Annotated in this window: 45 protein-coding genes and 2 pseudogenes (1 of these 47 running past the window's edge); 30 read left to right on the top strand and 17 right to left on the bottom strand. The window is 70.5% G+C overall.

Annotated elements, in window-relative coordinates; translation table 11 throughout:
* Window positions 1–119, bottom strand: partial view of a glycerophosphodiester phosphodiesterase gene (locus IO24_RS0137385; RefSeq protein WP_031143897.1) — the 5' end (the start) only. 754 nt of this gene lie to the left of the window's left edge; 119 of the gene's 873 nt are visible here — the first part of the coding sequence; it begins with the start codon at window positions 117–119; the stop codon falls past the left edge of the window.
* Window positions 120–408: 289 nt separating this feature from the next.
* Here IO24_RS0137385 and IO24_RS0137380 point away from each other — a divergent pair, with 289 nt between their 5' ends.
* The 7 genes from IO24_RS0137380 (at window position 409) to IO24_RS0137350 (ending at window position 9110) form a co-directional block, all read left to right on the top strand.
* Complete coding sequence (locus tag IO24_RS0137380) at window positions 409–1275, top strand: MHYT domain-containing protein (protein WP_031143895.1); 867 nt, start codon at window positions 409–411, stop codon at window positions 1273–1275.
* Between the two features lie 40 nt (window positions 1276–1315).
* Complete coding sequence (gene uvrB / locus IO24_RS0137375; RefSeq protein WP_031143893.1) at window positions 1316–3454, top strand: excinuclease ABC subunit UvrB; 2139 nt, start codon at window positions 1316–1318, stop codon at window positions 3452–3454.
* A 139-nt stretch (window positions 3455–3593) separates the two neighbouring features.
* Window positions 3594–4172 (top strand): TerD family protein, encoded by a 579-nt coding sequence (locus IO24_RS0137370; protein WP_031143890.1) that lies wholly within the window; start codon window positions 3594–3596, stop codon window positions 4170–4172.
* 84 nt (window positions 4173–4256) lie between these two features.
* A complete protein-coding gene (locus IO24_RS0137365; protein ID WP_031143888.1) occupies window positions 4257–6281 on the top strand; it encodes a TerD family protein in 2025 nt (674 codons plus the stop codon).
* A 222-nt stretch (window positions 6282–6503) separates the two neighbouring features.
* On the top strand, window positions 6504–7505 hold the full coding sequence (locus tag IO24_RS0137360; RefSeq protein ID WP_031143886.1) for a TerC/Alx family metal homeostasis membrane protein: 1002 nt from the start codon (window positions 6504–6506) through the stop codon (window positions 7503–7505).
* Window positions 7506–7634: 129 nt separating this feature from the next.
* Entirely contained in the window at window positions 7635–7937 is a 303-nt protein-coding gene (locus tag IO24_RS0137355) for a hypothetical protein (RefSeq protein ID WP_031143884.1), read from the top strand.
* Window positions 7938–8009: 72 nt separating this feature from the next.
* Complete coding sequence (locus tag IO24_RS0137350) at window positions 8010–9110, top strand: calcium:cation antiporter (protein WP_031143881.1); 1101 nt, start codon at window positions 8010–8012, stop codon at window positions 9108–9110.
* A gap of 93 nt (window positions 9111–9203) precedes the next feature.
* Here IO24_RS0137350 and IO24_RS41345 read toward each other — a convergent pair.
* A pseudogene (locus IO24_RS41345) lies at window positions 9204–10465 on the bottom strand (MFS transporter).
* A 93-nt stretch (window positions 10466–10558) separates the two neighbouring features.
* A complete protein-coding gene (locus IO24_RS0137340) occupies window positions 10559–11605 on the bottom strand; it encodes a S66 family peptidase (protein ID WP_031143879.1) in 1047 nt (348 codons plus the stop codon).
* Between the two features lie 196 nt (window positions 11606–11801).
* On the opposite strand from IO24_RS0137340, the gene aroQ reads away from it, so the two are divergent.
* Window positions 11802–12275, top strand: coding sequence for a type II 3-dehydroquinate dehydratase (aroQ, locus tag IO24_RS0137335; protein WP_031143876.1), 474 nt, complete (start codon window positions 11802–11804; stop codon window positions 12273–12275).
* Between the two features lie 199 nt (window positions 12276–12474).
* Here aroQ and IO24_RS0137330 read toward each other — a convergent pair whose 3' ends face one another.
* A complete protein-coding gene (locus tag IO24_RS0137330) occupies window positions 12475–13131 on the bottom strand; it encodes an MBL fold metallo-hydrolase (protein WP_031143874.1) in 657 nt (218 codons plus the stop codon).
* A 55-nt stretch (window positions 13132–13186) separates the two neighbouring features.
* Window positions 13187–13876 carry a maleylpyruvate isomerase family mycothiol-dependent enzyme gene (locus tag IO24_RS0137325; protein ID WP_031143872.1) on the bottom strand — a complete coding sequence of 230 codons (690 nt, stop codon included), beginning with the start codon at window positions 13874–13876 and terminating at the stop codon, window positions 13187–13189.
* 222 nt (window positions 13877–14098) lie between these two features.
* Here IO24_RS0137325 and uvrA point away from each other — a divergent pair, with 222 nt between their 5' ends.
* Complete coding sequence (gene uvrA, locus IO24_RS0137320) at window positions 14099–17125, top strand: excinuclease ABC subunit UvrA (protein WP_031143870.1); 3027 nt, start codon at window positions 14099–14101, stop codon at window positions 17123–17125.
* A 362-nt stretch (window positions 17126–17487) separates the two neighbouring features.
* On the opposite strand, the gene IO24_RS0137315 is transcribed toward uvrA, so the two are convergent.
* The 4 genes from IO24_RS0137315 to IO24_RS45840 all read right to left on the bottom strand — a co-directional run bounded on the left by IO24_RS0137315 (window position 17488) and on the right by IO24_RS45840 (window position 20937).
* Complete coding sequence (locus IO24_RS0137315) at window positions 17488–18396, bottom strand: carbohydrate kinase family protein (RefSeq protein WP_031143867.1); 909 nt, start codon at window positions 18394–18396, stop codon at window positions 17488–17490.
* The gene (locus tag IO24_RS0137310; protein WP_031143864.1) at window positions 18393–19436 is read right to left on the bottom strand and encodes a LacI family DNA-binding transcriptional regulator; all 1044 of its coding nucleotides are present in this window, start codon (window positions 19434–19436) and stop codon (window positions 18393–18395) included. Before IO24_RS0137310 ends, IO24_RS0137315 begins: the two co-directional genes overlap by 4 nt.
* Before the next feature lie 131 nt (window positions 19437–19567).
* Entirely contained in the window at window positions 19568–20515 is a 948-nt protein-coding gene (locus IO24_RS0137305; protein WP_031143862.1) for a hypothetical protein, read from the bottom strand.
* Window positions 20516–20775: 260 nt separating this feature from the next.
* Window positions 20776–20937: a hypothetical protein gene (locus tag IO24_RS45840; RefSeq protein ID WP_167551654.1), complete on the bottom strand. Its 162-nt coding sequence runs from the start codon at window positions 20935–20937 to the stop codon at window positions 20776–20778.
* Between the two features lie 253 nt (window positions 20938–21190).
* On the opposite strand from IO24_RS45840, the gene uvrC reads away from it, so the two are divergent.
* The 13 genes and pseudogenes from uvrC to IO24_RS0137235 all read left to right on the top strand — a co-directional run bounded on the left by uvrC (window position 21191) and on the right by IO24_RS0137235 (window position 37556).
* Window positions 21191–23302, top strand: coding sequence for an excinuclease ABC subunit UvrC (gene uvrC, locus IO24_RS0137295; RefSeq protein ID WP_031143860.1), 2112 nt, complete (start codon window positions 21191–21193; stop codon window positions 23300–23302).
* On the top strand, window positions 23299–24258 hold the full coding sequence (rapZ, locus tag IO24_RS0137290) for an RNase adapter RapZ (protein ID WP_051906008.1): 960 nt from the start codon (window positions 23299–23301) through the stop codon (window positions 24256–24258). The genes uvrC and rapZ overlap by 4 nt, the downstream gene beginning before the upstream one ends.
* Window positions 24255–25349: a gluconeogenesis factor YvcK family protein gene (locus IO24_RS0137285; RefSeq protein ID WP_031143857.1), complete on the top strand. Its 1095-nt coding sequence runs from the start codon at window positions 24255–24257 to the stop codon at window positions 25347–25349. The genes rapZ and IO24_RS0137285 overlap by 4 nt, the downstream gene beginning before the upstream one ends.
* Window positions 25340–26329 (top strand): DNA-binding protein WhiA, encoded by a 990-nt coding sequence (whiA, locus tag IO24_RS0137280; RefSeq protein WP_031143855.1) that lies wholly within the window; start codon window positions 25340–25342, stop codon window positions 26327–26329. The genes IO24_RS0137285 and whiA overlap by 10 nt, the downstream gene beginning before the upstream one ends.
* Window positions 26330–26480: 151 nt before the next feature.
* Window positions 26481–29435: a M14 family metallopeptidase gene (locus IO24_RS0137275; protein WP_031143852.1), complete on the top strand. Its 2955-nt coding sequence runs from the start codon at window positions 26481–26483 to the stop codon at window positions 29433–29435.
* Between the two features lie 227 nt (window positions 29436–29662).
* Entirely contained in the window at window positions 29663–30670 is a 1008-nt protein-coding gene (gap, locus tag IO24_RS0137270) for a type I glyceraldehyde-3-phosphate dehydrogenase (RefSeq protein ID WP_031143850.1), read from the top strand.
* A gap of 142 nt (window positions 30671–30812) precedes the next feature.
* Window positions 30813–32024: a phosphoglycerate kinase gene (locus IO24_RS0137265; protein ID WP_031143848.1), complete on the top strand. Its 1212-nt coding sequence runs from the start codon at window positions 30813–30815 to the stop codon at window positions 32022–32024.
* 5 nt (window positions 32025–32029) lie between these two features.
* Window positions 32030–32806: a triose-phosphate isomerase gene (gene tpiA / locus IO24_RS0137260; RefSeq protein WP_030852764.1), complete on the top strand. Its 777-nt coding sequence runs from the start codon at window positions 32030–32032 to the stop codon at window positions 32804–32806.
* Window positions 32807–32901: 95 nt separating this feature from the next.
* A complete protein-coding gene (secG, locus tag IO24_RS0137255) occupies window positions 32902–33138 on the top strand; it encodes a preprotein translocase subunit SecG (protein WP_031143845.1) in 237 nt (78 codons plus the stop codon).
* A gap of 208 nt (window positions 33139–33346) precedes the next feature.
* A complete protein-coding gene (locus IO24_RS0137250) occupies window positions 33347–33682 on the top strand; it encodes an RNA polymerase-binding protein RbpA (protein WP_010352468.1) in 336 nt (111 codons plus the stop codon).
* A 123-nt stretch (window positions 33683–33805) separates the two neighbouring features.
* Entirely contained in the window at window positions 33806–35074 is a 1269-nt protein-coding gene (locus tag IO24_RS0137245) for an MFS transporter (protein WP_031143841.1), read from the top strand.
* 69 nt (window positions 35075–35143) lie between these two features.
* A pseudogene (locus IO24_RS41340) lies at window positions 35144–36539 on the top strand (glucose-6-phosphate isomerase).
* A 93-nt stretch (window positions 36540–36632) separates the two neighbouring features.
* Complete coding sequence (locus IO24_RS0137235; RefSeq protein WP_031143839.1) at window positions 36633–37556, top strand: hypothetical protein; 924 nt, start codon at window positions 36633–36635, stop codon at window positions 37554–37556.
* A gap of 12 nt (window positions 37557–37568) precedes the next feature.
* Here the strand turns inward: IO24_RS0137235 and IO24_RS0137230 are convergent, their stop codons facing one another.
* From IO24_RS0137230 to IO24_RS0137220, 3 genes are read right to left on the bottom strand one after another with little or no spacing between them, the layout of a single operon-like run.
* Window positions 37569–39845, bottom strand: a complete 2277-nt coding sequence (locus IO24_RS0137230; RefSeq protein ID WP_031143837.1) for an ABC transporter permease — start codon at window positions 39843–39845, stop codon at window positions 37569–37571.
* 51 nt (window positions 39846–39896) lie between these two features.
* The gene (locus IO24_RS0137225; protein ID WP_031143835.1) at window positions 39897–40655 is read right to left on the bottom strand and encodes an ABC transporter ATP-binding protein; all 759 of its coding nucleotides are present in this window, start codon (window positions 40653–40655) and stop codon (window positions 39897–39899) included.
* Window positions 40652–41167 (bottom strand): PadR family transcriptional regulator, encoded by a 516-nt coding sequence (locus IO24_RS0137220; protein ID WP_031143833.1) that lies wholly within the window; start codon window positions 41165–41167, stop codon window positions 40652–40654. Before IO24_RS0137220 ends, IO24_RS0137225 begins: the two co-directional genes overlap by 4 nt.
* Window positions 41168–41289: 122 nt before the next feature.
* Here IO24_RS0137220 and IO24_RS0137215 point away from each other — a divergent pair, with 122 nt between their 5' ends.
* The 5 genes from IO24_RS0137215 to IO24_RS0137195 all read left to right on the top strand — a co-directional run bounded on the left by IO24_RS0137215 (window position 41290) and on the right by IO24_RS0137195 (window position 47939).
* Window positions 41290–42561 (top strand): ABC transporter substrate-binding protein, encoded by a 1272-nt coding sequence (locus tag IO24_RS0137215; protein WP_031143831.1) that lies wholly within the window; start codon window positions 41290–41292, stop codon window positions 42559–42561.
* Window positions 42562–42752: 191 nt separating this feature from the next.
* Window positions 42753–44372 carry a glycoside hydrolase family 13 protein gene (locus IO24_RS0137210; protein ID WP_031143828.1) on the top strand — a complete coding sequence of 540 codons (1620 nt, stop codon included), beginning with the start codon at window positions 42753–42755 and terminating at the stop codon, window positions 44370–44372.
* A gap of 37 nt (window positions 44373–44409) precedes the next feature.
* Window positions 44410–45735, top strand: coding sequence for an ABC transporter substrate-binding protein (locus tag IO24_RS0137205; RefSeq protein WP_031143826.1), 1326 nt, complete (start codon window positions 44410–44412; stop codon window positions 45733–45735).
* Between the two features lie 6 nt (window positions 45736–45741).
* On the top strand, window positions 45742–47103 hold the full coding sequence (locus tag IO24_RS0137200; protein ID WP_031143824.1) for an ABC transporter permease: 1362 nt from the start codon (window positions 45742–45744) through the stop codon (window positions 47101–47103).
* Complete coding sequence (locus tag IO24_RS0137195) at window positions 47100–47939, top strand: carbohydrate ABC transporter permease (RefSeq protein WP_031143822.1); 840 nt, start codon at window positions 47100–47102, stop codon at window positions 47937–47939. The genes IO24_RS0137200 and IO24_RS0137195 overlap by 4 nt, the downstream gene beginning before the upstream one ends.
* Before the next feature lie 51 nt (window positions 47940–47990).
* On the opposite strand, the gene pgl is transcribed toward IO24_RS0137195, so the two are convergent.
* The 5 genes from pgl to tkt are packed head-to-tail and all read right to left on the bottom strand — an operon-like array spanning window position 47991 to window position 54530.
* Window positions 47991–48776, bottom strand: a complete 786-nt coding sequence (gene pgl, locus IO24_RS0137190) for a 6-phosphogluconolactonase (protein ID WP_031143820.1) — start codon at window positions 48774–48776, stop codon at window positions 47991–47993.
* On the bottom strand, window positions 48773–49864 hold the full coding sequence (opcA, locus tag IO24_RS0137185; protein ID WP_031143818.1) for a glucose-6-phosphate dehydrogenase assembly protein OpcA: 1092 nt from the start codon (window positions 49862–49864) through the stop codon (window positions 48773–48775). The genes pgl and opcA overlap by 4 nt, the downstream gene beginning before the upstream one ends.
* The gene (locus tag IO24_RS0137180) at window positions 49861–51285 is read right to left on the bottom strand and encodes a glucose-6-phosphate dehydrogenase (RefSeq protein WP_031143816.1); all 1425 of its coding nucleotides are present in this window, start codon (window positions 51283–51285) and stop codon (window positions 49861–49863) included. Before IO24_RS0137180 ends, opcA begins: the two co-directional genes overlap by 4 nt.
* Before the next feature lie 4 nt (window positions 51286–51289).
* Window positions 51290–52408 carry a transaldolase gene (tal, locus tag IO24_RS0137175; protein ID WP_031143815.1) on the bottom strand — a complete coding sequence of 373 codons (1119 nt, stop codon included), beginning with the start codon at window positions 52406–52408 and terminating at the stop codon, window positions 51290–51292.
* 34 nt (window positions 52409–52442) lie between these two features.
* Entirely contained in the window at window positions 52443–54530 is a 2088-nt protein-coding gene (gene tkt, locus IO24_RS0137170) for a transketolase (RefSeq protein WP_031143813.1), read from the bottom strand.
* 383 nt (window positions 54531–54913) lie between these two features.
* Between tkt and IO24_RS0137165 the strand changes: the two genes are divergently transcribed.
* The 3 genes from IO24_RS0137165 to IO24_RS0137155 all read left to right on the top strand — a co-directional run bounded on the left by IO24_RS0137165 (window position 54914) and on the right by IO24_RS0137155 (window position 57502).
* On the top strand, window positions 54914–55831 hold the full coding sequence (locus tag IO24_RS0137165) for a heme o synthase (protein WP_199808916.1): 918 nt from the start codon (window positions 54914–54916) through the stop codon (window positions 55829–55831).
* 58 nt (window positions 55832–55889) lie between these two features.
* On the top strand, window positions 55890–56222 hold the full coding sequence (locus IO24_RS0137160) for a hypothetical protein (protein ID WP_031143809.1): 333 nt from the start codon (window positions 55890–55892) through the stop codon (window positions 56220–56222).
* Between the two features lie 173 nt (window positions 56223–56395).
* On the top strand, window positions 56396–57502 hold the full coding sequence (locus tag IO24_RS0137155) for an amidohydrolase family protein (protein ID WP_031143807.1): 1107 nt from the start codon (window positions 56396–56398) through the stop codon (window positions 57500–57502).
* Window positions 57503–57671: the final 169 nt, after the last annotated feature.

Genomic DNA, 57671 nt, shown 5'->3' with positions numbered 1-57671 from the left:
TGCGCGATGACCAGCGGCGACGTGGCGCCTCCCGCGGCCTGCGCGGGGGAGAGGGGGAACAGCAGGGCGGCGGTCCCCAGGAGTGCGGTGGTCGAGGCGGCAACAGCGCGCGCGTGCATGCGTACTCCTCGCGACGAGCGATCGGCGACATCACGGACAGCACAACTGTGACAGCAGACGGTCAACGCGAGAGGGGTACAGGATGACCACAGGTTGAACGGAGGTGACCCAACTCCGCTCACTGGTACCGCACAACTGCGGCAAGGGCGTGTTTCTTTGCCGGAAAGTCGTTCGACCATTCCGGTGGGCGTCATACTCTCTGCGTCAACCCTGACCGCTCGTGCGGTCCTGGGAGGGGGCGCACATCAGGAATTCCGGGACGTACACGGGCGGGAAGGGCAGCCGCGCATGCAGGGCACGGTCGACGGATTCAGCTATGGCCTGGTCACACCCCTGGTGGCGTATTTCATGGCCTGCCTGGGCGGCGCCCTGGGTCTGCGCTGCACCACGAGATCCATGCTCGTCTCCCAGTCCTGGCGCCCCGGCTGGCTCGCCCTGGGCTCCGCCGCCATCGGCTCCGGCATATGGACCATGCACTTCGTCGCGATGATGGGGTTCACGGTCCGGGGGACGCCGATCCACTACGACAAGGCGATGACCTTCGCGAGCCTGGCCGTCGCGATCATCATGGTGGGCGTCGGGATCTTCATCGTCGGCTACAAGGGAGCCCGCGGTACGGCCCTGTTCACCGGGGGCACCATCACCGGCCTGGGCATAGCGTCGATGCACTACCTCGGTATGGCCAGCATGAGCCTGGACGGAAAGCTGGAGTACAACACCGTCACCGTCGGCATCTCCGTCGCCATCGCCATGGGTGCCGCCACCGCCGCCCTGTGGGCCGCCGGCCAGGTCAGGGGCTTCCTGTGGAGCGTGGGCGCCAGCCTCGTCATGGGACTCGCCGTCAGCGGCATGCACTACACCGGCATGGCCGCCCTCAGCGTCCACCTGCACGGCACGGCCGAACCCACCACCGGGGAGTCGCCCGCGTCCCTGCTCGCACCCATGCTGATCGGTCCGCTGGCCTTCCTGCTCCTCGCGGGCGTCGTGGTGATGTTCGACCCGCTGATGGTCATGGGGAAGCCCGCTGTCGTCCCCGTCGAGCACAAGCCCGGCATCCCCGCCCACACCCCGGTGCGGCACTCCGCCCACCGCCTGCGGTTCCGCCCCCGCCGCACCGTGGAGCACCGGGCCTCCCGCACCCCGCAGAACCGCTGATCAGAGCCCGTTGTCAGTGCGGGGTCGTACGGTGGATCCCATGCGGCCCGTTTCCAAGATCGAACGCACGGTGGCGCCCTTCGAGGTCGTCAGCCCCTACCAGCCGAGCGGCGACCAGCCGACGGCCATCGCCGATCTCGCCCGGCGCATCGAGGCGGGCGAGAAGGACGTCGTGCTGCTCGGCGCGACCGGCACCGGCAAGTCCGCCACCACCGCGTGGATGATCGAAAAGCTCCAGCGCCCCACACTCGTGATGGCCCCGAACAAGACGCTGGCCGCGCAGCTGGCGAACGAGTTCCGCGAGCTGCTCCCGAACAACGCCGTCGAGTACTTCGTCTCGTACTACGACTACTACCAGCCCGAGGCGTACGTCCCGCAGTCGGACACCTACATCGAGAAGGACTCCTCGATCAACGAGGAGGTCGAGCGCCTGCGCCACTCCGCGACCAACTCGCTGCTCACCCGCCGCGACGTCGTCGTGGTCGCCTCGGTCTCCTGCATCTACGGCCTCGGCACCCCGCAGGAGTACGTGGACCGCATGGTCCCCCTCCGCGTCGGTGAGGAGATCGACCGCGACGCGCTGCTGCGCCGCTTCGTGGACATCCAGTACACGCGCAACGACATGGCCTTCAGCCGCGGCACCTTCCGCGTCCGCGGCGACACCATCGAGATCTTCCCGGTCTACGAGGAGCTGGCCGTCCGCATCGAGATGTTCGGCGACGAGATCGAGGCGCTGTCCACCCTGCACCCGCTCACCGGCGAGATCATCAGCGACGACCAGCAGCTCTACGTCTTCCCGGCCTCCCACTACGTCGCGGGACCCGAGCGCCTGGAGCGGGCCGTCAACGACATCGAGAAGGAGCTGACCGAGCGCCTCGCGGAGCTGGAGAAGCAGGGCAAGCTGCTCGAGGCCCAGCGCCTGCGGATGCGCACCACCTACGACATCGAGATGCTCCGCCAGATCGGCTCCTGCTCCGGTGTCGAGAACTACTCGATGCATTTCGACGGCCGCCTGCCCGGCTCCCCGCCCAACACCCTGCTCGACTACTTCCCGGACGACTTCCTGCTCGTCATCGACGAGTCGCACGTCACCGTTCCGCAGATCGGCGCCATGTACGAGGGCGACGCCTCCCGCAAGCGCACCCTCGTCGACCACGGCTTCCGGCTGCCCTCCGCCCTGGACAACCGTCCCCTGAAGTGGGAGGAGTTCCAGGAGCGCATCGGTCAGACGGTCTACCTGTCGGCCACCCCGGGCACCTACGAGATGTCCCGCTCGGACGGCGCCGTCGAGCAGATCATCCGCCCCACCGGCCTCATCGACCCGGAGGTCGTCGTCAAGCCCACCGAGGGCCAGATCGACGACCTGGTGCACGAGATCCGGCAGCGCACCGAGAAGGACGAGCGCGTCCTGGTCACCACGCTCACCAAGAAGATGGCCGAGGACCTCACGGACTACTTCCTGGAGCTGGGCATCCAGGTGCGCTATCTGCACAGCGACGTCGACACCCTGCGCCGTGTCGAACTGCTGCGTGAACTGCGCGCGGGTGAGTACGACGTGCTGGTCGGCATCAACCTCCTGCGCGAGGGCCTCGACCTGCCCGAGGTGTCCCTGGTGGCGATCCTGGACGCCGACAAGGAGGGCTTCCTGCGCTCCGGCACGTCCCTGATCCAGACCATCGGGCGCGCCGCGCGCAACGTGTCGGGCCAGGTCCACATGTACGCCGACAAGATCACCCCGGCGATGGAGAAGGCCATCGACGAGACCAACCGGCGCCGCGAGAAGCAGGTCGCGTACAACACGGAACGGGGCATCGACCCCCAGCCGCTCCGCAAGAAGATCAACGACATCGTCTCCCAGATCGCCCGCGAGGACCTCGACACCGAGCAGCTGCTCGGCTCGGGCTACCGCAAGGCGAAGAAGGACGGCGGGGGCACCAAGGCACCCGTGCCCTCCCTCGGCAAGGCCGCCGGGACCGCCAAGTCCGCGAAGGGCAAGGCCAAGGAGACGGTGCCGACCGACCGCCCCGCGGCCGAACTGGCCGGGCAGATCGAGGAACTCACCGCGCGGATGCGGGCGGCCGCCGCGGAGCTCCAGTTCGAGATCGCGGCCCGGCTGCGCGACGAGGTGTCCGAGATGAAGAAGGAACTGCGCCAGATGAAGGAGGCGGGCCTGGCCTGACAGCGTCCCCCGTACGCGCAGTGTTGCAAGACCGACACAAAGTGCGGACCGGGGTACGTCGCTGTCAGTGCCCCTGCGTAGGGTTCTGGACAACCGCGACTACGCGGCAACAGGGGACGTTCGAGAGGGGAATCAGCGCGTGACCGTCAACATGACCAAGGGTCAGGCCATCAGTCTGCAGAAGAACGACGGCGGCAGCCTGACTGCGGTTCGCATGGGTCTCGGCTGGCAGGCGGCTCCCCGGCGTGGGCTGTTCGGCTCGCGCACGCGAGAGATCGACCTCGACGCCTCCGCCGTCCTGTTCGCGGACAAGCAGCCGGTCGACGTCGTCTTCTTCCGCCACCTGGTGAGCGACGACGGCTCGGTGCGCCACACCGGTGACAACCTCGTCGGCGGTGTCGGCCAGGGCGGCGACGACGAGGCGATCCTCGTCGACCTCGCACGGATCCCGGTCCACATCGACCAGATCGTCTTCACCGTGAACTCCTTCACGGGCCAGACCTTCCAGGAGGTGCAGAACGCGTTCTGCCGCCTGGTCGACGAGACCAATGGCCAGGAGCTCGCCCGCTACACGCTCGCCGGCGGCGGCCAGTACACGGCCCAGATCATGGCCAAGGTCCACCGTTCGGGCCAGGGCTGGGCGATGACGGCCCTGGGCAACCCGGCCAACGGCCGTACCTTCCAGGACCTGATGCCGTCGATCCTGCCGGTGCTCTGAGAGCACCCGGGCCCGCCGGCCCCGCACCGGCGGGCCCGGCGGGCAGTACACGACTTCACACAACGACACAGGGGGACGAAGGCGATGACGGCCGAGCTGGTGCGGGGGCAGAACCACCCGCTCTCCCAGGCCCGTCTCGAGATCCGGGTCTCGGCCGGTACGCCGATCGTGGCCGTGGCCGCGCTGGGTGACGAGAACGGCCGGATCCACGGCGCGGAGTGGGTGGCCCACCCGGGTGCACCCACCCAGCCGGGTCTCGAGGTATCCCGGCAGGCCGCCGCCGACCACCGCCTCGCGGTGGACCTCGACGCCGTGCCGCAGGCCGTCCACCGTGTGAGCGTGCTGCTCGCCCTGCCCGCCGGGGGGACGGGCCCGGTCCGTTTCGGCGTGGTGGCGGCCCCCTTCGTCGCCGTCACCGGCCTCGACGGCGGCGAGGTCGCCAGCTACACCATCACCGGCCTGGAGGCCGAGTCGGCCGTCGTCGCCCTGGAGCTCTACCGTCGGCAGGGCGCCTGGAAGGTGCGCGCCGTCGGCCAGGGTTACGCGGGAGGCCTCGCCGAACTCCTCACCGACCAGGGACTGCCACAGGCCCACCAGCTGGCCGGCTCCATCAACGACGCGGTGGCCCAGGGGCTGGCCCGCTCGGTGCAGGCGCCCCCGCCGCGCACGGCGGACGGCGACCGTTCCCGGCAGGCGGCGACTCCCGCCCTCGGCCCGGACCAGGGCGGCACCACGCCTCAGCCCGGTCCCGTGCCACCGATGTCCCCCTACAGTGCCGGTGGCCAGACGCCCGGCGGCCCCGGGCAGCCCGCTCCGCAGCAGCCGTCGTTTCCCGGCGCCACGCCGGAACCCAGCGCCGTCACCCAGCCGTCCGCGCCCACGGCCGGCGGCCCGATCGACTACAGCCACCCGCGCCGCCGGAACGCCGCTCCGCCCCCGCCTCCGCCGACCGCGCCCCCGGCCGCACCCGGGCAGTCCGCGCAGCCCGTCGCGGGCGACGCGACCGGCTGGTCCATGGAGGAGCGGCTCTACAACCAGGTCTGGGGCATGTTCGAGGACCTGGCCCGCACCACCGCCGCCTACCGCAGCGCCGTCGACTTCGCCGAGTCACGCATGGACAAGGAGCTGGAGCAGGTCCTCTCCGACCCGCGCAGCCGGATCGGCGGGCAGGGCGACGCCGCCCGAGAGGCGGCCCGGGCCCGGCACGCCGAACTCGTCGCCCAGGCCCGGGAGGCCCTCGACCGGGACCTCACCCAGCTCGAGGCCGAGGCCGACGTCGTCGAACCGGCACTGCCGCCCGCGTACGCCCACTGGGACAACCCGGTGTGGCACGCCTACCGGGTGCCGATGGAGATCCCCATGGCCCTGCGCCTGGGCGACCTCCACCTCCCCGAGGCCGACCGGATCCGCATTCCGATGCTGGTCCGGCTGCCGCTGGAGCGCGGCCTGTGGATCGACAGCGGACCGGCCGGATCGTCCGACGGTGCGTTCACCGACTCCCAGGCCATGAGCCGTCTCGCCATGGAGACGGCGGTCGCGCACGCGGCCCGGCTGCTCGCCGTCTACCCGGCGGGGGAGTTCACCGTCCATGTCATCGACCCGGCCGGCTCGGGAGCACAGTCGCTGGCGCCCCTCGTGCGGACCGGTGTGCTCGCGGGCCCGCCCGCGCTCGGCGCCGCCGGGGTGGCGGACGTACTGGGCCGGCTCACGCAACGGGTCGACCTGGTGCAGATGGCGGTCCGGGGCGGCGCCGCCGACTCCCTCCCGCCCGGCTTCGACACCTCCCAGCAGCTCCTGATCGTCAACGACTTCCCGCACGGTTTCGACGACCGGTCCGTGAACCAGCTGCGCTACCTCGCCGACGAGGGCCCCGCCTTCGGCGTCCACCTGATGATGGTGGCGGACCGGGAGGCGTCCTCCGGGTACGGGCCTTTGCTCGACCCGCTGTGGCGTTCGCTGCTGCGACTGACACCGGTGGCCGACGATCACCTCGCCGACCCGTGGGTCGGTCACGCCTGGACGTACGAGCCGGCGCTCGTGCCGCCCGGCAGCCAGGTCCTCCAGCAGGTGCTCACTCAGGTCGCCGCCGCCCGCACCAAGTTCACGTAAACCGCTCTGACCAGGGATTTTGGCCTCTCTTTGCCAAGCGCTTTACCTGTTCTTGGTGATTGGGGTACTGTTGACGGCACGGAGGGGAGTACTCCCTGTCTGCTGCGGCGTACCCGTCAATACGGATCAGGCCAGATCCCGGGGCGTCGGCCCATCATTGGGTGGAAGAGACCTCCGGCAGCGACGACGCTGACATTTGCCGTTACGACTGCCGGAGGCGCAGTGGATGTTTCCATGACCCTATGGGTCCTGACGATCGTGGGCCTCGCCGCCCTGATCGCGGTCGATTTCTTCATCGGGCGCAAGCCGCACGACGTTTCGATCAAGGAAGCCGGAATATGGACGGTCGTCTGGATCGTTCTGGCCGCCCTCTTCGGGCTCGGCCTGCTCCTGTTCGCCGGCGGCCAGCCCGCCGGTGAGTTCTTCGCCGGCTTCATCACCGAGAAGTCGCTGAGCGTCGACAACCTCTTCGTCTTCGTCCTGATCATGGCGAAGTTCGCGGTGCCGTCGCAGTACCAGCAGCGGGTGCTGCTGATCGGTGTCCTCATCGCCCTGGTCCTGCGAGCGATCTTCATCGCCGCCGGCGCGGCGATCCTCGCCAGCTTCGCGTGGGTGTTCTACATCTTCGGCGCCTTCCTCATCTACACCGCCTGGAAGCTCATCCAGGAGGCCCGGGCCGACGAGGAGGACGAGGAGTTCGAGGAGAACAAGCTCCTCAAGGCCGCCGAGCGCCGCTTCGGCGTGGCCGACCGGTACCACGGCACCAAGCTGTGGATCGAGGAGAACGGCAAGCGGGTCATGACCCCGATGCTGGTCGTGATGCTGGCCATCGGCACCACCGACGTGCTGTTCGCCCTCGACTCCATCCCCGCGATCTTCGGTCTGACCCAGGACCCGTACATCGTCTTCACGGCCAACGCGTTCGCCCTGATGGGTCTGCGCCAGCTGTACTTCCTCATCGGCGGCCTGCTGAGGAAGCTGGTCCACCTCAGCTACGGCCTGTCGATCATCCTCGGCTTCATCGGCGTGAAGCTGGTGCTGCACGCGCTGCACGAGTCCGGGGTGCATGTCCCCGAGATCAGCATTCCGGTCTCGCTGGGCGTGATCTGTTCCGTCCTGATCGTCACCACGATCACCAGCCTGCGAGCTTCCAAGAAGCAGGCGGCGGCCGAGGCGGCGCAGGAGAAGAGCGGAGACGCTCCGAAGGACAGCATCGACGTCTGACCGCGTCGGACGTAGGAACAACCATCACCGGGACCGGTGGCCGGCGAATTGCCGACCACCGGTCCCGGTGCTTGCTTGTTCCCAGACGCGTTCCCCGGCCCGGGGGCGCCGTGGCCGGCTGGAGGCTCCATGAAGTTCGTACAGATCATCGACTTCGAGACCGAGCGTCTGGAGGAGATGCAGCAGCTGATCGAGGAGGCGGGGCAGCGCAACGCCGACCGGACGGGCGGCCCCACCCACAGCATGCTGCTGAAGGACCGGGACAGGCCCGACCGCTATCTGGCGCTGATCGAGTTCGACTCGTTCGAGGAAGCCATGCGCAACAGCGACGCCCCCGAGACCAGCAGGATGGCGGAGCGGCTGGACGCGCTCAGCACGGGCGAGCGGGTGTTCACCAACTGTGACGTCCTGGAAGTGCGCGACCTCAAGTAGCCCGAAAGGGCGCCCCTGGGGGCCTGGCGCGACCGGAGTGCGGGGCCCCCGCACGTCTGCGACGATCTTTGCATGATCGCTCGGCGCAGGCGGCTCGCGGCACGGTGGACGACCCAGGTGCCCTTGCTCGCGGCGGTGCTGCTGGTCCTGACCTGGGGGCGGGATCTGCCGGTCGCGATCGTCGCCCTGGTGAGCCTGGTCCTCGCGGGAGCCGTCCTGGCCGCCGTGCACCACGCCGAAGTCGTGGCTCATCGGGTCGGTGAGCCGTTCGGCTCCCTCGTGCTCGCCGTCGCCGTCACGATCATCGAGGTCGCCCTCATCGTCACCCTGATGGCCGATGGCGGGGACAAGAGCTCGACCCTGGCCCGGGACACGGTCTTCGCGGCCGTGATGATCACCTGCAACGGCATCGTGGGCCTGTGCCTCCTGGTGGCCTCGCTGCGGCACGGCACGGCCGTCTTCAACCCGGAGGGCACCGGCGCCGCACTCGCCACCGTCGCGACCCTGGCCACGCTCAGCCTGGTCCTGCCGACGTTCACCACGAGCAAGCCGGGGCCCGAGTTCTCCACCGTCCAGCTGACCTTCGCGGCGCTGTCCTCGCTGATCCTGTACGGCCTGTTCGTCACCACGCAGACCGTGCGGCACCGGGACTACTTCCTGCCGATCACCCGGCACGGCGAGGTGATCACCACCGAGGAGCATGCCGAGGCGCCGACCGCCCGCACCGCCCGGATCAGCCTGGCCCTGCTCGGTCTGGCCCTGGTCGGCGTGGTCGGCCTGGCCAAGGGTGTCTCGCCCACCATCGAGTCCGGAGTGGAGGCCGCCGGGCTCCACCATGCCGTCGTCGGCGTGATCATCGCGCTGCTGGTACTGCTCCCGGAGACGATCGCCGCCCTGCGCTCCGCTCGCCGCGACCGTGTGCAGACCAGCCTGAACCTCGCCCTCGGCTCTGCCATGGCCAGCATCGGACTGACCATCCCCGCCGTCGCGCTCGCCTCCCTCTGGCTCTCCGGCCCGCTCGTCCTCGGCCTCGGCGCCACCCACATGGTGCTGCTCGCCCTGACCGTGGTGGTGGCCTCGCTGACCGTGGTGCCGGGCCGGGCCACGCCGCTCCAAGGCGGGGTCCACCTGGTGCTGTTCGCGGCGTACCTGGAGCTGGCGATCAACCCGTAGGCGCACGCAACGCTCACGCAGGCGTTTACGCGCAGCACCGGCACGGCACCAACACCTCTGGCCCCAGCCCTCACCCCGGAGCGGCCCCGACTCTCACCCGGGAGCGGCCTCCGCAGCCGCACCCATCCGCACCGGACGCGTTTCCGGCAGCAACGCGAAGCACCCCAGGCTGAACAGCGCGATCGCCGTCAGATACGCGGCCACACCCCACGGCACCCGGCCACCCTGCTCGGCCAGGGCCGTTGCCACGATCGGTGTGAGCGCGCCTCCGAGCACCCCTCCGAGGTTGTAGCCGACGGCGGCCCCGGTGCAGCGCACCCGCGGCTCGTACAGCTCCGGCAGATACGCGGCGATCACGGCGAACATCGTGATGAACGCGAGCATCGCCCCGAGGAAGCCGAGGAACATCGGCAGCGGCGCCCCGGTGGCGAGGAGCGCGACCATCGGGAACATCCACAGTGCGGCGGCCATACACCCGGCCAGGCACAGCGGCCGCCGGCCGTAGCGGTCTCCGAGCAGCGCCATCAGCGGGGTGAGAGCACCGCGCCCATGATGCAGGTCAGCATGACGCTGCGACTCACCCCGAGCCGCTCCGTCCCGTAGGCGAGGGACCAGGTCGTCACGGCGTAGAAGATCGCGTAGCCGATCGCGAGCCCCCCGCCGGTCAGCAGAAGGAGCCGCCAGTGATCGCGGACGACCTCGGCGAGCGGCACGCGCGCGTGGTCGTCGATTTCGAGGAAGCTGGGGCTCTCGGTGAGCGACGACCGCAGCCACAGCCCCACGACGGCCAGCACCCCCGCCGCCCAGAACGGCACCCGCCACCCCCACGCTGCGAACTGCGCCTCCGTCAGCGCCGAGGACAGCCCCAGCACCACACCGTTGGCGAGCAGGAACCCCACCGCGAGCCCGACCTGCGGGAAGCTCGACCACAGGGCGCGCCGCTCGGCCGACGCGTGCTCCACCGCGAGCAGCACCGCCCCGCCCCACTCCCCGCCGAGCCCCAGCCCCTGAAGGAAGCGCAGCGCCAGGAGCAGCAGGGGAGCGGCCACGCCGATCGTGTCGTACGTCGGCACGCAGCCGACCGCGACCGTGGAGGCCCCGGTCAGCAGCAGGGAGGCGACGAGGACCGGCCGCCGCCCCCGCCGGTCCCCGATGTGCCCGAACAACACCGACCCGAGCGGCCGGGCCACGAAGCCCACACCGAAAGTGGCGAAGGCGGCCAGCGTCCCGGCCACCGGGGAGAAGGTCGGGAAGAACAGCGGTCCCAGGATCAGGGCCGCCGCGGTGCCGTAGACGAAGAAGTCGTAGAACTCGATGGCCGTGCCGGCGAGTGAGGCGGCCGCGAGGCGCGGCATGGAGGGTGCCTTTACGGTGCGTACGTCGTGCATGCCGCGTCAACTACCCACCGTGACCGTCGGTTACGGGGGCGCGCGGAGGGTGCGGGGCCCTCAGTACGTGACCGTGATGCGCCGGGCGGGTCCGTCCACGCGTACGGTGCCGCCGTAGGGGATCACCAGTTGCGGATCGGTGTGCCCGAAGTCCACGTCGAAGACGATGGTGGTCTCCGGGGCGTAGGTCCGCATGGCGCGCAGGACGGCTTCCCGCTGGTCGGCCGCGTAACGAGCGGCTTGCTCCGGGGTGTTGGGCCGCTCGAAGAACCATGTCTTCGGCCGGCCCATCAGCAGGGCCGGGAAACGGCTCAGGAGCCCGCGCTCGCCCATGTTGCGCAGGGTGTGGAAGACCTCCGTGGCGCTCGGCATGTCCTCCGAGGTCTCCAGGAGCAGCACACCGCCGTCGTACTCGGACAGGTCGCGCGCGATCTCCCGGTCGGCCATCAGCAGCCAGGCGACGATCTCCAGGCAGCCGCCCCAACTGCGGCCCTCTGTGACCCGGTCGGGGTTCACCCAGGTCCAGCCGGTGCCGGGCCGGGTCTCCGGCTCGGCGTCGAAGGTCGCCGGGTCCGCCCAGTCCCGGTCGATGTCACGCCACCGCTCGGCGGGCCTCAACTCGTACGGTCCCGAGGTGAACAGGGCCGCGCGCAGGGACTCGGCGGTCTGCGGATGCATGGCCCCCGGGCGGCCCAGTTCGCACATCACACTCCCGCCGTGGAAGCCGACGATGCCGCAGGTGCGCAGGAACGCGAGCAGGTTCGTGTTGTCGCTCATCCCGAAGAAGGGCTTCGGGTTGGCCCGGATCAACTCCCGGTCCAGGTACGGCAGCACGGTGATCTGGTCGTCGCCGCCGATCGACGCGATGACGGCCTTGATCTCCGGGTCGGCGAAGGCGGCGTGGATGTCGTCGGCCCGCTCCTGGGGTGTGGAGCCCATCGTGCGGGTCGCCGGATACTCCACCGGCTCCAGCTCGTACTCCTTGCGCAGCCGCTCCAGGCCCAGTTCGTAGGGGAGCGGGAAGAGTCCCGGCAGACCCGAGGAGGGCGAGATCACGGCGATGCGGTCACCGGGGGACGGCTTGGGCGGATAGGCCGGGCTGGTCAGGCTCGTCATACCGGGAGGCTAGGACCCGATGTGCTGCCGGCGCACCGTGATTAACCCGCCCGCGCGCAGACCGGCGCGCGTATCAGGACGAGATCGGCGGGCGCATCGAGCAAAGACCAGCGCACGCACCGTGATAGACCGGCTCTGAGCGGTGGTCCGCCACGGGCCGCCCGACCCTGAACGGACCGGAGGAACCGTGCCCCGCACCCTGGCCCACGCCCCGATCATGATCCTCAACGGCCCCAACCTGAACCTGCTCGGCCAGCGGCAGCCGGAGATCTACGGCTCCGACACCCTCGCCGACGTCGAGGCCCTGTGCGCCAAGGCTGCGGCCGCGCACGGCGGCACGGTCGACTTCCGCCAGTCCAATCACGAGGGCGAACTGGTCGACTGGATCCACGAGGCGCGGCTGAACCACTGCGGCATCGTGATCAACCCCGGTGCCTATTCGCACACCTCCGTCGCCATCCTGGACGCCCTCAACACCTGTGACGGCCTGCCGGTGCTGGAGGTCCACATCTCCAACATCCACCAGCGCGAGTCGTTCCGGCATCACTCGTATGTCTCGCTGCGCGCCGACGGGGTCATCGCGGGCTGCGGCGTGCAGGGGTACGTGTTCGGCGTGGAGCGCGTCGCGGCGCTGGCGGGGGCGGGCAAGGCGGACACGTGAGCCGTTGCCGGTGAGCCTGGCCGGCACCATGGTCATGCCCTCAGTGCCGGGGCCGCCGGCCCAGTTGACTGCGCAACCAAAGAGGAAGGGAGCGCATGTGCGACCCCGGCGTGTGTGAACGATTCACACGGGGCGCGTGCGCGGCTCACCACTCCACGCGTGCGCGCCCCGCGCGGTCACGCGCCACTCGTGTGCGGCTTCACCACCCGCGCGCGTGCCACTCCGGCAGGTGCGGGCGCTCCGCGCCCAGGCTCGTGTCGTTGCCGTGCCCCGGGTAGACCCAGGTCTCGTCCGGGAGAGCGTCGAAGATCTTGGTCTCGACGTCGTGCAGGAGACGGGCGAACGCCTTCGGGTCCTTGTGGGTGTTGCCCACGCCGCCGGGGAACAGACAGTCCCCGGTGAACACATGGGGATGCCCGTGCGGGTCGTCGTAGACGAGGGCGATCGAACCGGGGGTGTGGCCGACCAGGTGGCGCGCGGTGAGTTCCACGCGCCCCACCCGGATGGTGTCGCCGTCGTCGACCGGCACGTCGGTCCGCACGGGGATGCCGGCGGCGTCCTCCCGGCCCGCGTAGGTGCGGGCGCCGGTGGCCGCCACGACCTCAGCGAGCGCCTGCCAGTGGTCGCCGTGCTGATGGGTCGTGACGACGGACGCGATGCCGTCGTCACCGATCATGCCGAGCAGCGTGTCCGCCTCGTTCGCGGCGTCGATCAGCAACTGCTCGTCCGTGGCCCTGCAGCGCAGCAGATAGGCGTTGTTGTTCATCGGACCCACCGCGATCTTGGTGATCATCAGGTCCGCGAGCTCGTGCACATCGGCCGGTCCGCCGACCGTCACCTCTCCGCTGTACGTCATGTCCGCCAGCCTATAGCGGGGGAGTGGCCAGGGTCCCGCAGCCGGGGATGCGGTCCTAGAGAGGGGGCAGCACGGGAAGCGGACCCCCGTCCGCCGCCAGTGCCGCCCCGGTGCGGCGGCCGGCGAGCCAGCCCAGCAGATCCGCCGGCGAGCCCGTGACGGTCACCTCCGGTCCACCCGCCGCATCCCGTCCCGTGCTCCACGCGCGCGTACCGTCCGTGAGGCGTGTGGACGGTACGTCGGGATGCCCGGCGAACCGGTCGGCGAGGAAGTCGATCTCCCGCTCGGTGAACTCCCCCGGCAGGTCCTCCAGCTCGTACCCGATCCCCAGGTCCACGTGATGCAGCTCCACCTCGACCCACCGCCGGAACGGAACCCGGGAAGCGGAGTCCGTGACCCCGTTGCGCAGCTCCACGGTGCGCGACCAGTCCGCCGGGGCGTCCCCGGCCTCCTGGAAGCGGGCCGCGCTCTCGCGCAGGTCGGCGAGCTGGAGATCGAGGGCGCGCGGCGCGTCCCGCTCGATGTCGCCGTCCCGGGCTTCCCCGGAGACGTACATGGGGCGCCCCTCGAGTACGTTCACGAGGGCGTCCGCGTTGCGGGCGAGGTGGGCCAGGACATGGCCGCGGCTCCAGCCGGGCAGCCGTGACGGGTGGGTCACAGAGGCGTTGTCCAGTTTGCCGACTGCGGTCAGCAGCCGTTCCGTCGCGTCACGTACAGACGCCAGGTCATGAGCGTGATCAATCATGGTGCTGACCCTAGCTCCGCCACTCCTTCGGGTGAAGGTGGTGAAGCAGTGCCGTAAATCGAAAGCACGTGCTATATGGTCGGACGTGGCGTCGGGCATGCTGGAGAGCCGGGGTTTGTTGACAACCCGTGAATCCGTCCGGCGTTGTCAGTGGCTCCCCCTAGTCTGAGAAAGACGGGGGCCCCGCCCCTGTCACTTCTCTCAAGAAAGGTGCGGACCGGCGTGGCCGACCGTCTCATCGTCCGTGGAGCGCGCGAGCACAACCTCAAGAACGTCTCGCTCGACCTCCCGCGCGACTCGCTCATCGTCTTCACGGGCCTGTCGGGGTCGGGCAAGTCCTCGCTGGCCTTCGACACCATCTTCGCGGAGGGACAGCGCCGCTACGTGGAGTCCCTCTCCTCGTACGCCCGGCAGTTCCTCGGCCAGATGGACAAGCCGGACGTCGACTTCATCGAGGGCCTTTCCCCGGCCGTCTCCATCGATCAGAAATCGACCTCGCGCAACCCCCGCTCCACGGTCGGCACCATCACCGAGGTCTACGACTACCTGCGCCTGCTCTTCGCGCGCATCGGCAAGCCGCACTGCCCTCAGTGCCGCCGCCCGATCACCCGCCAGTCGCCGCAGGCCATCGTCGACCGGGTCCTGGAGCTGCCCGAGGGCAGCCGCTTCCAGGTGCTCTCGCCGCTGGTGCGCGAGCGCAAGGGCGAGTTCGTCGACCTCTTCGCCGACCTCCAGACCAAGGGCTACTCCCGCGCGCGGGTGGACGGCGAGACGATCCAGCTGTCCAACCCGCCCACGCTGAAGAAGCAGGAGAAGCACACCATCGAGGTGGTCGTCGACCGTCTCACGGTGAAGGACGGCGCCAAGCGCCGCCTCACCGACTCCGTCGAGACCGCCCTCGGGCTGTCCGGCGGCATGGTCGTGCTCGACTTCGTCGACCTCCCCGAGGACGACCCCGAGCGCGAGCGCATGTTCTCGGAGCACCTGTACTGCCCGTACGACGACCTCTCCTTCGAGGAGCTGGAGCCCCGCTCCTTCTCCTTCAACTCGCCCTTCGGCGCCTGCCCGGACTGCACCGGCATCGGCACGCGCATGGAGGTGGACCCGGAGCTGATCGTCCCGGACCCGGACAAGAGCCTCGACGAGGGTGCCATCCACCCCTGGTCGCACGGCCACACCAAGGACTACTTCGGCCGCCTGATCGGCGCCCTCGCCGACGCGCTGGGCTTCCGTACGGACATCCCCTTCGCGGGCCTGCCCCAGCGCGCCAGGAAGGCCCTGCTCCACGGCCACAAGACCCAGGTCGAGGTCCGCTACCGCAACCGCTACGGCCGTGAGCGCCGGTACACCACGGCCTTCGAGGGTGCCGTCCCGTTCGTCAAGCGCCGGCACAGCGAGGCCGAGAGCGACTCCAGCCGCGAGCGCTTCGAGGGCTACATGCGCGAGGTGCCCTGCCCCACCTGTGAGGGCACGCGCCTGAAGCCGATCGTCCTCGCGGTCACGGTCATGGGGAAGTCCATCGCCGAGGTCTCCGCGATGTCCATCAGCGACTGCGCGGACTTCCTGGGCGAGCTGAAGCTCACCGCCCGCGACAAGAAGATCGCCGAGCGCGTGCTGAAGGAGGTCAACGAGCGGCTGCGGTTCCTGGTCGACGTCGGCCTGGACTACCTCTCGCTGAACCGCGCGGCCGGCACCCTCTCCGGCGGCGAGGCCCAGCGCATCCGCCTGGCCACCCAGATCGGCTCCGGCCTCGTGGGTGTCCTGTACGTCCTCGACGAGCCGTCCATCGGTCTGCACCAGCGCGACAACCACCGGCTGATCGAGACCCTGGTCCGGCTGCGCGACATGGGCAACACGCTCATCGTCGTCGAGCACGACGAGGACACGATCAAGATGGCGGACTGGGTCGTCGACATCGGCCCCGGCGCCGGTGAGCACGGCGGCAAGGTCGTGCACAGCGGCTCCCTGAAGGAGCTGCTCGCCAACGACGAGTCGCAGACCGGTCAGTATCTGTCCGGCAAGAAGGCCATCCCGCTGCCCGGCATCCGCCGCCCGCTGGACCCGTCCCGGCAGCTCACGGTGCACGGCGCCCGGGAGAACAACCTCCAGGACATCGACGTCTCGTTCCCCCTGGGCGTGTTCACCGCCGTCACCGGCGTGTCCGGCTCCGGCAAGTCGACGCTGGTCAACGACATCCTGTACACACACCTGGCCCGCGAGCTGAACGGCGCCCGGAGCGTGCCCGGACGGCACACGCGCGTGGACGGCGACGACCTCGTCGACAAGGTCGTGCACGTGGACCAGTCGCCCATCGGCCGCACCCCCCGCTCCAACCCGGCCACGTACACCGGCGTCTTCGACCACATCCGCAAGCTGTTCGCCGAGACCACCGAGGCGAAGGTCCGCGGCTACCTGCCCGGCCGCTTCTCCTTCAACGTCAAGGGCGGCCGCTGCGAGAACTGCTCGGGCGACGGCACCATCAAGATCGAGATGAACTTCCTCCCGGACGTCTACGTCCCGTGCGAGGTCTGCCACGGCGCCCGGTACAACCGGGAGACCCTGGAGGTCCACTACAAGGGCAAGTCCATCGCCGAGGTGCTGAACATGCCGATCGAGGAGGCCACCGACTTCTTCGCGGCGGTCCCCGCGATCGCCCGGCACCTCAACACGCTGAAGGACGTCGGCCTCGGCTATGTCCGCCTCGGCCAGGCCGCGACCACCCTGTCCGGTGGTGAGGCGCAGCGCGTGAAGCTCGCCAGCGAACTGCAGAAGCGCTCCACCGGCCGCACGGTCTATGTCCTGGACGAGCCGACCACCGGCCTGCACTTCGAGGACATCAGCAAGTTGCTGACGGTCCTGTCCGGACTGGTCGACAAGGGCAACACGGTCATCGTCATCGAGCACAACCTCGACGTGATCAAAACCGCCGACTGGATCGTCGACATGGGCCCCGAAGGCGGCGCCGGCGGCGGTCTGGTCGTCGCCGAGGGCACGCCCGAGCAGGTGGCCGGGGTCCCGGCCAGCCACACCGGCAAGTTCCTGCGGGAGATCCTCGGCGCCGACCGCGTCAGCGACGCGTCCTCGGTGAAGGCGCCGCGCAAGACGACGGCCCGCAAGACGGTCGCGGCCAAGACGGCATCGGCCCGCAAGACCGCCACCAAGACCGTCAACAGCACGGCCACCGAGAAGACGGCGGCCAAGACCACCAGGGCCGCCGCGAAGAAGACGACCAGGACCGTCAAGGGCTGAGGCCTGACGCTGAACGCGCCGTGGCCCACAGGCAACCCCCTGTGGGCCACGGCGCGTGCGCGTTAGGTGGGCGGTCAGGCCCTCTTCGGCTCCACGAACCGCATGTCTCGCCCGTCGCCCCGAACACGGCGTTCCGACTGCCGTCCATGGGCACCTCGACCAGCCCGCGGAAACCTCACGGCGGACACCGAGGCGGAGGGGCTCCCAGCAGATCGAGCACCCGGAGGCCCGGCCCTCTGCGGCTGCTGCACGAGACGCTCGTACCTCCCGACGAGGGGCAGCAGCTCGTCATCCACCGGACCGCGGACGAGCCACGGCCGCCGCAGGCCGCCCCCGGCCGCCGGAGGTGCCGCCTCCCTGTGTCAGCCCTCCACCTCGTGCGCGTACGGTGGCTCAGCCCCGGCCCGTGAGCAGGTGATCGCCGCCGCGCGGGCCGCGAAGCCCAGCAGTTCCGTCCAGCCGCCGGGACCCAGTCCCGCAAGCGCCCGGGCGCTGAGGGCGTCGCGTACCGCGAGCCCGTGCAGCAGGGCCGCGTTGACCGTGTCGCCCGCGCCGATCGTGTCCACGACCGCCACGCGTTCGCCCGGCACCGCGTACTCGCCGCCGTCGGCGGTGAAGGCGGTCAGCCCGTCGCCGCCCCGGGTGATCACGACCGCCGCCGGCCCGGCCGCCAGCCACTCCTGGGGTGTTCCGCCCAGCCACTCGGCGTCCTCCTCGGACAGCTTCAGCAGCGCCACCGACGGCAGCCAGTCCTTGAACCGCGCCCGGTAGGCGTCCGCGTCCGGGATCAGTCCGGCCCTGATGTTCGGGTCCAACGCGGTGAACACGCCCTGCGCGGCCGCCCGGCGCATCAGCTCCTCGTACGCACTCGCCCCTGGCTCCAGCACCAGCGAGCAGGTACCGAAGGACACCGCGCGGGTGCCGGACGGCAACGCCGAGGGCGCCTCGAACAACCGGTCCGCCGTCCCGTCGACGTAGAAGGAGTACGCCGCCGAGCCGTCCGCGCCGACCGTGGCGACGGCGAGGGTCGTCGGCTCGGTGCCCCGCTGCACCGAGGACACGCCGACCCCGGTCTCGCGCAGCCGGTCCAGCAGGGCCTCTCCGAAGGCATCGGACGACACCCGGGAGCAGAAGGCGGCGGAGGAGCCGAGGCGGCCCAGCGCCACGGCCGTGTTGAACGGGCCTCCGCCGAGTGCGGGCCGCAGCGCCGCCAGGGCACCCCTGCCCTGCGGTACCAGGTCGATGAGTGCCTCACCGGCGACGACGATCACGACGGGGTTCCTTCCTCGGACGGGCTGGGGCAGCCGCACGACGTGCGGTGGACGAAGGCAGAGGGCAGGCGCACGGTCCGGGCGGGCCGGTCCGGCTCGGCGAGACGCTCCAGCAGCACGCGGACGGCCCGGGCGCCGATGTCCCTGCCGGGCTGCGCGATCGCGGTGAGGCGGGGCGAGAACAGGTCCGCCCAGGCGAAGTCGTCGAAGCAGCACAGGGCGATATCGCCCGGCACGGACAGGCCGTGCGCGCTCAGGGCCCGCAGCACCCCGATGGTCATGGCGTTGTTGCCGGTGACCAGCGCGGTGGGCGGCACACCCAGGGACAGCAGGGACTCGGTGGCCTGCTCGGCGCCGGCCGACTCCGAGTCTCCGTGCACCAGCAGCCGCTCGTCGTACGCCAGCCCCGCGAACGCGAGGCCGCTGCGGTAGCCGGTGATCCGCTCGCTCGTGGTGCTGAGCCCGGGCCTGCCCGCCACCAGCCCGATCCGCCGGTGACCGAGGCCGGCGAGATGGGTGACCAGCAGGGACGTCGGTTCGGCGTTGTCGGCGCACACCTGGTCGAAGCGCGGACCGCCGTCCGTCCCGGGCGCGTCCACCAGCCGGTCCAGGAACACGGCCGGAACATTGTGCCGCGCGAGGTAGGCGAGCAGTCCGCGCGGATCGGCGGAGGGCGCGACGACCATGCCGTCCACCCGGCGCTCGTGCAGCAGCTGGACGACCTTGCGCTCGTGCTCCGGGTCGTCGTGCGGATCGGCGATCAGCAGGCTGTAGCCGGCCTCCAGTGCGGCGGCCTCGACGCCCTGGAGGATCTCCGTGAAGTACGGGTTGCTGATGGCCGACACCGCCAGCCCGATGGACCGGGTGCGGGCCGTCACCAGGGATCGGGCCAGCGTGTTCGTGGTGTAGCCGAGCTCTTCCACGGCGTCCAGGACCGCCTGGCGCGTGTGCGGCAGTACCGGCCGGGTGCCGTTCAGCACATGCGAGACCGTCGCCACGGAGACACCGGCGCGCCGCGCGACGTCGGCCATGGTCGCCATGCCGCTCCCGCCTCCTCCATCAGGTCCAGGCGGGGAACGTATCGCATCCTGCGGCAAACGTAAACGCTTGCGCAAGCGTTTACGTCCGGACGCCCAGGGTCGGGCGGGAGGGCAGATCCGAGACCGTGCCGCTACTCCCAGTCCCAGCCGATCCCCAGGATCCCCGCCCGTACCCGTGGCTCCACCAGGTGGACCGACCGGTGCCTGCCGCTCAGCGCCAGGTCCTGGCAGCCGCTGCGGGGCGCCGCCGCCGAGTGCTGCGCGAAGCGGTGGCAGCGCACCGGCACGGCGGCCGCGTCGAAGCACACCTGGAGGGCGTACTGGCCGCCGGCGGCGTCGAAGCCGCGGACGTACTCGCGTGACACCCCGGCCGTGCCGTCCTCCACGCCGTAGCGGAACAGGAAGGTGTCCCCGGCCCGCAGCCGGGTGTCGAAGAGCAGCTCGGCCGCGAGCAGTCCCGTGTCGCGGTGCCGACGGACGCGCCCGGTACGGCAGTTCTCCAGGGCGTGCACCCGCATGCGTTCGGGCGTGGCCCCCCGGTCGCCGTGGTGGACGGCCACGAAGCGGTCGATGCCGTCCCGGTGGGCGCGCACGATGTGGTGCGACTCGCGCTCGGCCAGTTCGCGCCGCGCCCCGATCCGGAGCCGTTCGTGGTGACCGAGGGTGTGCAGGCCCCCGTCCGGCGGGCAGTCCAGCTCGGCCAGCAGCTGGTCCAGGACCCCCGAGGCCTCGACGAGGGAGCGGTAGGAGCGGGCGGCGGACCGCAGCCCGGAGGGGTCCTCTCCGGACTCGGCGAGCAGCCGGATCAGCGACTCCTCGGGAAGCTCCAGGATCTCCTCCAGCGCGCGTACGGCCCGCAGCGACTCGGGACGCTGCGGACGCCGTGCCCCCTGCTGCCAGTAACTCAGGCTTGTGACGCCGACCTTCACACCGTGGCGGGACAGATGGTGCTGCACACGCTGAAGGGGCAGCCCGCGGGCGGCGATCGCGGCCCGCAGGGCGACGTGGAAGGGGCCGCCTCGCAGCGCCGAGTCCAGTTCCACGGTGGCGATGTCCGCGTGCTGTGGGGCGTGCGGCATGCAGGGGCCTCTCTGTGAGTCGGCGACGGCTGGTCAGACCGTCGGCGCGGGCCGCCCGGGACCGTTCCGCCGGCGCGGGGGAGGCTTCACATCCGTACGCCGTCGTTCAGGGTCCCGAGTTCCCCCGCATTGAAGCGTGTTGACCTGGTCCCGACAACACCTGATGCCGGACAGTGACGTACGTGCTCCCCGCCGGCTCCGTCCGGACATGCGAACGCCCGGGGCGTGCGCCCCGGGCGTTCGCAGTGGATGTGTGTTTTCTAGGAGCGGTCGCTTCCGCCCTGTTCCCGGAGGGCCAGACGCTTGGCCCGTGCGATGTCGGGATCGCGCGGGTCCAGGGCGTCGCGCAGCGCCAACGGCTCGTCCGTGTACCGGCGGGCACGGGCCGCCCGCCGGGTTTTCTCGATCCGCATCTGCTTCATGTGCGCAGCCCTCCGACCCGTGGCCCGCCCGCTCCGCACCGGGAACGACGGTCCGCACCGACAACCTGTGCCTGCACCGGGACGGACTCCGTCCGCCGGACGTCGCCGTGTCCCGTGGGTGAGCCCCATTCCCGCTCCCGGGCGGCCGTAACCCCGGGGCGGGACATGCCGTTGGAATCTGCCCTCCCGCCGGGACCGTGATCGTGCCCCGCGGCGCGCCGGACTGTCGGTGCTCGCCAGTAGGGTGTGAGACATGGCCGACCCCTCCAGCTACCGCCCCAAACCGGGTGAGATCCCCGACTCGCCGGGGGTCTACAGGTTCCGTGACGAGCACCGCAGGGTGATCTACGTCGGAAAGGCGAAAAGCCTGCGCCAGCGCCTGGCGAACTACTTCCAGGACCTGGCGGGCCTGCACCCCCGCACCCGCTCCATGGTCACCACGGCCGCGTCCGTGGAGTGGACGGTGGTGTCCACGGAGGTCGAGGCGCTCCAGCTGGAGTACTCCTGGATCAAGGAGTACGACCCACGGTTCAACGTCAAGTACCGCGACGACAAGAGCTACCCGTACCTCGCGGTGACGATGAACGAGGAGTTCCCGCGCGTGCAGGTGATGCGCGGTCACAAGAAGAAGGGCGTGCGCTACTTCGGGCCGTACGCGCACGCGTGGGCCATCCGTGACACGGTCGACCTGCTCCTGCGGGTCTTCCCCGTGCGCACGTGCTCGGCCGGAGTCTTCAAGAACGCCGCCCGCACGGGCCGCCCCTGCCTCCTCGGCTACATCGGCAAGTGCTCGGCGCCCTGCGTCGACCGGGTCTCCGCCGAGGAGCACCGGGAACTGGCCGAGGAGTTCTGCGACTTCATGACCGGCCGGACGAACACGTACATCCGCCGCCTGGAAAAGCAGATGGGCGAGGCGGCCGAGGAGATGGAGTACGAGCGGGCGGCCCGGCTGCGTGACGACGTCGGGGCGCTGAAGAAGGCCATGGAGAAGAACGCGGTCGTGCTCGCCGACGCGACCGACGCCGACCTGATCGCGGTCGCCGAGGACGAGCTGGAGGCGGCCGTCCAGATCTTCCACGTGCGTGGCGGACGCGTGCGCGGCCAGCGCGGCTGGGTCACCGACAAGGTGGAGGAGATCACCACCGGTGCCCTCGTCGAGCACGCCCTGCAGCAGCTCTACGGGGAGGAGACGGGTGACGCCGTCCCCAAGGAGGTCCTGGTCCCGGCCCTGCCCGACCCCGTGGAGCCCGTCCAGGAGTGGCTCACCGGCCGGCGCGGCTCGAACGTCTCCCTGCGCATCCCGCAGCGCGGCGACAAGAAGGCCCTCATGGAGACCGTGCAGCGCAACGCGCAGCAGGCGCTCGTGCTGCACAAGACCAAGCGCGCCTCCGACCTGACCACGCGCTCGCGCGCCCTGGAGGAGATCTCCGACGCCCTCGACCTGGACAGCGCCCCGCTCAGGATCGAGTGCTACGACATCTCCCACCTCCAGGGTGACGACGTCGTGGCCTCCATGGTCGTCTTCGAGGACGGGCTCGCCCGCAAGAGCGAGTACCGCCGCTTCCAGATCAAGGGCTTCGCCGGGCAGGACGACGTGCGCTCCATGCACGAGGTGATCACCCGCCGCTTCCGGCGCTATCTCGCCGAGAAGGAGAAGACGGGCGAGTGGACCGACGGCGAGGGCACCGGGAGCGCCGAGAACGGCGACGGCGCCGAGAACGGTGAGAGCCCCCTCACCAATGCGGACACTCTCACCAGTGCGGACACCCTCACCGAGGACGACGGCCGCCCGAAGAAGTTCGCCTACCCGCCCCAGCTCGTGGTCGTCGACGGCGGCGCCCCCCAGGTCGCCGCCGCCCGGCGCGCCCTGGACGAGCTCGGCATCGACGACATCGCCGTGTGCGGCCTCGCCAAGCGCCTGGAGGAGGTCTGGCTGCCCGGCGACGACGACCCGGTGGTCCTGCCGCGCACCAGCGAGGGCCTGTATCTGCTCCAGCGCGTCCGTGACGAGGCCCACAGGTTCGCCATCAGCTACCAGCGCACCAAGCGGTCCAAGCGCTTCCGCTCCAGCCCCCTGGACGACGTCCCCGGCCTCGGGGACACGCGCAAGCAGGCACTTCTGAAGCACTTCGGTTCGTTGAAGAAACTGCGATCCGCCACCATCGACCAGATGTGCGAGGTCCCCGGCATAGGCCGCAAGACGGCCGAGACGATCGCCGTGGCCCTCGCCCGGTCGGCCCCGGCCGCACCCGCCGTCAACACGGCGACTGGAGAGATCATGGAGGAGGAACCCGGCACCATGGGTTCCAGTGGGGAACCCGTGACGATGGGCGCCCCGGACGAACGACGGGGGCAGGAGACATGAATGTGAACGAGCACGACGGGCAACAAGAGCAAGACGGAGACGGAGCACAGGTGAGTACGGGCACGCCCAACGAGAAGACCCCGGTCCCTGATGCGGCCATCCCCGAGCTGGTGATCATCTCCGGCATGTCCGGAGCCGGGCGCTCCACGGCGGCGAAGTGCCTGGAGGACCTCGGCTGGTTCGTCGTCGACAACCTGCCGCCCGCGCTGATCCCCACCATGGTGGAACTCGGCGCCCGCTCCCAGGGCAACGTGGCGCGGATCGCCGTCGTCGTCGACGTCCGCGGCCGTCGCTTCTTCGACAACCTGCGCGAATCCCTCGCCGACCTCGAGGCGAAGAACGTCACGCGGCGGATCGTCTTCCTGGAGTCCTCCGACGAGGCTCTGGTCCGCCGCTTCGAGTCGGTGCGCCGCCCGCACCCCCTGCAGGGCGACGGCCGCATCGTCGACGGCATCGACGCCGAGCGCGAGCTGCTGCGTGAGCTGCGCGGTGACGCCGATCTGGTGATCGACACCTCCAGCCTGAACGTGCACGAGCTGCGCGCCAAGATGGACGCCCAGTTCGCCGGCGAGGAGGAGCCGGAGCTGCGGGCCACGGTGATGTCCTTCGGCTACAAGTACGGCCTGCCGGTCGACGCCGACCTCGTCGTCGACTGCCGCTTCCTGCCGAACCCGCACTGGGTCCCGGAGCTGCGCCCCTACACCGGCCTCAACGACGAGGTCTCCGGGTACGTCTTCAACCAGCCCGGCGCCAAGGAGTTCCTCGACCGGTACACGGAGCTCCTCCAGCTGATCGCCACCGGCTACCGCCGTGAGGGCAAGCGCTACGTGACCATCGCCGTGGGCTGCACGGGCGGTAAGCACCGCTCGGTCGCCATGTCGGAAAAGCTCGCCGCCCGGCTCGCGGCCGAGAGCGTGGAGACGGTGGTCGTACACCGGGACATGGGACGCGAATGACACGACGTACTCCGCGGCTGAGCCGGCTGCGCCGGGTGGTGCCCGAGGGCAACGGCGGAAAGGGCGACCCCGGCGCAAAGGGCGGCCGGCCCGCCGAGGCCCGGGGCGGCCGGCCACGCCGCCGGGGAGCCCAGCCCAAGGTCGTCGCCCTCGGCGGCGGCATGGGCCTGTCCGCCTCGCTCGCCGCGCTGCGCCGGATCACCGGCGACCTCACCGCCGTCGTCACCGTGGCCGACGACGGCGGCTCCAGCGGCCGGCTGCGCGACGAGCTGGGCGTGCTGCCGCCCGGCGACCTGCGCAAGGCGCTGGCCGCGCTGTGCGGTGACGACGACTGGGGCCAGACCTGGGCCCGGGTCATCCAGCACCGCTTCCAGTCCCAGGGCGACCTGCACGAGCACGCGGTCGGCAATCTGCTGATCGTCGCCCTGTGGGAGCAGCTCGGCGACCATGTCCAGGCCCTCGACCTGGTCGGACGGCTGCTGGGCGCCCAGGGCCGGGTACTGCCGATGTCGGCCGTGCCGCTGGAGCTCCAGGCTCTGGTCAAGGGCCATGACCCGGCGCGCCCGGAAGAGGTCGACACGGTCCGCGGCCAGGCGACCGTCGCCCTCACCCAGGGCGAGGTGCAGTCCGTGCACCTCGTACCGAACGACCCGCCGGCCGTGCCGGAGGCGGTCGCGGCCGTCCTGGACGCGGACTGGGTGGTGCTCGGTCCCGGCTCCTGGTTCTCCTCGGTCATCCCGCATCTGCTCGTGCCCGAGCTGCTGGACGCGCTCACACAGACGAAGGCCCGCCGGGTACTCTCCCTGAACCTCGCGCCGCAGCCCGGAGAAACCGAGGGCTTCTCCCCGCAGCGTCATTTGGAGGTTTTGGGACGACACGCCCCTAAACTCGCCCTGGACGTGGTGCTGGCCGACGAGGCCGCCGTGCCCGACCGTGACTCCCTGACCGATGCCGCCAAGCGGTTCGGAGCCGCGGTCGAGCTGGCGGCGGTGGCCGGACCCGACGGAACCCCGAGGCACGACCCGGAGCTGTTGGCCGCCGCGTACGACCGTATTTTTCGGATGCATGGAAGGATCGGCCCATGGCGATGACGGCAGCGGTGAAGGACGAGATCTCCCGGCTCCCCGTCACCCGGACCTGCTGCAGAAAGGCGGAGGTCTCCGCCATTCTGCGGTTCGCCGGCGGCCTTCACCTGGTGAGCGGTCGGATCGTGATCGAGGCGGAGCTGGACACGGCGATGGCGGCCCGCCGGCTCAAGCGGGACATCCTTGAGATCTTCGGGCACAGCTCCGAGCTGATCGTGATGGCTCCGGGCGGGCTGCGCCGCGGCTCGCGCTACGTGGTGCGTGTGGTGGCCGGCGGCGACCAGCTCGCTCGCCAGACCGGCCTGGTCGACGGGCGGGGCCGCCCGATCCGCGGCCTGCCGCCGCAGGTGGTCTCGGGGGCCACCTGCGACGCCGAGGCCGCCTGGCGTGGCGCGTTCCTGGCGCACGGCTCGCTCACCGAGCCCGGCCGCTCCTCCTCCCTGGAGGTGACCTGCCCGGGTCCCGAGGCAGCGCTCGCCCTGGTCGGCGCCGCCCGCCGGCTGTCGATCGCCGCCAAGGCCCGCGAGGTGCGCGGCGTGGACCGGGTCGTCGTCCGGGACGGCGACGCGATCGGCGCCCTGCTGACCCGCCTCGGCGCGCACGAGTCGGTGCTGGCCTGGGAGGAGCGCCGGATGCGCCGCGAGGTGCGCGCCACGGCGAACCGGCTGGCCAACTTCGACGACGCCAACCTGCGCCGCTCTGCCCGCGCGGCCGTCGCCGCCGGCGCCCGGGTGCAGCGCGCCCTGGAGATCCTCGCCGACGACGTGCCCGAGCACCTCGCCGCCGCCGGCCGGCTGCGCATGGAGCACAAGCAGGCCTCCCTGGAGGAGCTGGGCGCGCTCGCCGACCCGCCGCTGACCAAGGACGCGGTCGCCGGCCGGATCCGCCGCCTGCTGGCCATGGCCGACAAGCGTGCCTCCGACCTCGGCATCCCGGGCACGGAGGCCAACCTCAGCGACGAGCTGGCCGACAACCTGGTCGGCTGATCCCACACGACGTCAGGGAGCCGGTGTCTGCGCCCACTTGGGTGACCGGCACCGGCTTTCGCGTGTCGCTGAGGCGCCCTTGACTCGATCATGGTCTGTCATGAGCCTGGCATCTGTTCGCTGCTGTGGCGGACCCACGCTAGGGGGGTTCATGAGACGAAGAGCGAGATCGATCCTCGCCGTCGGCGCGCTCCTGATCGGCGGAGCGAGCTTCGCACCCATCGCCCAGGCACAACCGGGCAGTTCGACCCCGTCCGACCCGGACGAAGTCAAGGTCTTCCGCGCCGAGGTCACCCAGAAGCAGGTACCCCTGCTGCTGGCGGCCGGCCAGGACGGCCACGAACTGAGTGAGCGGGTGCCCGAGAAGGGCACCGCGACCGTCGAGGTCTATCTGACGGACCAGCAGGCCGAGAAGCTGGAGAAGCAGGGCGTCGGCCTCACCGAGCACGAGCTCTCCACCCGGGCCGCGGCCCGCGTCGAGGACGCCGCCGAGGGCGTGTTCCGCCCGTACAGCGGCAAGGGGGGCCTGCGGGAGGAGCTCCTGCGGACCGCGCAGGAGAACCCGGACCTCACCAAGGTCGTGTCCATCGGCAAGACCATCGAGGGCCAGGACATCCTCGCGCTGAAGCTCACCAGGGGCGCGAAGAAGACGAAGGACGGCTCCAAGCCGTCCGTCCTCTACATGTCCAACCAGCACGCGCGCGAGTGGATCACGCCGGAGATGACCCGGCGCCTGATGCACCACTATCTGGACAATTACAAGAAGGACCGGCGCGTCAAGAAGATCGTCGACTCCACCGAACTGTGGTTCCTGCTGTCGGCCAACCCCGACGGCTACGACTTCACCTTCGCGGACCCCGACAACCGCCAGTGGCGCAAGAACCTGCGGGACGTCAACGGCGACGGCACCATCACCACCGGCGACGGCGTCGACCTCAACCGCAACTTCGCCTACAAGTGGGGCTACGACGACGAGGGCTCGTCCCCCAACCCCACCAGCCAGACCTACCGCGGCGCGGGCCCCAACTCCGAGCCGGAGACCAAGGCCCTGGACGCCTTCCAGAAGCGGATCGGCTTCACGTACGGCATCAACTACCACTCCGCCGCCGAACTCCTCCTCTACGGAGTCGGCTGGCAGGTGGCCACGCACACCCCCGACGACGTCCTGTACGAGGCACTCGCCGGTACGCCCGGGAACAGCGCGATCCCCGGCTACCACCCGCAGCTCTCCTCCGAGCTGTACACCACCAACGGGGAGGCGGACGGCCACGCGGCGAACGTCAACGGCCTGGCGATGTTCACCCCCGAGATGTCGACCTGCCAGAGCGCCTCGGACCTCGACCCGAACGACGAGTGGAAGGCCGCCGACTGCCAGTCGGTCTTCACCTTCCCGGACGACGAGAAGCTGATCCAGCAGGAGTTCACGAAGAACGTCCCGTTCGCGCTCTCCGTCGCCGAGTCCGCCGCCCACCCCGACCGGCCTTCCTCGGCGGTCGGCCTGAAGGCCGCGGACTTCACCCCGGCCGCGTTCGGCACGTCGTACTCCCGCGGCGCCGACCAGGAGGTCTCCGTCGTCGTACGGAAGTCGGTCCGCGACAAGGAGCTCAAGTACCGCGTCAACGGCGGCCGCACCGAGGACATGGCGCTCAAGCCCTGGAAGGGCGGCGAGACCTACGGCGGCGAGGACAACCTCTACTTCGACGAGTACCGGGCCAGGGTCAAGGACGGCGAGCCGGGCGACGAGGTCGAGGTGTGGTTCACCGGCGAGGCGAGGAACGGCAAGAAGGTCTCCAGCGAACGCTTCACCTACACCGTCGCCGAGCGGCCCCGGGCGAACACCCTCGTGGTGGCCGAGGAGGGCGCTGCCGCCACACACGCGCAGACGTACGTGGACGCGCTCAAGGCGAGCGGCCGCAAGGCGATCGTCTGGGACGTCGCCAAGCAGGGCGCGCCGGACGCGCTGGGCGTGCTGAGCCACTTCGACACCGTCGTCCACCACACGGGCGCGAGCGTCCCGGGCGTGGCCACCCAGCTCCAGCTGCGGGCCTTCCTCAACGAGGGCGGCCGGCTCATCGAGGCCGGTGAGCAGGCCGGCGGCAACGTCGACCTCGGCGGCGGCGCGCTGTCGAACGACTTCGGCCAGTACTACCTGGGCGCCTACACCCGCACCGCGATCCCCGGGGCCACCGGCTTCACCGGCTCCGGCGAGCTGGGCGGCGTCATCAGCCCGCTGAGCGCGGCGCCCGGCAACCCGCTGGACCGGGCGGGTACCTACAGCGTCACCTCCGACGAGCTGGGGACCGACACCTTCCCGCAGTTCGCGAGCAAGGGCGCCGGACAGTTCGCCGGCACGGTCAACCCGTACGGCCCGTACGCGGGCTCCTCGATGGCCGCCGCCGTCCACACCGACGACGCCTACAAGCGCCTCACCCGCACCGTGGATCTCACCGGTATCGCGGCGGCCGACAAGCCCACCTTGCGCACCCAGCTGCTGTGGGACACGGAGTCCGGTTACGACCACGCCGTCGTCGAGGCCCACACCACGGGCGCCGACGACTGGACGACCCTTCCCGAGGCGGGCGGCGCCACCAGGAACGCCGTGCCGACGGAGTGCCAGGGCGGGTTCTACGTCAACGAGCACCCCTGGCTGAAGCATTACCTGACCGTGGCGGACGACGGCTGCACCGCGACCGGCACCACCGGCACCTGGAACAGCCTCACCGGCGCCTCCGACGGCTGGCAGCAGGTGAACTTCGACCTGAGCGCCTACGCCGGCAGGACGGTCGAGGTCTCGATCAGCTACGTCACCGATCCGGGCAGCGGCGGGCACGGCGTCCTCGCCGACGACGCCTCGCTCGTCATCGGCGGCACGGCGAAGGAGACCGAGGGCTTCGAGGCCTCGCTCGGTGCCTGGAAGGTCGCCGGACCGCCCGAGGGCAGCCCGGCCGTCCTCAAGGGCTGGGCACGCACCGGCGCCCTGTTCCAGACGTACGGCGCGGTCACCACGGACGACACCGTGCTGCTGGGCTTCGGCCTGGAGCACGTCACCGCGGCGGCCGACCGGGCCGCACTGATGAGGAAGGCACTCGCTTCCCTGGACGGGTGACATCGCTGGTCAACGGGGAACTCGCCCGATAGCAATATCGAGTGATCCTGCTCTCGGCCGTGGGCGGTCCGTACCCCTACTGGCGGGTACGGACCGCCCTGCCGTGTATGGGGCATCTGGATGTCACCAGCGCTGCTTCAGAGAGGTAGGGTCGTAGGCGGTCGGGGACATCCCAAACAGAGCTCGCCGGCACCTCGTGGCCGGCGTACCAACGAGGAGATCGGTTCGTGACGATCCGCGTAGGCATCAACGGCTTCGGTCGTATCGGTCGCAACTACTTCCGCGCGCTGCTGGAGCAGGGTGCAGACATCGAGATCGTGGCTGTCAACGACCTGGGTGACACCGCGACCACCGCCCACCTGCTGAAGTACGACACCATCCTGGGTCGTCTCAAGCAGGAGGTCACGCACACCGCCGACACGATCACGGTCGACGGCAAGACCATCAAGGTGCTCGCCGAGCGCAACCCCGCCGACATCCCGTGGGGTGAGCTGGGCGTCGACATCGTCATCGAGTCGACCGGCATCTTCACCAAGAAGGCCGACGCCGAGAAGCACATCGCCGGTGGCGCGAAGAAGGTCCTCATCTCGGCTCCGGCCAAGGACGAGGACGTCACCATCGTGATGGGCGTCAACCAGGACAAGTACGACCCGGCGAACCACCACGTCATCTCCAACGCCTCCTGCACCACCAACTGTGTGGCGCCGATGGCGAAGGTCCTCGACGAGAACTTCGGCATCGTCAAGGGCCTGATGACGACGGTCCACGCGTACACCAACGACCAGCGGATCCTGGACTTCCCGCACAAGGACCTGCGTCGCGCGCGTGCCGCCGCCGAGAACATCATTCCGACCACCACGGGTGCCGCCAAGGCCACCGCGCTGGTCCTGCCGCAGCTCAAGGGCAAGCTGGACGGCATGGCCATGCGCGTCCCGGTCCCGACCGGCTCCGTCACCGACCTGGTGATCGAGCTCTCCCGCGAGGTCACGAAGGACGAGGTCAACGCCGCCTTCCAGAAGGCCGCCGAGGGCGAGCTCAAGGGCATCCTCGAGTACACCGAGGACCCGATCGTCTCCTCCGACATCGTGAACGCACCGGCGTCCTGCACCTTCGACTCTTCCCTGACCATGGTCCAGGAGGGCAAGAGCGTGAAGGTCATCGGCTGGTACGACAATGAGTGGGGCTACTCCAACCGCCTCGTGGACCTTACGGTCTTCGTCGGCAACCAGCTCTGATCAACCGAGCAGGCACGTCCATGTGAGTGCAGGGCTCGGGCGGCGCGAGGACGCGCCGCCCGAGCCCTGACGCACGTACAGATCAGAGCTGTTCGATCACGAGCGCTTACGAGCGATCACGAGCTCTTTCAGGAGTCCCCTCATGAAGACGATCGACGAACTCCTCACCGAAGGGGTCGCGGGCAAGCGGGTCTTCGTCCGCGCCGACCTGAACGTGCCGCTGGACGGCACGCGCATCACCGACGACGGCCGCATCCGCGCCGTGCTGCCCACGGTCAAGGCCCTCGCCGACGCGGGCGCCCGGGTCGTCGTCGCCTCCCACCTCGGCCGCCCCAAGGGCGCTCCGGACCCGGATTTCTCCCTCGCCCCGGCCGCCGCGCGCCTCGGTGAACTCCTCGGGTCGGACGTGGCCTTCGCGACCGACACGGTCGGCGAGTCCGCCCGGTCCGTCGTCGCCGGCCTCGCCGACGGTCAGGTCGCGGTCATCGAGAACCTGCGCTTCAACGCCGGCGAGACCAGCAAGGACGACGCCGAGCGCGGCGCCTTCGCCGACCGGCTCGCCGCCCTCGCGGACGTCTACGTCGGTGACGGTTTCGGCGCGGTGCACCGCAAGCACGCGTCCGTGTACGACCTCCCGGCCCGGCTGCCGCACGCCGCCGGCTACCTCATCGCGGGCGAGGTCGCCGTGCTGAAGAAGCTGACCGAGGACGTCAAGCGGCCCTACGCCGTCGCCCTCGGCGGTGCCAAGGTCTCCGACAAGCTCGCCGTCATCGACCAGCTGCTCGGCCGGGCCGACCGCATCCTCATCGGCGGCGGCATGGCCTACACCTTCCTCAAGGCCCAGGGCTACGAGGTCGGCAAGTCCCTCCTCCAGGAGGACCAGATCCCGGCCGTCCAGGAGTACATCGAGCGGGCCGAGAAGACCGGCGTCGAGCTGGTTCTGCCCGTCGACGCCCTGACCGCGACCGAGTTCCCGGACCTGAAGACCAAGGCCCCGGCCAACCCCACGACCGTCGCCGCGGACGCCATCCCGGCCGACCAGATGGGCCTCGACATCGGGCCCGAGAGCTGCAAGCTGTACGCGTCCAAGCTCGCCGACGCCGCCACCGTCTTCTGGAACGGGCCCATGGGCGTCTTCGAGCACCCCGACTACGCCGAGGGCACCAAGGCGGTCGCCCAGGCCCTCGTCGAATCCAAGGGCTTCACCGTGGTCGGCGGCGGCGACTCCGCCGCCGCCGTGCGCATCCTGGGCTTCGACGAGACGGCATTCGGCCACATCTCGACCGGAGGCGGCGCCTCCCTCGAATACCTCGAGGGCAAGACGCTCCCCGGCCTCGCCGCACTGGAGGACTGACCTTAATGAGCACGCGCACGCCGCTGATGGCGGGCAACTGGAAGATGAACCTCAACCACCTCGAGGCCATCGCCCACGTCCAGAAGCTCGCCTTCGCCCTGGCCGACAAGGACTACGAGGCCGTCGAGGTCGCCGTCCTGCCGCCCTTCACCGACCTGCGCTCCGTGCAGACCCTGGTCGACGGCGACAAGCTCAAGATCAAGTACGGCGCCCAGGACATCTCGGCACACGACAGCGGTGCCTTCACCGGCGAGATCTCCGGCCCGATGCTGGCCAAGCTGAAGTGCACGTACGTCGCCATCGGCCACAGCGAGCGCCGCCAGTACCACGCCGAAACCGACGAGCTGGTGAACGCGAAGGTCAAGGCCGCCTACAAGCACGGCCTGACCCCGATCCTGTGCGTAGGCGAGGAACTGGAGGTCCGCGAGGCGGGCAACCACGTCTCCCACACCCTCGCCCAGGTCGAGGGCGGTCTGAAGGACCTCCCCGCCGAGCAGGCCGAGACCGTCGTGATCGCCTACGAGCCCGTCTGGGCCATCGGCACCGGCAAGGTCTGCGGCGCCGAGGACGCCCAGGAGGTCTGCGCGGCGATCCGCGGCAAGATCGCCGAGCTGTACTCGCAGGACCTGGCCGACAAGATCCGCATCCAGTACGGCGGCTCGGTCAAGGCCGGCAACGTCGCGGAGATCATGGCCCAGGCCGACATCGACGGGGCCCTGGTCGGCGGCGCTTCCCTGGACGCCGACGAGTTCGTCAAGATCGTGCGCTTCCGCGACCAGTGAGTAGGCCGTAGCGGCGATCCGTCGTACCCTTGCGGGGTCCAGCGCTGTGCTGGGCCCCGCGTCGTCCATCCGCATCCGAGGAAGTTGGTCCAGCCGTGGTTCTGGGGTTCTCCATCGCCCTGATCGTCTTCAGCCTGCTGCTGATGCTCCTGGTGCTGATGCACAAGGGGAAGGGCGGCGGCCTCTCCGACATGTTCGGTGGCGGCATGCAGTCCTCCGTCGGCGGCTCCTCGGTCGCCGAGCGCAACCTCGACCGGATCACCGTCGTGGTCGGTCTGCTGTGGTTCGCGTCCATTGTCGTGCTCGGCATCCTGATGAAGGTGAACAACTGATCGAGCCGCAATCCGCACGGAACTGGCACGTAAGGCCCCATGTTCGGTACGCGCAGCTGAGCGCGGCCTATCATGGGGCTTGCGTCTAGGTGTGAGGGTTGTAACTCCAATCACTGGACGCGCGTTGGGCCTTACGTAGACTGAGGCGCTCGCAGCGAAGCGGAACGCCGACTCGCTTCGCGGCACCATCACGCAGGGAGTTACGACCGTGGCAAGTGGCAACGCGATCCGGGGAAGCCGGGTCGGGGCGGGGCCGATGGGCGAGGCCGAGCGCGGCGAGTCCGCGCCGCGGCTGCGCATCTCCTTCTGGTGCTCCAACGGACACGAGACCCAGCCGAGCTTCGCCAGCGACGCGCAGGTGCCCGATACCTGGGACTGTCCCCGCTGCGGATTCCCGGCCGGCCAGGACCGGGACAACCCCCCGGCCCCGCCGCGTACCGAGCCCTACAAGACGCACCTGGCGTATGTAAGGGAGCGGCGCAGCGACGCGGACGGCGAGGCGATCCTCGCCGAGGCGCTCGCCAAACTGCGGGGCGAGATCTAGAAGTCGAGACCGGCCGGGCACCAGCAGGTGCCCGGCCGGAGCTGCTTTCCCGCCTCCGGCGCCGACCGATTGTCAGTGCTGCCCTCTACGGTTTGTGCATCGGACGAACCATGAGGGGGAGCGGTGGCGACGGTCGAGGCGCTGAGCATGCGCGCGCCCTCGTGGCGCGGGGGCTTCGGACGGCTGTGGAGCGCCGCCGTGCTGTCCAGCTTCGGCGACGCACTGCGGACTGCCGCGCTTCCCCTGCTGGCCGTCACACTGACCGACGATCCGCTGCTCATCGCCTCCGTCACGGCCTGCGGCTATCTGCCCTGGATCGTCTTCGGCCTGCTCGGCGGGGCCGTCGCCGACCGCGTGGACCAGCGGCGGGCCATGTGGGTGGTGGACGCGTTACGTGCGCTGCTGGTCGCCGCCTTCGCGGTGGCCGTCGCGCTCGGACACGCCTCGATCGGCCTGCTCATCGTGCTCGCCGTCGCCCTCACCACCCTTCAGACCCTTTTCGACAACGCTGCCACGGCGCTGCTGCCCGCCCTCGTCGACCGGGACGCGCTCGGCAGCGCCAACGCCCGGCTGATGACCGGCCAGCGCATCGCCGGCGGCCTGCTCGGCGGACCCGTCGTGCCGCTGCTGCTTGCAGCCGGGACGGCCGTGCCGTTCGCGGCCGACGCCGTGACCTTCCTCCTGGCCGCCGCGCTGATCGCCTCCCTGCCGGCTGCCGAGCCCGACCGGAAGCCGAGACCGGCGGGCAGCACAATACGCCGGGAGATCGCGGAGGGACTGCGCACCCTGTGGCGCGACCGTGCCCTGCGCGCCCTGTGCGCCGCCACGGCCCTGTGCAACATCGGCATGGGCACCCAGCTCGCCATGCTGGTCGTCCTCGTCACCGACTGGCTCGGGGCGGGCCCCGCGGGATACGCGGCGGCGGGCACCGCCTTCACCCTGGGCAGTCTGGCCGGGGGAGTGGTGAACGGCCGGCTGGTGACACGCCTCGGCCGGCTCCGGTCGGTGCTGCTCGCCGGCTCGGTGCAGACCGCCCTCCTGATCGTCATGGGCACGGTACGCAGCCTGGCCGTGCTGGTGGGCGCGCTGGCCGTCTTCGGGCTCATGGGCATGGTGTGGAACATCAACACCACGACCCTCATGCAGGAGCGCAGCCCCGCCGGGCTCCTGGGCCGGGTCAGTTCGGCCTTCCGGACCCTGGCCTTCGCCGGAGTGCCCCTCGGCGCCCTGCTGGGCGGCGCCGTCGCCGCGGCCTGGGGGCCGAACACCCCACCCCTGCTCACGGCCGCCTTCTTCGTCCTCGCCGTCGTCGCGCTGATACCCGTGCTCACGGTGAACGTATCCGTGGTCGGGCCGGAGGACGGCGAGACGACAGCCGACGTCCCGCGCTGATCAACTAGGTTGGGACCGGCAGCGGGGCAAGGTACGCAGGCAGGACAGGAAAGAAGGTCGAACTCCGAGATGAACGCAGACGGCCGTACCAGGCTCAACCAGAGGCCCGAGTGGACGGCACTGGCCAAGCACCGCGAGGAGCTGGGCGAAGTCCGGTTGCGCGAGCTGTTCGCCGCCGACTCCGGCCGCGGCACCGCGTACACCCTCCGGGTCGGCGACCTGTACGTCGACTACTCCAAGCACCTCGTCACCGACGACACCCTGCGGCTGCTGCGCGAACTGGCCGCCGCCACCGACGTCTTCGGGCTCCGGGACGCCATGTTCCGTGGCGAGAAGATCAACACCACCGAGAACCGGGCCGTGCTGCACACCGCGCTGCGCGCCCCCCGGGACGCGGTGATCGAGGTCGACGGCGAGAACGTGGTGCCGGACGTGCACGGTGTGCTCGACAGGATGGCGGACTTCGCGGACCGGGTGCGTTCCGGCGAGTGGACGGGCCACACCGGCAAGCGGATCCGGAACATCGTCAACGTCGGCATCGGCGGCTCCGACCTCGGCCCCGCGATGGCCTACGAGGTGCTGCGCGCCTTCACCGACCGCTCGCTGACGGTGCGCTTCGTGTCGAACGTGGACGGCTCCGACCTGCACGAGGCGGTGCGCGACCTGGACCCGGCGGAGACGCTGTTCATCATCGCCTCCAAGACCTTCACCACCATCGAGACGGTCACCAACGCCACGTCCGCGCGCTCCTGGCTGCTGGCCGCACTCGGTGACGACGCCGCCGTCGCCAGGCACTTCGTCGCGCTCTCGACGAACGCCTACGACTCCGCGATCGGCCTGTCGCTGATGATCGCCATCGGCCCGGACCGCTTCCGGGAGATGCTCGACGGATTCCGCATCGTCGACGAGCACTTCCGGACCGCGCCGGCCGAGGCCAACGTGCCGCTGCTCATGGGCCTGCTGGGCATCTGGTACGGCAACTTCCACGACGCCCAGTCGCACGGGCACGAAGCTCATCCCGGCGGACTTCATCGGCTTCGCGAGGCCGGTCGCCGAGCTGAACGACGAACTGAAGGCCCAGCACGACCTGCTGATGGCCAACTTCTTCGCCCAGACGCAGGCGCTCGCCTTCGGCAAGACACCCGAGGAGGTGCGGGCCGAGGGGGTGCCGGAGGAACTGGTGCCGCACAAGACGTTCCAAGGCGACCACCCGACGACCACGATCCTCGCGCCCGAGCTGACGCCGTCGGTCCTCGGCCAGCTGGTCGCCCTCTACGAGCACAAGGTGTTCGTGCAGGGCGCCGTGTGGAACATCGACTCCTTCGACCAGTGGGGCGTCGAACTCGGCAAGGTTCTCGCCAAGCGCGTCGAGCCCGCCCTGACCGAGGGCGCGGAGGTCGAGGGCCTGGACGCCTCCACCAAGGCGCTGGTCGCCACGTACCGGGAGCTGCGCGGCCGGCAGTGACGGGTGCCGGACGGGAAGGCGGGCGGCAGCGCGCCGTCCGCTTCCCGTAGACTCCCGGTCGATCATCACGGCGAGTGCTCGGGGGAGCGCGAAGTGGCACGCTCACGCGGAAGTTGGACCGGGGGCACACTGACGGCCCGGTCCCTGCTCAGACCCCAGGACGTGGCGCGGGCGGTGTTCCACCCCGCGTGGATTCCGCAGCCGCTCGATCCGTCGGTGGAGCGGCTCAAGAGGTTCCGCGTCATGGCAGGGGCGGTCGCGTCTCTCGGGGTCTACACCTTCATCGAGGGCGGCTTCGACTTCACGGAGTTGCTGGAGAACGCGATGACGGCCTCCGTCGTCCTGCTCTTCCTCACACCGCTGACGGTCGGGGCGATGCTCTGGGTCTGGCGGCGCGGCGGCACCGTACGGCAGTTGCGGGTGCCGCTCCTCAACTCCCTCAAGCTGCTCCTGCTGTTCGTCGGCTGTGTCGCGGCGCTGCTGCTGCTGGTGCGGACGACGAACGCGGCCGGCAGTGTGGTGATGATCCTTGCGGTCGGCCTGACGATGATGTGGATGCTCATCTTCACCGCCTACGGAGCGGTGCGGGTCTCCGGCAACTTCTTCGGCACGGCCGCCGTGCACCGCTGTCTGCCGCCGCTGCTCGCCGTGGTGACCAGCTGGCTGATGGCCGTCCCGGACCTCGTCACCGGTGACCTGCATGGGCTCAGCCTCACCCTGGGAATCGTCTTCATCCTGGGCGCGCCGCTGACGGTCACCGCCATCGCGCTGCTGGAGATGGGACGGCTGAAGCGCCGGTACGGGATCCGGCTGAAGGCCCACCCGGCAACGCAGGCACCGGCACCCGGACCGGTCCCGTCGATGCCCCCGGGAATGCCTCCGGCGGGAGCACCGTACCTGCCGCCGCAGGGGAACCCGTACGGCCATCCCTACGCGCCGGGCGGGCCGCACCCCTACGCCCCACACCCGTACGCCCCGCAGCCGCCGCACCACCCGCAGGCCCCGTACGGCGCTTGACCGGCGTCGAGGTCAGGCCACCGCGCTCAGCGTGTCCGCGAGGCGCCGGCGGGCTGACCGGGCCGCGGGGACGGCCGCCAGCGCGGCGGCGCAGAGAACGGCCGCCGCTCCGAGCGGCACCATCAGGATCGCGGAGGGACCCTGGGCGATGCCCGCGCCGATGCCGCTGGACCGGCCCTGGGCGTCGATCAGCCAGTGGGCGAGCGGCAGCCCCAGTGCGGCGGCGGCGAGGACGGCCGCCAGCGCCGTGAGGCCGGTGGCCGTGACGGTGATCGCCGTGATCTGCCGGGGGGACAGGCCGATGGCCTTCAGGGCCAGCAGGTCCCGTTCGCTCTCGCGGACGGTGCCGCCGATCGCGGTCAGCAGCTCGATGAGCCCGATGAGGGCGAGCACGGCGATCAGCCCGGCCACCACCGCCCGCAGCGGGGACAGCCCGTCAGCCGGGTTGGCGACCGTGTGCACGTCCAGGTGGCCGCGCCCGGCCGTGGCGATCCGGTCGGCGACCTCCCGCGGGTCGGCGCCGGGGTCCAGGCGGAGCTCGTAGAGGGTCGGGCGGAGCCCCGGGTCGTTCGCCCGGAGGGTGTCGAGGGACGTGGAGATGACCCGGCCGGCGTTCTCCGGTTCGATGCTGCGGCCCACGATGTGCAGGATCAGCGGCTGGTCGCCGACGGTCATCCGGACCCAGTCGCCGACCCGGGCGTCCAGCAGATCGAGCAGCCCCTGCCCGGCCACGGCCTCGTCGGCGCCGAGGGCGGGGCGGCCCTCGGCGAGGGTGTGGGGGTAGGGGGCCCGGTGGGTGCCGATGCCGCGCAGCGCGATGGTCGCCGTCTGGCTCGGGCCCAGGGCGGCCGTCTCGACGCCCGGGTAGGCGGCGGCCACCTCCGGGTCGCGTTCCAGCAGCGTGCGGACCTGCTCCTCGCTCCGCCCGGCGTCGGCACGGACGCTGAGCGACGTGGGCAGGCCGATCTGCTCCGGTTCGCTGTGGAAGCGGTCGATGGTGGTCCAGGCGCTCATCGCGACGACGATCAGCAGCAGCGGCAGGGTGAGGCGGGCGACGGTGGCCAGGGGGCGGCGGGTGAACGCCTTGTGCCAGCCCAGCACCAGCGCGGGCGGTATCCGCACGCCGAGGGCCCGGCGCGCCAGGCCGGACAGCCGTCCGCCCGAGGTCGCGGCGGGTCTCGGCACGGGTACCGGCGGCACGCGTCCGGCTCGCCAGGCGGCCAGCCCGGTGGTCGCGCCGATGAACAGCACCGCGCCCGCCGGGACCACGAGCAGCGCCACGGTGTGCCCGGGCAGCCCCTGCCACACCCCGACAGCGTCCCCGAGCCGCCCCGGGATCCGGCTGCCCAGGACCTCGGCGAGACCGGCGGCGGCCAGGGCGCCCAGCAGGGCGTAGGCGAGGTGCTGGAGCAGGAAGATGCGGACCACCTGGCCGGGGGTGAAGCCGATGGCCTTCAGGACGGAGAGGTCGCGCAGATGTCCGCGGATGCGGGTGCCGATCGCCCCGTGCACGGCGAGCCCGGCCGCGACCAGCGCGCCCAGCCCGAACAGGCCCAGCACCTGACCGAGCAGCCGGTTGTCGCCCTGTGCCTCGGCCCGCGCCTGCTGCCAGGTGGAGACCTCGTCGATCGCCCCGGTTCCCAGCACGGTCACGGCGCGCTGGACGACGTAGGACGTGTCGCCCGGGTCTGTCAGCCGCAGCCCTGTCACCTGGCCGCCCGGGTCCGGTACGGCGGCCGGCAGGGCCCATACCAGGCCCGGCTGCTCACCGGGCCGGTAGCGCGGCTCGGCGCTGTCGGCGATGCCCACGACGTTCAGCTCGCGGGCGGTGCCGGGCACGGTGAGGGTGTCGCCGGGCTCGGCCAGCAGGGCGCGGGCGAGGCGGCTCTCCAGGACCACGCCGTTCGGCGTCGCGGGGTCCAGCCAGTGGCCGGAGACGATCGGCGGGCGGCCGATGGAGGGCCGTTCGGGAGTGGCGCGCAGTTCGACGGAGGCGCGGCTGCCGCGGGAGGAGACCGTGGTGGAGGTGGTGGGGTAGGTGTCGGTGACGGAGGCGACGCCGTCCAGCTCGGCCAGTTTCCCGGTGTCGGCCGACCTGTCGGTGTGCAGCCACACGTGCGCGCCGTGCGACTGCGTGAAGACACGCTGCCAGGGGTTGGTCGCGTAGCCGAACAGGGCCGTGGCCAGCAGCAGGGAGGCGACGATGCCGGCGGTGGCGAGGACGAGGAACAGCGCCTCGCCGCGGTGCGTGCGCAGATCGGAGTGCGCCCAGCGCAGGGTGGCTCGCACGGGCCTCAGCCTCTCGGCCCGGACGTGGGGCAGCCGTCGTACACCCTCATGTCAGTCCTTGAGCTCCAGCACACCGGATATGCCGGCGCGGCGCGGCGGTGTGGTGCCGCCGTCGAGTTCCGCGTCGTCGGCGATCCGGCCGTCGAAGAAGCTGATGACCCGGTCCGCGGCGCTCGCCAGCCGGGCGTCGTGCGTGACCAGCACGATCGTCTGGCCGCGCTGGTGGAAGCGGGACAGCAGCCGCATGACCTCGCGGGTGCCCTTGCTGTCGAGGCTGCCGGCCGGCTCGTCGGCCAGCAGCAGTGGCGGGTGGTTGACCAGGGCCCGGGCCAGGGCGACGCGCTGCTGTTCGCCGCCGGACAGCTCGCCCGGCATGCTGCGCTCCTTGCCCGTCAGGCCCAGCTCGGCCAGCAGCGCCGCCCGCTCGGCGCGTGCCTGCTTCGGCGGGGTCCCGGCGAGCAGGGCGGGCAGCTCCACGTTGTCGGCTACGGACAGGTTCGACACGAGGTTGAAGAACTGGAAGACGATCCCGATCCGCTTCCTGCGCTCCACCGCCCAGCGGGCCTCGCCGTAGGTGTCGGTGGACTTCCCGTCGAGCCAGATGTGGCCTGCGTCCGGTCTCTGGAGCCCGCCGAGCAGATGCAGCAGCGTCGACTTGCCGGCGCCGGACGGGCCGGTGATCGCCACGAACTCGCCCTCGCGTACGCACAGGTCGACCCCGCGCACGGCATGCGCCGGGGCGCCCTCGCCGTGGTGTGTCTTCACCAGGCCCTCGGCGCGCAGCACAGGAGCGGGACGGTCGTCGCTCACTCCAGCTCCTCCAGCTCTTCCTGGCACCGTTCCAGCCAGTCGAGGTCGGCCTGCAGGTGCAGCATCGCGCCCTCGATCAGCAGATGGGCGATGCGGTTGTCGCGGTCTTCGGCGGTGGCCAGCTTCGACAGCTGCCGCATGGTGTTCAGATACTGGCGCCGCTGCTGGTTGATCAGGGTGATCTGCTCGGCGAGGCCGGTCTGCGGAGCGAGCGCCAGCTTCATGAAGAACTCGTCCCGCACCCGGGGCTCGTCCTCGGGCTCCTCGAACCAGGCGCGCAGCGCCTCCCGCCCGGCGTCGGTGAGGTGGTAGACCTTTTTGTTGGGCCGGCTGGACTGCGCCACGTCCTCGCCCTCGATCAGTCCCGATTTCTCGAGGCGGCCGAGGGTCACATAGATCTGGCCGACGTTCGGCTGAGGGTACGCGGAGCCCAGCAGTTGCTCAAGGTCCTGCTTGAGCTCGTAGCCGTGAGCGGGCCCGCGGGCGAGGAGGGCCAGGAGGGGCAGGCGCACGCGTGCAGTCCTCCTGTCCGGTCCAATGTGCTCCAGGCCCTAGTATCGCCCATACCTAACGGGTATACATGGCCTCTGATTCCGGGCAAGGGTGCCCAGCGCCGGTGTACAGGGAGGAACCTATGCGGTGGATCCATGCCGCGGGTAGGGGCCTTCTGGTTCTCGTCGTGGTCCTGACCGGCTACGTCGCCGCCGGAGCGCAGGCGGGCGAGCCCTCGGAGGGCGGGCGCGGCCCCCTCACCCTGGCCACCGCCGGAGACCTTACCGGTTACCTCGGCCCTCTGCTGGAGGGCTGGAATCGCACCCATCCCGGCGAGAAAGTCACCCTCGTCGAGCTGCCGGACTCGGCCGACGAGACCCAGGCCCAGATGGTCACCGACCTGCGCGACGGCGACCGCAGCCGGTTCGACGTGCTCAACATCGACGTCAACTGGACTCCGGAGTTCGCCGCGGCGGGCTGGATCAGGCCCCTGCCCCGGGACCGCTTCCCCTTGAAGACCTTCCTGCAGCCGGTGGTGGACACGGCGACCTACGACGGGCAGCTCTACGCCGTCCCCTACGTCACCAACGCCGGCCTGCTTCTCTACCGCAAGGACGTCCTCGCGAAGGAGGGCGTGGAGCCGCCGCGCACCTGGGCGGAGCTGGAGCGGTACGCGAAGACCATCGCCCCGAAGCGCGGCCTGGACGGCTACGCCGGACAGTTCCTGCCGTACGAGGGCCTCACCGTGAACGCGGCCGAGGCCGTCTACTCGGCGGGCGGCTCGATCCTCGGCGACGAGGGCGAGCGCGTCACCGTCGACTCGGCCGCGGCCCGCGAGGGCATCGGGTTCCTGGCGCGCGGAGTGCGCGAGGGCTGGATCCCCAGGGAGGCGCTGACGTACAAGGAGGAGGAGTCCAAGCAGGCCTTCCAGGACGGCCGGCTGCTCTTCCTGCGGAACTGGCCGTACGCCTATGTCGGCGCCTCCGCACCCGGTTCGAAGGTCGCCGGGAAGGTCGGCGCCGTGCCGCTGCCCGGGCCCGACGGGCCGGGGACGAGCGTCCTGGGCGGCTCCAACCTGGCTGTCAGCGCGCATACGCGCCACCCCGACTCGGCGGCCCGCCTGATCGCGTACCTCACCAGTGAGCGCGTCCAGCGCCAGGTCCTCACCCGGGGCGCGCTGCCGCCGGTCCGGGCCGACCTCTACGAGGACCCCGCACTCATCCGCAGGTTCCCGTACCTGCCGACCCTCAGGACGAGTGTGCTCGCGGCCGAGCCGCGTCCCAAGAGCCCGCGCTACGACCAGGTCAGCCTGGTCGTGCAGGCGGTCGTGCACGACGCGATGGCCGGGCACCAGACGCCCGCCGCGGCGGTGCGGCGGCTGGCACAGGAGCTCGCGCTCATCTCGCGCCGCTAGGCGCTCGGCGGCCTCTGCTACTTACTTGTTAGGTAACGCAGGGGTCTCATCTTGCTTCATAGCATCCGATAAGTCCCGATCTGGTGCCTCAACCTGCCGGTAGCTTCTGCCTTTTCATTGACACCCTCTCGACACGCCTACTTAACATGCATGCATAACCGCTGCCCTCCTCAGAGAAACAGGTCGATGGGTTGAACAGGCACCACTGGTGGCGTGACGCAGTGATCTATCAGGTGTACGTCCGCAGCTTCCTCGACAGCACCGGCGACGGCGTCGGCGATCTCGCCGGCGTCCGGGCCGGGCTGCCGTATCTGAAGAAGCTCGGCGTCGACGGGATCTGGCTGAGCCCCTTCTATCCCTCGCCGCAGCACGACCACGGCTACGACGTGGCCGACTACTGCGACGTCGACCCGCTCTTCGGCGACCTCGCCGAGTTCGACCTGCTGGTGGGCGCCGCGCGGCGGCTCGGCGTCAAGGTGCTGCTCGACATCGTCCCGAACCACTGCTCCAGCGAGCACCCCTGGTTCCGCGAGGCACTCGCCGCGGCTCCCGGCAGCCCGGCCCGCGCCCGTTTCCACTTCGCCGACGGCCGCGGCCCCGGCGGCGACGAGCCGCCCAACAACTGGCACGCGATGTTCGGCGGCCCGGCGTGGAGCCGGGTGACCGAGGCGGACGGACGGCCCGGCCAGTGGTACCTGCACATGTTCACGCCCGAGCAGCCCGACTGGAACTGGCGTGACCCGGAGGTCGCCGCCGAGTTCGACCGGGTGCTGCGCTTCTGGCTGGACCGGGGCGTCGACGGTTTCCGCATCGACGTCGCCGCCGGCCTCTTCAAACACCCGGAGCTGCCCGACTCGGACGACCCGGAGGCCGACGCCCGCACCCGCGACTCGGTCAACCCGCTCGCCTGGAACCAGCCCGAGGTGCACGACGTGTGGCGCCGCTGGCGCTCCATATGCGAGGAGTACACCGAGCGGGACGGCTGCGAACGCCTCCTCGTCGGCGAGGTGTCCGTCCCGACCGCCCGCGAGCACGCGCAGTACGTCCGCCCCGACGAGCTGCACCAGGCCTTCTTCTTCGACCTGCTCAGCGCCTCCTGGGACGCCGACGCCTTCCAGAAGGTCATCTCGGAAGCCATGCAGGACATCGCCGGGACCGGCTCGACCGTCACCTGGGTCCTCAACAACCACGACCAGGTCCGCACCGTCACCCGCTACGGCGAACCCGCCACCGAGGGCAGCGGCCTCGGCGCCGCCCGTGCCCGCGCCGCCGCGCTGCTGATGCTGGCCCTGCCCGGAGCCGCCTACATCTACCAGGGCGAGGAGCTCGGACTGCCCGAGGTCGTGGACCTGCCCGACGACGTGCTCACCGACCCGATCTTCCGCCGCACCGGCAGCCGGGCCCGCATCCGCGACGGCTGCCGGGTGCCGCTGCCCTGGTCGGGCCAGGCCTCACCGTTCGGCTTCACCCCGGGCGTGGAGAGCGCCAAGCCGTGGCTGCCACAGCCGGAGTACTTCGCCGAGTACGCCACCGACCGCGCCCTCGCCGACACCCGCTCCTTCTGGCACCTGTACCGCGACGGCCTGCAACTGCGGGCCCAGCTCCCCCAGTTGGGCGAGGGCACGCTGCGCTGGCTGGACGCCCCGCCCGGCGTCCTGGCCTTCGACCGCGGCGACGGCCTGGTCTGCGCCGTCAACTTCGGTACCGCCCCCACCCCCGCGCCGGTCTCCGGCTCCCCCCTGCTCGCCAGCGGCCCCTGCCCGCCCGGAGTGCTCTCCGGCTCGACCGCCGCCTGGTGGATCCGTACCTGAACCTCCGCAAGTCAACTTCCCCGAAGGGACATCAACGATGATGCGACGACGTACCACCCTGCTCACCGGCTGCACCGCCCTCGTCCTGGCGCTCGGCGCGACCGCCTGTGGCGGCGGACCCGTCTCGGCCGGCGGCGGCGACAAGGCGCTCAGCGGCCAGTCGATCACCGTGGCCGGTGTCTGGTCCGGCACCGAGCAGAAGAACTTCCAGAAGGTGCTGGACGCCTTCACCGAGAAGACCGGCGCCAAGACGCAGTTCACGTCCACCGGCGACAACGTCTCCACCGTCGTCGGCAGCAAGATCGAGGGCGGCAACGCCCCCGACGTCGTGATGGTCCCGCAGGTCGGCGTGCTCAAGCAGTTCGCGCAGAAGGGCTGGCTCAAGCCCCTGTCGAAGAAGACCGAGCAGGCCGTGGACGCCGGCTACGCGCCCGTGTGGAAGGAGTACGGCAGCGTCGACGGCACCCTCTACGGCCTGTACTTCAAGGCCGCCCACAAGTCGACCGTCTGGTACAGCCCCGACGCCCTCACCCAGGCCGGCGTGAAGCCCCCGAAGACCTACGACGAGATGCTGAAGGCCGGGCAGACCGTGTCCGACTCCGGCCTCGCCGCGTTCTCCGTCGCCGGGCAGGACGGCTGGACCCTCACCGACTGGTTCGAGAACGTCTACCTCTCCCAGGCCGGGCCCGAGAAGTACGACGCCCTCGCCGCCCACAAGCTGAAGTGGACCGACGCCTCCGTCGTCGACGCCCTCACCACCCTCGGCAAGCTCTTCAAGGACAAGCAGCTCATCGCCGGCGGGCAGAACGGCGCCCTGAACACCGACTTCCCCGGCTCGGTCGAGAAGGTGTTCGGCCCGGAGCCCGAGGCCGGCATGGTCTACGAGGGCGACTTCGTCGCCGGTGTCGCCAAGGACCAGTTCGGCAAGAAGGTCGGCCAGGACGCGAACTTCTTCCCGTTCCCGGCCGTCGGCGGCGGCGAGGCACCGGTCGTCAGCGGCGGTGACGCCGCCGTCGTCCTCAAGGACGGCAAGAACCAGAAGGCCGCCCAGGCCCTCCTGGAGTACCTCGCGACGCCCGAGGCCTCCGCCGTGTGGGCCGAGGCGGGCGGCTTCCTCTCCCCGAACAAGAAGGTCGACCTCGCCTCCTACGGCGACGACGTCACCCGCGCCACCGCCAAGTCCCTCGTCCAGGCCGGGGACTCGGTCCGCTTCGACATGTCCGACCAGGCCCCGGCGTCCTTCGGCGGCACGAAGGGCACCGGCGAGTGGAAGCTGCTCCAGGACTTCCTGCGCGACCCGTCCGACCCGAAGGGCACCGCGGCGAAGCTGGAGGCCGCGGCGGCCAAGGCGTACCAGGACTGATACGCCATGACAGAGACCCTCGTGAAAGAGACGAGTTCCCCGCCGCCCACCCCGGTCGCCGACCGCACCCGGCGACTGCGGCGGCGCGGGAAGATCATCGCCCTGTTGTTCGTGCTGCCCGCACTGCTGCTGCTCGGCGCACTCGTCGTCTACCCCGTGCTGTTCAGCATCGGCCGCAGCTTCTTCGACGCCTCCGGGACGAGCTTCGTCGGCGGCGACAACTACACCGAGATGTTCCGCGACCCGGCGACCCTCAAGGCCGTGCGCAACACGGCCATCTGGGTCGTCATCGCCCCGGCCCTGCTCACCGGCCTCGGACTGATCCTCGCCGTCCTGGTGGAGAAGGTCCGCTGGGCGACGGCCTTCAAGCTGCTCCTGTTCATGCCGATGGCGGTCTCCTTCCTCGCCGCCGGCATCATCTTCCGCCTCGCCTACGACGAGGACCCCGACAAGGGCGTACTCAACGCCGCGGTGGTCTCCGTCCACGACGCCTTCAAGGAGCAGTCCTCGTACCCGACGGCCCGCGGGCGTGACGGGCAGGGCCTGACGAAGGACAAGGACGGCTCGTACCGCACGAGTGCCGGCGTGTCGCCCGGGGACGCGGTGGCGCTGGGCCTCGTCGGCGTCCAGCCCGGCGACCTGCCGGGCGGTGCCGAGCCCGCGTACGCGGCGGCGGGGCGGAAGGCCGCCGCCGACGAACTGCGCGGTGTCGTCTACCTGGACTTCACGCCCGGCGGGGGAGGGGAACAGGGCAAGGTCGACCGGCGGGAGAGCGGACTGCCCGAGATGAAGGTCGAGGCGGTCCGCGACGGCGAGCAGGTCGCCTCGACCACCACCGCCGCCGACGGCTCCTTCCGCTTCCAGGGACTCGAAGCGGGCTCCTACGAGGTGAAACTGCCGTCGTCCAACTTCGCCCGGCCCTACGAGGGTGTCTCCTGGCTCGGGCCGGCGCTGGTCACCCCGGCGATCATCGGCGCCTACCTGTGGATCTGGACCGGCTTCGCCATGGTGCTGATCGGCGCGGGACTGTCGACGCTGCCCAGGGACGCCCTGGAGGCGGCGCGGATGGACGGCGCGAACGAGTGGCAGATCTTCCGCCGGATCACCGTGCCGCTGCTGGCACCCGTCCTGTCGGTCGTGTTCATCACCCTCGTCATCAACGTGATGAAGGTCTTCGACCTCGTCTACATCATCGCGCCCGGGCCCGTGCAGGAGGACGCGACCGTGCTCGCGACGCAGATGTGGCTGGTGTCGTTCGGCGGCGGCAACAACCAGGGACTCGGCAGCGCGCTCGGCGTGCTGCTCCTGCTGCTGGTCGTCCCGGCCATGGTGTTCAACGTCCGCCGCTTCCGAAGGAGTCAGCGATGAACGCGATTCGGCGCGGGTTGGGCAACGGGGCCGTCCAGGCCTTCCTCGTGGTGATCGGCCTGGTGTGGATGACGCCCCTGGCCGGGCTGTTCCTCTCCTCGCTGCGCTCCGCCGAGGACACGGCCAAGGGCGGCTGGTGGACGGTGTTCTCCAGCCCCGGGCAGCTGTCCTTCGACAACTACTCGGAGCTGCTGGGGAACGCCGGGATCACGCAGGCGTTCTGGAACACGGTGCTGATCTCGGTGCCGACGACGGTGCTGGTCGTGGTCGTCGCGGCGCTCGCGGGCTATGCCTTCGCGTGGCTGGACTTCCCCGGGCGGGAGGCGATCTTCCTGGTCGTGGTCGCGCTGCTGGTGGTGCCCGTGCAGATCGGGCTGCTGCCGGTCGCCAAACTCTTCGGACAGCTGGGCCTGTTCGGCACGATCCCCGGCGTCGTCCTCTTCCACGTGGCCTACGGTCTTCCCTTCGCGGTGTTCCTGCTGCGGAACTACTTCGCCGAGATGCCGAAGGAGATGCTGGAGGCGGCGCGGATGGACGGCGGCAGCGAATGGCGCATCTTCACGCGGCTCGTCCTGCCCGTGGGGCGGCCCGCGATCGCCTCCCTGGCCATCTTCCAGTTCCTGTGGGTGTGGAACGACATGCTGGTGGCGTTGCTGTTCGCGGACAGTGCGTCGCAGCCGCTGACCGTGGAACTGCAGTCCCAGATACGCCAGTTCGGAAGCAACATCGACGTCCTGGCACCCGGGGCGTTCGTGTCCCTGGTGGTTCCGGTGGTCGTGTTCTTCGCCTTCCAACGGCACTTCGTGCAGGGCGTGATGGCGGGGTCGGTCAAGTAGCGCATGCGTTTCGGGCCCCCACTTCGCCATGAAGTGGGGGCCCGAAGACGTTCACGCTGACGCCGGCGGATACAACGAACGCGGCAGTTGCGAAGCCGCCGCCGAGTCCAGCAGCCACAGCGTACGGCCGCGGCCGTACGCCCCCGCCGCCGGAGCCTGGATCTCTCCCGCTCCCGACAGGGCGATCGCCGCCGCCTGGGCCTTGTCCTCGCCCGCGGCCAGCAGCCATACCTCCCGCGCCGCTCGGATCGCCGGCAGTGTCAGCGTCACCCGGGTCGGCGGCGGCTTTGGCGCGCCGTGGACGCCGACCACCGTGCGGTCGGTCTCCCTGACCGCCGGCAACTCCGGGAACAGCGACGCGACATGCGTGTCCGGTCCGACGCCCAGCATCAGTACGTCGAACGTGGGCACGGGACCGTGGTTCTCCGGGCCCGCCGCCCGCGCCAGTTCCTCCGCGTACGCGGCCGCCGCCGCGTCCACGTCCGTGCCGTGCGGCCCGTTGGACGCGGGCATCGCGTGCACCCGCTTCGGATCGAGCGGTACCGAGTCGAGGAGAGCCTCCCTCGCCTGGGTGACGTTGCGCTCGGGGTCGCCCTCGGGCAGGAACCGCTCGTCGCCCCACCAGAGGTCGAGCCGGCTCCAGTCGATCGCGTCCCGCGCGGGCGCCGTGGCCAGTGCGGCCAGCAGGCCGTTGCCGTTGCGGCCGCCCGTCAGGACCACGGACGCCGAGCCCCGGGAGGCCTGCGCGTCCACGATCCTGGTGATCAGCCGGGCCGCCGCGGCCTGCGCCATCAGCTCCTTGTCGCGGTGCACGACCAGCTGCGGTGCCGTACTCACTTCGTCGTCGCCTTCCGTACCGGTTCCAGCTCGGGCGGTTCCCGCTTCACCGGTGCCTGCGCCGTCGCTTCCGCAGCGGGTGCTTTCGCAGCCGTTTCAACGGGAGCGGGGAGGGCGAGTCCTGCTCGCCCTTCACTTTTGGGCACCGACGGCACCGACGAGGAGGACTTCAGCCGGTCCACCCCGTACCGCAGGGCCGACGCGTACGTGTCGTCCGGGTCGAGCCGCCGCAGCTCCTCCGCCATCAGCTCGGCGGTCTCCCGGCGCTTGAGCGCCACGGCCCGGTCCGGCTGGCCCTCGATGGAGAGCGTCGCAAGGGAGCCGTCGGCGCGGTCCAGCGTGATCGGTCCGCAGTTGGTGTCCATCCGGACGGCCGTCAGACCGGGGCCGCCGGACAGCGAGCGCTTCACGGGGACGTCCAGCCGGTCCGCGAGCCACATCGCCAGCAGTTCGCAGCTCGGGTTGAACTCCTCGCCCTCCACCTCGACGGCCCGGACCTCGCAGGCAACCTGGTCGAGGGCCGCCGCGAGCATGGAGCGCCAGGGCGTGATGCGGGTCCAGGACAGGTCCGTGTCGCCGGGGGTGTAGGTCCCGGACCGGGTGGCCAGGTCCCGTACCGGCTGCTCGGAGGCGTACGTGTCGGTGACGCGGCGCTGCGCGAGGGCACCCAGGGGGTCCTTCGCCGGGTCGAGCGGCGCGTTCACCGGCCACCACACCACCACCGGGGCGTCCGGCAGCAGCAGCGGCAGCACCACCGACTGGGCGTGGTCGGCGACCTCTCCGTACAGGCGGAGCACCACCGTCTCACCGGAGCCGGCGTCCGCCCCGACCCGGACCTCCGCGTCGAGGCGGGACTGGGTGCGGTCGCGCGGTGAGCGGGAGACGCGCCGGATGACCACGAGCGTGCGCGAGGGATGCTCGTGTGCGGCGTCGCTCGCGGCCCTCAGCGCGTCGTAGGCGTTCTCCTCGTCCGTCACGATGACCAGCGTGAGCACCATGCCGACGGCCGGGGTGCCGATCGCCCGGCGGCCCTGCACCAGCGCCTTGTTGACCTTGCTGGCCGTGGTGTCCGTCAGGTCTATCTTCATGGCCGGCGCCAGCTCCGTCCGTGTCGCTCGAGCATTTCGTCCGCCTCGACGGGCCCCCAGGTACCGGCCTGGTACTGGGCGGGCTTGCCGTTCCGGTCCCAGTACTCCTCGATCGGGTCGAGGATCTCCCAGGACAGCTCGACCTCCTCGGTGCGCGGGAAGAGGTTCGAGTCACCGAGCAGAACGTCCAGGATGAGACGCTCGTACGCCTCCGGGCTGGACTCCGTGAAGGACTCGCCGTAGGCGAAGTCCATCGAGACGTCCCGGATCTCCATCGACGTGCCCGGCACCTTCGAGCCGAAGCGGACCGTGACACCCTCGTCCGGCTGGACGCGGATGACGATCGCGTTGGAGCCGAGCTCCTCGGTGGCCGTCGAGTCGAAGGGGGAGTGCGGGGCCCGCTGGAAGACGACCGCGATCTCCGTCACCCGGCGGCCCAGGCGCTTGCCGGTACGAAGGTAGAAGGGGACGCCCGCCCAGCGGCGGTTGTCGATCTCCAGCTTGATCGCGGCGTACGTGTCGGTCTTCGACGAGGCGTTGATGCCGTCCTCGTCGAGATAGCCGATCACCTTCGCGCCGCCCTGCCAGCCGGCCGAGTACTGGCCGCGCACGGTGTCCCGGCCCATGTCCTTCGGCAGGTGGTTCTGGATGACGTCACGGGCGGCGCCGATGCCGTCGTAGTAGCCGGCCCGGCCGCCGATGCCGATGTCCTCGGCCATGGTGATCTGCACGTGGTCCACGAAGGACCGGTTCCAGATCGGTTCGAACATCGTGTTGGCGAAGCGCAGGGCCAGGATGTTCTGGACGGTCTCCTTGCCCAGGTAGTGGTCGATGCGGAAGACCTGCTCCGGGGCGAAGACCTCGTGGACGACCTTGTTGAGCTCCTCGGCCGAGGCGAGGTTGTGGCCGAACGGCTTCTCGATGACCGCGCGCCGCCAGGACCCGCCCGTCTGGTCGGCCAGCTGGTGCTTCTTCAGCTGCTGGATGACCACCGGGAAGGCCGACGGCGGCACCGACAGGTAGAAGGCGAAGTTGCCGCCCGTGCCCTGTGCCTTGTCCAGTTCCTCGATCGTGGAGCGCAGCCGCTCGAACGCGTCGTCGTCGTCGAACGTGCCCTGCACGAAGCGCATGCCCTGGATGAGCTGCTGCCAGACCTCCTCGCGGAAGGGAGTGCGGGCGTGCTCCTTGACCGCGTCGTGCACCTCCTGCGCGAAGTCCTCGTGCGCCCACTCGCGGCGGGCGAAGCCCACCAGCGAGAAGCCCGGCGGCAGCAGACCCCGGTTGGCGAGGTCGTACACGGCGGGCATGAGCTTCTTCCGGGACAGGTCGCCCGTGACGCCGAAGATGACCAGGCCCGACGGCCCCGCGATACGCGGGAGCCGTCGGTCCGCGGGGTCACGCAGCGGGTTGCTGCTCGACACCTGTTCAGCCCTCCGAGGGGGCGAGGCGCTTGAGCTCGGCCTCGGTCGACTTCAGAAGGTCGGTCCAGGACGCCTCGAACTTCTCGACGCCCTCCTCCTCCAGCAGCCGGACCACGTCGTCGTACTTGATCCCGAGCTTCTCGACCGCGTCGAGGTCGGCGCGGGCCTGCTCGTACGTGCCGGCGACGGCGTTGCCGCGGATCTCGCCCTTCTCCTCCGTGGCGAACAGGGTCGCCTCCGGCATGGTGTTCACGGTGTTCGGAGCGACCAGTTCGTCGACGTACAGGGTCGGCTTGTACGCCTTGTCCTTGACACCGGTGGACGCCCACAGCGGACGCTGCTTGTTGGCGCCCGCCTTCTCCAGGGCGTTCCAGCGGTCCGAGGAGAAGACCTCCTCGTACGCCTGGTAGGCGAGACGGGCGTTGGCGACGCCGGCCTTGCCGCGGGCGGCCTTGGCCTCGTCGGTGCCCAGCGCGTCGATCCGCTTGTCGATCTCGGTGTCCACGCGGGAGACGAAGAACGAGGCCACGGAGTGGATCTGCGACAGATCCAGGCCGCGCTCCTTGGCCTTCTCCAGGCCGGTCAGGAACGCGTCCATGACCAGTCGGTAGCGCTCCAGCGAGAAGATCAGCGTGACGTTGACGCTGATGCCCAGGCCGATGGTCTCGGCGATGGCCGGGATGCCCGCCTCGGTCGCCGGGATCTTGATGAGCGTGTTGGGCCGGTCCACCAGCCAGGCGAGCTGCTTGGCCTCGGCGACCGTCGCCCTCGTGTTGTGCGCCAGGCGCGGGTCGACCTCGATCGAGACCCGGCCGTCCTGGCCACCGGTGGCGTCGAAGACCGGGCGCAGGATGTCGGCGGCGTCACGGACGTCCGCCGTCGTGATCATGCGGATGGCCTCTTCGACCGTGACCTCGCGGGCGGCGAGGTCGGTCAGCTGCGTGTCGTAGCCGTCGCCCTGCGAGATCGCCTTCTGGAAGATCGACGGGTTGGTGGTGACGCCCACGACGTGCTGCTGGTCGATCAGCTCGGCGAGGTTGCCGGACGTGATCCGCTTGCGCGACAGGTCGTCCAGCCAGATCGCCACGCCTTCCTCGGAGAGGCGCTTGAGTGCGTCTGTCATGGAAATTCCATCTCCTACGTGTCGTATATAAGCGTCAGCGCTGAGCTGCGGCGATCGATTCCCGCGCGGCGGCGGCCACGTTCTCGGGAGTGAAGCCGAACTCGCGGAAGAGGACCTTGCCGTCGGCCGAAGCACCGAAGTGCTCCAGGGAAACGATGCGGCCGGCGTCGCCCACGTACTTGTGCCAGGTGAGACCGATGCCGGCCTCCACCGCGACACGGGCCCGGACGGCCGGCGGCAGGACGCTGTCCCGGTACCCCTGGTCCTGCTGCTCGAACCACTCCACCGACGGCATCGACACCACGCGCGTGGGTACGCCGGCGCCCTGGAGCTGCTCGCGCGCCTCGACAGCGACGTGCACCTCGGAACCGGTGCCGATCAGAATGACCTCTGGCTCACCGCCGTCGGCCTCGAACAGGACGTAACCGCCCTTCGCTGCATCCTCGTTGGGCTCGTACGTCGGCACACCCTGACGGGTCAGCGCCAGTCCGTGCGGCTGGCCCTTGCCGAACTCCTTCGTCCAGCGCCCCAGGATCTCGCGCCAGGCGATGGCGGTCTCGTTGGCGTCCGCCGGGCGCACGACGTTCAGGCCCGGGATCGCCCGCAGCGACGCCAGGTGCTCGACGGGCTGGTGGGTCGGGCCGTCCTCACCCAGGCCGATGGAGTCGTGCGTCCACACGTACGTCACCGGCAGGTGCATCAGCGCCGACAGTCGCACCGCGTTGCGCATGTAGTCGGAGAAGACCAGGAACGTGCCACCGTAGATCCGGGTGTTGCCGTGCAGCGCGATGCCGTTCATCTCGGCGGCCATCGCGTGCTCGCGGATACCGAAGTGGATCGTGCGGCCGTACGGGTCCGCCTCCGGCAGCGGGTTGTCCGCCGGGAGGAAGGAGCTGGTCTTGTCGATCGTGGTGTTGTTGGAGCCGGCCAGGTCGGCCGAGCCGCCCCACAGCTCGGGGATGACCCCGCCGAGCGCCTGGAGGACCTTGCCGGAGGCGGCACGCGTGGCCACGCCCTTGCCGGCCTCGAAGACCGGGATCTTCTCCTCCCAGCCGGTGGGCAGCTCACCCTTGGCGACACGGTCGTACTCCGCGGCGCGCTCGGGGTTGTTGTCCCGCCACTGCTGGTACGCCTTCTCCCACACCGCGCGGGCCGCCTGGCCCCGCTCCAGCGCCCTGCGGGTGTGCGTGATGACCTCGTCGGCCACCTCGAAGGACTGCTCCGGGTCGAAGCCCAGGACCCGCTTGGTGGCCGCGACCTCGTCGTCGCCGAGCGCCGAGCCGTGCGCGGCCTCGGTGTTCTGCGCGTTCGGGGCCGGCCAGGCGATGATCGAGCGCATCGCGATGAACGACGGCCGGTCCGTGACGGCCTTGGCCTTCTGGATCGCCTCGAAGATCGCGGCCGGGTCCAGGTCGCCGTTCTCCTGCGGCTCCACCCGCTGCACGTGCCAGCCGTAGGCCTCGTACCGCTTGGCGGTGTCCTCCGAGACGGCCGTCTCGGTGTCGCCCTCGATCGAGATGTGGTTGTCGTCCCACAGCAGGATCAGGTTGCCGAGCTTCTGGTGGCCCGCGAGGGACGACGCCTCGGCGGAGATGCCCTCCTGGAGGCAGCCGTCACCGGCGATGCAGTAGACGAAGTGGTCGAACGGCGACTCGCCCTCGGCGGCCTCCGGGTCGAACAGACCGCGCTCGAAGCGGGCGGCCATCGCCATGCCCACCGCGTTGGCGACACCCTGGCCGAGCGGGCCGGTGGTCGTCTCCACACCGGTCGTGTGCCCGTACTCGGGGTGGCCGGGGGTCTTGGAACCCCAGGTACGGAAGGACTTCAGATCGTCCAGCTCCAGGCCGAAACCGGCCAGGTACAGCTGGGTGTAGAGGGTCAGGGACGAGTGGCCGGCGGACAGCACGAAGCGGTCCCGCCCGACCCAGTCGGCGTCCGCCGGGTCGTGCCGCATCACCTTCTGGAAGAGGGTGTAGGCGGCAGGCGCCAGGCTCATCGCCGTACCCGGATGGCCGTTACCGACCTTCTGTACGGCATCGGCGGCCAGGACACGCGCGGTGTCGACGGACCGCTGGTCCAACTCGGTCCACTCGAGGTCTGTGGTGGTCGGCTTGGTGCTCACCCTGGGTCAGGGCTCCTCTCCACATGTCGGAAGCCGGTGTATCGGGGCGCCCACCGGCCGCAGTCGAGCCTACCCCCGTGGGACGTGCGTTTTTTCGAGTCACTCCAGAGTGCCGGGGCTGATCCCGATCCGCCTCCTGACTGGGCCGTACCGCATTCGACAGGTGAATACGGAGCCGCTCATCCGGGTGCTCAATCGAGCTTCGGCGCGCACTTCGGAAGGCGCCTCCCAACACGACCCGACCCCCGCGAATGTCCGAGTCTGGGCAACGTCTAAAGTGGCGTGGTACGCGCGAGCCTTTACCGGGACTTCACAGGGGTGGGGCTTGCTGGGATGTCTCTGTAGGGGTGTGCGTGACGGCCGTTGAATCCCGTCCAGCGGGGATGATCGGGGCGGACCAGAGCCCGGCCCACCGGCCGCTCAGGGCCCGTGTCATGGCTTTCGTGGCTCTCACCAAGCCGCGAATCATCGAGCTGCTGCTGATCACCACGGTGCCGGTGATGTTCCTGGCGCAGCAGGGCGTGCCCGACCTGACACTGGTGCTGCTGACATGCCTCGGCGGCTACATGTCCGCGGGCGGCGCCAACGCGCTCAACATGTACATCGACCGCGACATCGACGCGCTCATGGACCGCACCTCGCAGCGTCCGCTGGTCACCGGCATGGTCAGCCCGCGCGAGTGTCTCGCCTTCGGCATCACCCTGGCGATCACGTCCACCTTGCTCTTCGGCCTCGCCGTGAACTGGCTGAGCGCCTGGCTCTCCCTCGGCGCGCTCCTCTTCTACGTGGTCGTCTACACGATGATCCTCAAGCGCCGTACCTCGCAGAACATCGTGTGGGGCGGCATCGCCGGCTGTCTGCCGGTGCTGATCGGCTGGTCCTCGGTCACGAACTCCATGTCGTGGGCGCCGATCATCCTGTTCCTCGTCATGTTCTTCTGGACGCCGCCGCACTACTGGCCGCTGTCCATGAAGGTGAAGGAGGACTACGCGCGCGTGGGCGTGCCGATGCTGCCGGTGGTCGCCTCCAACAAGGTGGTCGCCAAGCAGATCGTGATCTACAGCTGGGTCATGGTCGCCGTCTCGCTCCTGCTGCAGCCGCTGGGCTACACCGGCTGGTTCTACACGTCGGTCGCGTTGCTGACGGGCGGCTTCTGGCTCTGGGAGGCGCACGGCCTGCAGAACCGCGCGAAGGCGGAGGTGACGGGCGCGAAGCTGAAGGAGATGCGCCTGTTCCACTGGTCGATCACCTACGTCTCGCTGCTGTTCGTGGCGGTCGCGGTCGACCCGTTCCTGCGCTGACGTACGTCACACCGCCCTGCCCTCGCGAGTCGATCTACTCGTGAGTAGCATCCTGGGCATGGCAGACACGCAGCAGGTTGACCCGAAGGCCGAGCGCAAGGTGGCCCGGCTGGCCAAGCAGATCTCCGCCTTCTCGCAGGCCCACGGCGGCGCCGAGGGCCAGGTCGCCCACCTCGGCCAGCGCGGCGCCCGCATCGTCCTGGTCGGCGAGGACGGCAACTGGGGCGACCTGGTCGCCCCGTCCTTCGAGATCGCCGAGAAGGCCGTGGAGAAGTCGGGCATCACCCGCCACGAGTCCTTCGACGGCGAATTCGCGGCCAAGGTCAAGACGGGCCGCTACGAGTGGTCGCGCATGGCGGGCATCCAAGTAGGCGGTCCCAAGAACAACTGACCCTCACGGGGGCGCGGGGCTGCATCGATGTGCGGCTCCGCCGCGTGGGCGTGAGCGACCACATCCGGTCCGCAGCCGCCCGCTGACCCCCACCCCCTTCGGGACCGCGACCTCGAACCCGGTTCACCCGTTAGGACCCTTAGGAACAACAGGGTCCACCCCGGGGAGCCCGGATGATCGAAACGCCGTCCCTAGTGGACCAGTACTGCCACGGAGTACTCCGCACAGAGCTGGGCCTCGGCACCTTCGAGGCCCACCTCGGCCGCACCGAGGGCCCACCCGCCCCCGGCACCACGCTCTTCGACACCCAGACCGGCTTCGCCGTCAGGCGCTGGTGCCCACCCCTGCTCGGCCTCGAACCGCACTGCGCGCCCGCCCGCTACCTGGCCCGGCGCCGGGAACTCGGCGTCCTGGAATCCGGCCGCCGGCTCCTGCGCGCCAGCGGCATCACCACGTACCTGGTCGACACCGGCCTGCCCGGCGATCTCACGGAACCCGGCGAGCTGGCCTCCGCCGGAGCCGCCGAGGCCCGCGAGATCGTGCGCCTGGAACTCCTCGCCGAGCAGGTCGCCGACACCTCCGGAACCGTCGAGTCCTTCCTCACCAACCTCGCCGAGTCGGTGCACGCGGCCGCCGCCCACGCCGTCGCCTTCACCTCGGTCGCGGGCGTACGGCACGGCCTCGCGCTCGCGCCGGAGCCGCCGGGGCCGGGAGAGGTACGGGGGGCCGTCGGCCGCTGGCTCGCCGGGCGCGGGGTCGGCGGGGAGCTCAGCGACCCGGTGCTGCTACGGCATCTGCTGTGGAGCGCGGTCGCCTCGGGCCTGCCGCTCCAGCTGCACGCGGGGCTGGGCGCGCCGGGACTGCGGATCGACCGTACGGACCCGATGCTGCTGACGGACTTCGTGCGGGCCACGGCCGGGCTCGGCACGGACCTCGTGCTGCTGCACGGCTACCCGTACCACCGGCAGGCCGCCCATCTCGCCGGCATCTTCCCGCATGTCCACGTCGACTGCGGCGCCGCCCTGGTCCGCACGGGTGCCCGGGCCGCGACCGTCCTCGCGGAGCTCCTGGAGCTGGCCCCGTTCGGCAAGATCCTCTTCTCCACCGGCGCGCAGGGCCTGCCCGAGCTGCACGTGGTGGGCGCCCGCCTGTTCCGCGAGGCCATGGGGCGGGTGCTCGGCACCTGGGTCGCCGAAGGGGCCTGGTCCCTGGCCGACGCGCAGCGGGTCGCGGGGATGCTGGCGTCGGCGAACGCGCACCGGGTGTACGGGCTCGGCTAGGCCGTGTCCGCAAAGTCCCGTCGTCCGCCCGGAGGGCGGGCCCCGCGGCGTCTGGTGCGTTGCTCTCGGCGTGCCGGACGGAGACCTTCGTACTGGATGTACTTGGGTCTTCGCCCGGTGCGGCGAGAGTGCGTGCCAGGCGTCGCGGGGCAGGCGGGACTTTGCGGAC

Source organism: Streptomyces flavovariabilis, from assembly GCF_000725785.1.
GTDB lineage: Bacteria > Actinomycetota > Actinomycetes > Streptomycetales > Streptomycetaceae > Streptomyces > Streptomyces hawaiiensis.
This window is presented reverse-complemented; position numbering and strand designations above follow the sequence as displayed.

Bases quoted from the DNA above. Each gene is read 5' to 3' on its own strand.
- IO24_RS0137160 (WP_031143809.1), top strand. From the start codon at position 55,890: ATGGCAGACACGCAGCAGGTTGACCCGAAGGCCGAGCGCAAGGTGGCC.
- IO24_RS0137165 (WP_199808916.1), top strand. From the start codon at position 54,914: ATGATCGGGGCGGACCAGAGCCCGGCCCACCGGCCGCTCAGGGCCCGT.
- IO24_RS45840 (WP_167551654.1), bottom strand. From the start codon at position 20,937: ATGAAGCAGATGCGGATCGAGAAAACCCGGCGGGCGGCCCGTGCCCGC.
- IO24_RS0137275 (WP_031143852.1), top strand. From the start codon at position 26,481: ATGAGACGAAGAGCGAGATCGATCCTCGCCGTCGGCGCGCTCCTGATC.
- IO24_RS0137215 (WP_031143831.1), top strand. From the start codon at position 41,290: ATGCGGTGGATCCATGCCGCGGGTAGGGGCCTTCTGGTTCTCGTCGTG.
- IO24_RS0137265 (WP_031143848.1), top strand. From the start codon at position 30,813: ATGAAGACGATCGACGAACTCCTCACCGAAGGGGTCGCGGGCAAGCGG.
- tpiA (WP_030852764.1), top strand. From the start codon at position 32,030: ATGAGCACGCGCACGCCGCTGATGGCGGGCAACTGGAAGATGAACCTC.
- IO24_RS0137330 (WP_031143874.1), bottom strand. From the start codon at position 13,131: ATGACGTACAGCGGAGAGGTGACGGTCGGCGGACCGGCCGATGTGCAC.
- IO24_RS0137310 (WP_031143864.1), bottom strand. From the start codon at position 19,436: ATGGCGACCATGGCCGACGTCGCGCGGCGCGCCGGTGTCTCCGTGGCG.
- IO24_RS0137285 (WP_031143857.1), top strand. From the start codon at position 24,255: ATGACACGACGTACTCCGCGGCTGAGCCGGCTGCGCCGGGTGGTGCCC.
- IO24_RS0137380 (WP_031143895.1), top strand. From the start codon at position 409: ATGCAGGGCACGGTCGACGGATTCAGCTATGGCCTGGTCACACCCCTG.
- uvrC (WP_031143860.1), top strand. From the start codon at position 21,191: ATGGCCGACCCCTCCAGCTACCGCCCCAAACCGGGTGAGATCCCCGAC.
- IO24_RS0137355 (WP_031143884.1), top strand. From the start codon at position 7,635: ATGAAGTTCGTACAGATCATCGACTTCGAGACCGAGCGTCTGGAGGAG.
- IO24_RS0137155 (WP_031143807.1), top strand. From the start codon at position 56,396: ATGATCGAAACGCCGTCCCTAGTGGACCAGTACTGCCACGGAGTACTC.
- tal (WP_031143815.1), bottom strand. From the start codon at position 52,408: ATGACAGACGCACTCAAGCGCCTCTCCGAGGAAGGCGTGGCGATCTGG.
- IO24_RS0137305 (WP_031143862.1), bottom strand. From the start codon at position 20,515: ATGCCGCACGCCCCACAGCACGCGGACATCGCCACCGTGGAACTGGAC.
- rapZ (WP_051906008.1), top strand. From the start codon at position 23,299: ATGAATGTGAACGAGCACGACGGGCAACAAGAGCAAGACGGAGACGGA.
- whiA (WP_031143855.1), top strand. From the start codon at position 25,340: ATGGCGATGACGGCAGCGGTGAAGGACGAGATCTCCCGGCTCCCCGTC.
- IO24_RS0137350 (WP_031143881.1), top strand. From the start codon at position 8,010: ATGATCGCTCGGCGCAGGCGGCTCGCGGCACGGTGGACGACCCAGGTG.
- IO24_RS0137200 (WP_031143824.1), top strand. From the start codon at position 45,742: ATGACAGAGACCCTCGTGAAAGAGACGAGTTCCCCGCCGCCCACCCCG.
- IO24_RS0137365 (WP_031143888.1), top strand. From the start codon at position 4,257: ATGACGGCCGAGCTGGTGCGGGGGCAGAACCACCCGCTCTCCCAGGCC.
- IO24_RS0137195 (WP_031143822.1), top strand. From the start codon at position 47,100: ATGAACGCGATTCGGCGCGGGTTGGGCAACGGGGCCGTCCAGGCCTTC.
- IO24_RS0137325 (WP_031143872.1), bottom strand. From the start codon at position 13,876: ATGATTGATCACGCTCATGACCTGGCGTCTGTACGTGACGCGACGGAA.
- IO24_RS0137205 (WP_031143826.1), top strand. From the start codon at position 44,410: ATGATGCGACGACGTACCACCCTGCTCACCGGCTGCACCGCCCTCGTC.
- uvrB (WP_031143893.1), top strand. From the start codon at position 1,316: ATGCGGCCCGTTTCCAAGATCGAACGCACGGTGGCGCCCTTCGAGGTC.
- opcA (WP_031143818.1), bottom strand. From the start codon at position 49,864: ATGAAGATAGACCTGACGGACACCACGGCCAGCAAGGTCAACAAGGCG.